At 65.2% G+C, this 49,670-nt stretch carries 48 protein-coding genes and 1 tRNA gene; 33 read left to right on the top strand and 16 right to left on the bottom strand.

Annotation, left to right across the window (positions count from 1 at the left end; all coding sequences use genetic code 11):
* The first annotated feature begins 235 nt into the window (after nt 1-235).
* Entirely contained in the window at nt 236-1,015 is a 780-nt protein-coding gene (locus tag FVQ98_RS17590) for a transporter (protein ID WP_147914754.1), read from the top strand.
* Between the two features lie 146 nt (nt 1,016-1,161).
* Here FVQ98_RS17590 and FVQ98_RS17585 read toward each other — a convergent pair whose 3' ends face one another.
* The 6 genes from FVQ98_RS17585 to FVQ98_RS17555 form a co-directional block, all read right to left on the bottom strand.
* Nucleotides 1,162-2,295: a sterol desaturase family protein gene (locus FVQ98_RS17585; RefSeq protein WP_147914753.1), complete on the bottom strand. Its 1,134-nt coding sequence runs from the start codon at nt 2,293-2,295 to the stop codon at nt 1,162-1,164.
* 58 nt (nt 2,296-2,353) lie between these two features.
* On the bottom strand, nt 2,354-3,646 hold the full coding sequence (locus FVQ98_RS17580) for a BaiN/RdsA family NAD(P)/FAD-dependent oxidoreductase (protein ID WP_147914752.1): 1,293 nt from the start codon (nt 3,644-3,646) through the stop codon (nt 2,354-2,356).
* A gap of 916 nt (nt 3,647-4,562) precedes the next feature.
* Nucleotides 4,563-5,345 carry a uroporphyrinogen-III C-methyltransferase gene (gene cobA / locus FVQ98_RS17570; protein WP_147914750.1) on the bottom strand — a complete coding sequence of 261 codons (783 nt, stop codon included), beginning with the start codon at nt 5,343-5,345 and terminating at the stop codon, nt 4,563-4,565.
* Nucleotides 5,342-6,289: a DNA-binding protein YbiB gene (gene ybiB / locus FVQ98_RS17565; protein ID WP_147914749.1), complete on the bottom strand. Its 948-nt coding sequence runs from the start codon at nt 6,287-6,289 to the stop codon at nt 5,342-5,344. The genes cobA and ybiB overlap by 4 nt, the downstream gene beginning before the upstream one ends.
* A 107-nt stretch (nt 6,290-6,396) precedes the next feature.
* Nucleotides 6,397-6,732 (bottom strand): thioredoxin family protein, encoded by a 336-nt coding sequence (locus FVQ98_RS17560; protein WP_147914748.1) that lies wholly within the window; start codon nt 6,730-6,732, stop codon nt 6,397-6,399.
* Between the two features lie 106 nt (nt 6,733-6,838).
* On the bottom strand, nt 6,839-8,446 hold the full coding sequence (locus FVQ98_RS17555) for a 4-hydroxyphenylacetate 3-hydroxylase family protein (protein ID WP_147914747.1): 1,608 nt from the start codon (nt 8,444-8,446) through the stop codon (nt 6,839-6,841).
* Nucleotides 8,447-8,527: 81 nt separating this feature from the next.
* Between FVQ98_RS17555 and FVQ98_RS17550 the strand changes: the two genes are divergently transcribed.
* Nucleotides 8,528-9,310, top strand: coding sequence for a TetR/AcrR family transcriptional regulator (locus FVQ98_RS17550; RefSeq protein ID WP_147914746.1), 783 nt, complete (start codon nt 8,528-8,530; stop codon nt 9,308-9,310).
* 99 nt (nt 9,311-9,409) lie between these two features.
* On the opposite strand, the gene FVQ98_RS17545 is transcribed toward FVQ98_RS17550, so the two are convergent.
* On the bottom strand, nt 9,410-10,105 hold the full coding sequence (locus tag FVQ98_RS17545; protein ID WP_255507840.1) for a substrate-binding domain-containing protein: 696 nt from the start codon (nt 10,103-10,105) through the stop codon (nt 9,410-9,412).
* A gap of 290 nt (nt 10,106-10,395) precedes the next feature.
* On the opposite strand from FVQ98_RS17545, the gene FVQ98_RS17540 reads away from it, so the two are divergent.
* Both FVQ98_RS17540 and tsaD read left to right on the top strand, forming a co-directional pair.
* Nucleotides 10,396-10,836: a CBS domain-containing protein gene (locus FVQ98_RS17540; RefSeq protein ID WP_147914745.1), complete on the top strand. Its 441-nt coding sequence runs from the start codon at nt 10,396-10,398 to the stop codon at nt 10,834-10,836.
* Between the two features lie 47 nt (nt 10,837-10,883).
* Nucleotides 10,884-11,936, top strand: a complete 1,053-nt coding sequence (gene tsaD, locus FVQ98_RS17535; RefSeq protein ID WP_147914744.1) for a tRNA (adenosine(37)-N6)-threonylcarbamoyltransferase complex transferase subunit TsaD — start codon at nt 10,884-10,886, stop codon at nt 11,934-11,936.
* A gap of 157 nt (nt 11,937-12,093) precedes the next feature.
* Here the strand turns inward: tsaD and FVQ98_RS17530 are convergent, their stop codons facing one another.
* Nucleotides 12,094-12,471 (bottom strand): Hsp20/alpha crystallin family protein, encoded by a 378-nt coding sequence (locus FVQ98_RS17530; protein WP_147914743.1) that lies wholly within the window; start codon nt 12,469-12,471, stop codon nt 12,094-12,096.
* Between the two features lie 235 nt (nt 12,472-12,706).
* Here FVQ98_RS17530 and FVQ98_RS17525 point away from each other — a divergent pair, with 235 nt between their 5' ends.
* Together FVQ98_RS17525 and FVQ98_RS17520 are read left to right on the top strand one after the other, a co-directional pair.
* Entirely contained in the window at nt 12,707-13,285 is a 579-nt protein-coding gene (locus FVQ98_RS17525) for a DUF2242 domain-containing protein (RefSeq protein WP_187265790.1), read from the top strand.
* A 103-nt stretch (nt 13,286-13,388) separates the two neighbouring features.
* The gene (locus tag FVQ98_RS17520; protein ID WP_147914741.1) at nt 13,389-14,672 is read left to right on the top strand and encodes a branched-chain amino acid ABC transporter substrate-binding protein; all 1,284 of its coding nucleotides are present in this window, start codon (nt 13,389-13,391) and stop codon (nt 14,670-14,672) included.
* Between the two features lie 102 nt (nt 14,673-14,774).
* Here FVQ98_RS17520 and FVQ98_RS17515 read toward each other — a convergent pair whose 3' ends face one another.
* From FVQ98_RS17515 to FVQ98_RS17490, 6 genes are read right to left on the bottom strand one after another with little or no spacing between them, the layout of a single operon-like run.
* A complete protein-coding gene (locus tag FVQ98_RS17515; RefSeq protein WP_147914740.1) occupies nt 14,775-15,167 on the bottom strand; it encodes a Na+/H+ antiporter subunit G in 393 nt (130 codons plus the stop codon).
* Nucleotides 15,164-15,442, bottom strand: a complete 279-nt coding sequence (locus FVQ98_RS17510) for a K+/H+ antiporter subunit F (RefSeq protein WP_147914739.1) — start codon at nt 15,440-15,442, stop codon at nt 15,164-15,166. The genes FVQ98_RS17515 and FVQ98_RS17510 overlap by 4 nt, the downstream gene beginning before the upstream one ends.
* On the bottom strand, nt 15,439-15,939 hold the full coding sequence (locus FVQ98_RS17505; RefSeq protein ID WP_370512982.1) for a Na+/H+ antiporter subunit E: 501 nt from the start codon (nt 15,937-15,939) through the stop codon (nt 15,439-15,441). The genes FVQ98_RS17510 and FVQ98_RS17505 overlap by 4 nt, the downstream gene beginning before the upstream one ends.
* A complete protein-coding gene (locus FVQ98_RS17500) occupies nt 15,936-17,645 on the bottom strand; it encodes a monovalent cation/H+ antiporter subunit D (RefSeq protein ID WP_255507839.1) in 1,710 nt (569 codons plus the stop codon). The genes FVQ98_RS17505 and FVQ98_RS17500 overlap by 4 nt, the downstream gene beginning before the upstream one ends.
* Nucleotides 17,642-18,034, bottom strand: coding sequence for a Na+/H+ antiporter subunit C (locus FVQ98_RS17495; protein ID WP_147914738.1), 393 nt, complete (start codon nt 18,032-18,034; stop codon nt 17,642-17,644). Before FVQ98_RS17495 ends, FVQ98_RS17500 begins: the two co-directional genes overlap by 4 nt.
* Entirely contained in the window at nt 18,034-20,952 is a 2,919-nt protein-coding gene (locus tag FVQ98_RS17490) for a monovalent cation/H+ antiporter subunit A (protein ID WP_147914737.1), read from the bottom strand. Before FVQ98_RS17490 ends, FVQ98_RS17495 begins: the two co-directional genes overlap by 1 nt.
* Before the next feature lie 252 nt (nt 20,953-21,204).
* Here FVQ98_RS17490 and FVQ98_RS17485 point away from each other — a divergent pair, with 252 nt between their 5' ends.
* From FVQ98_RS17485 to FVQ98_RS17475, 3 genes are all read left to right on the top strand, one after another.
* Nucleotides 21,205-21,900 carry a response regulator gene (locus tag FVQ98_RS17485; protein ID WP_147914736.1) on the top strand — a complete coding sequence of 232 codons (696 nt, stop codon included), beginning with the start codon at nt 21,205-21,207 and terminating at the stop codon, nt 21,898-21,900.
* Nucleotides 21,897-23,282: an ATP-binding protein gene (locus FVQ98_RS17480; protein ID WP_147914735.1), complete on the top strand. Its 1,386-nt coding sequence runs from the start codon at nt 21,897-21,899 to the stop codon at nt 23,280-23,282. The genes FVQ98_RS17485 and FVQ98_RS17480 overlap by 4 nt, the downstream gene beginning before the upstream one ends.
* Before the next feature lie 147 nt (nt 23,283-23,429).
* On the top strand, nt 23,430-24,983 hold the full coding sequence (locus tag FVQ98_RS17475; protein ID WP_147914734.1) for a DegQ family serine endoprotease: 1,554 nt from the start codon (nt 23,430-23,432) through the stop codon (nt 24,981-24,983).
* A gap of 193 nt (nt 24,984-25,176) precedes the next feature.
* Here the strand turns inward: FVQ98_RS17475 and FVQ98_RS17470 are convergent, their stop codons facing one another.
* On the bottom strand, nt 25,177-25,434 hold the full coding sequence (locus tag FVQ98_RS17470; RefSeq protein ID WP_147914733.1) for a hypothetical protein: 258 nt from the start codon (nt 25,432-25,434) through the stop codon (nt 25,177-25,179).
* A 93-nt stretch (nt 25,435-25,527) separates the two neighbouring features.
* Between FVQ98_RS17470 and FVQ98_RS17465 the strand changes: the two genes are divergently transcribed.
* Entirely contained in the window at nt 25,528-26,694 is a 1,167-nt protein-coding gene (locus FVQ98_RS17465) for a pyridoxal phosphate-dependent aminotransferase (protein WP_147914732.1), read from the top strand.
* Nucleotides 26,695-26,775: 81 nt separating this feature from the next.
* On the opposite strand, the gene FVQ98_RS17460 is transcribed toward FVQ98_RS17465, so the two are convergent.
* A complete protein-coding gene (locus FVQ98_RS17460) occupies nt 26,776-27,858 on the bottom strand; it encodes a YbhB/YbcL family Raf kinase inhibitor-like protein (protein WP_147914731.1) in 1,083 nt (360 codons plus the stop codon).
* A gap of 432 nt (nt 27,859-28,290) precedes the next feature.
* On the opposite strand from FVQ98_RS17460, the gene rpsO reads away from it, so the two are divergent.
* The 23 genes from rpsO (at nt 28,291) to FVQ98_RS17345 (ending at nt 49,501) form a co-directional block, all read left to right on the top strand.
* The gene (gene rpsO, locus FVQ98_RS17455) at nt 28,291-28,557 is read left to right on the top strand and encodes a 30S ribosomal protein S15 (protein ID WP_147914730.1); all 267 of its coding nucleotides are present in this window, start codon (nt 28,291-28,293) and stop codon (nt 28,555-28,557) included.
* Nucleotides 28,558-28,772: 215 nt separating this feature from the next.
* Nucleotides 28,773-31,109 (top strand): polyribonucleotide nucleotidyltransferase, encoded by a 2,337-nt coding sequence (gene pnp / locus FVQ98_RS17450; RefSeq protein WP_147914729.1) that lies wholly within the window; start codon nt 28,773-28,775, stop codon nt 31,107-31,109.
* Between the two features lie 61 nt (nt 31,110-31,170).
* Nucleotides 31,171-32,190 carry an NAD(P)H-quinone oxidoreductase gene (locus tag FVQ98_RS17445; protein WP_147914728.1) on the top strand — a complete coding sequence of 340 codons (1,020 nt, stop codon included), beginning with the start codon at nt 31,171-31,173 and terminating at the stop codon, nt 32,188-32,190.
* Nucleotides 32,187-32,936: a triose-phosphate isomerase gene (gene tpiA, locus FVQ98_RS17440; RefSeq protein ID WP_147914727.1), complete on the top strand. Its 750-nt coding sequence runs from the start codon at nt 32,187-32,189 to the stop codon at nt 32,934-32,936. Before FVQ98_RS17445 ends, tpiA begins: the two co-directional genes overlap by 4 nt.
* A gap of 39 nt (nt 32,937-32,975) precedes the next feature.
* Nucleotides 32,976-33,416, top strand: coding sequence for a preprotein translocase subunit SecG (secG, locus tag FVQ98_RS17435; protein ID WP_147914726.1), 441 nt, complete (start codon nt 32,976-32,978; stop codon nt 33,414-33,416).
* Nucleotides 33,417-33,549: 133 nt separating this feature from the next.
* Nucleotides 33,550-33,634 (top strand) — tRNA-Leu (locus tag FVQ98_RS17430).
* Nucleotides 33,635-33,693: 59 nt separating this feature from the next.
* Entirely contained in the window at nt 33,694-34,053 is a 360-nt protein-coding gene (locus FVQ98_RS17425) for an NADH-quinone oxidoreductase subunit A (protein ID WP_147914725.1), read from the top strand.
* Nucleotides 34,054-34,089: 36 nt separating this feature from the next.
* Nucleotides 34,090-34,569 (top strand): NuoB/complex I 20 kDa subunit family protein, encoded by a 480-nt coding sequence (locus tag FVQ98_RS17420; protein WP_147914724.1) that lies wholly within the window; start codon nt 34,090-34,092, stop codon nt 34,567-34,569.
* Between the two features lie 5 nt (nt 34,570-34,574).
* A complete protein-coding gene (locus tag FVQ98_RS17415) occupies nt 34,575-35,183 on the top strand; it encodes an NADH-quinone oxidoreductase subunit C (protein ID WP_147914723.1) in 609 nt (202 codons plus the stop codon).
* A gap of 24 nt (nt 35,184-35,207) precedes the next feature.
* The gene (locus FVQ98_RS17410; RefSeq protein ID WP_147914722.1) at nt 35,208-36,461 is read left to right on the top strand and encodes an NADH-quinone oxidoreductase subunit D; all 1,254 of its coding nucleotides are present in this window, start codon (nt 35,208-35,210) and stop codon (nt 36,459-36,461) included.
* Nucleotides 36,458-36,982, top strand: a complete 525-nt coding sequence (gene nuoE / locus FVQ98_RS17405) for an NADH-quinone oxidoreductase subunit NuoE (protein WP_147914721.1) — start codon at nt 36,458-36,460, stop codon at nt 36,980-36,982. The genes FVQ98_RS17410 and nuoE overlap by 4 nt, the downstream gene beginning before the upstream one ends.
* Nucleotides 36,979-38,331 (top strand): NADH-quinone oxidoreductase subunit NuoF, encoded by a 1,353-nt coding sequence (gene nuoF / locus FVQ98_RS17400; protein ID WP_147914720.1) that lies wholly within the window; start codon nt 36,979-36,981, stop codon nt 38,329-38,331. Before nuoE ends, nuoF begins: the two co-directional genes overlap by 4 nt.
* A 20-nt stretch (nt 38,332-38,351) precedes the next feature.
* Nucleotides 38,352-40,460, top strand: coding sequence for an NADH-quinone oxidoreductase subunit NuoG (nuoG, locus tag FVQ98_RS17395; protein ID WP_147914719.1), 2,109 nt, complete (start codon nt 38,352-38,354; stop codon nt 40,458-40,460).
* Complete coding sequence (gene nuoH / locus FVQ98_RS17390; protein ID WP_147914718.1) at nt 40,457-41,533, top strand: NADH-quinone oxidoreductase subunit NuoH; 1,077 nt, start codon at nt 40,457-40,459, stop codon at nt 41,531-41,533. Before nuoG ends, nuoH begins: the two co-directional genes overlap by 4 nt.
* Nucleotides 41,534-41,554: 21 nt before the next feature.
* Nucleotides 41,555-42,064, top strand: coding sequence for an NADH-quinone oxidoreductase subunit NuoI (nuoI, locus tag FVQ98_RS17385; protein ID WP_147914717.1), 510 nt, complete (start codon nt 41,555-41,557; stop codon nt 42,062-42,064).
* A 33-nt stretch (nt 42,065-42,097) separates the two neighbouring features.
* Nucleotides 42,098-42,766, top strand: a complete 669-nt coding sequence (locus tag FVQ98_RS17380) for an NADH-quinone oxidoreductase subunit J (protein WP_147914716.1) — start codon at nt 42,098-42,100, stop codon at nt 42,764-42,766.
* Nucleotides 42,763-43,071: an NADH-quinone oxidoreductase subunit NuoK gene (gene nuoK / locus FVQ98_RS17375; protein WP_147914715.1), complete on the top strand. Its 309-nt coding sequence runs from the start codon at nt 42,763-42,765 to the stop codon at nt 43,069-43,071. The genes FVQ98_RS17380 and nuoK overlap by 4 nt, the downstream gene beginning before the upstream one ends.
* Before the next feature lie 8 nt (nt 43,072-43,079).
* Complete coding sequence (nuoL, locus tag FVQ98_RS17370) at nt 43,080-45,092, top strand: NADH-quinone oxidoreductase subunit L (RefSeq protein ID WP_147914714.1); 2,013 nt, start codon at nt 43,080-43,082, stop codon at nt 45,090-45,092.
* 20 nt (nt 45,093-45,112) lie between these two features.
* Nucleotides 45,113-46,588 carry an NADH-quinone oxidoreductase subunit M gene (locus FVQ98_RS17365; RefSeq protein ID WP_147914713.1) on the top strand — a complete coding sequence of 492 codons (1,476 nt, stop codon included), beginning with the start codon at nt 45,113-45,115 and terminating at the stop codon, nt 46,586-46,588.
* A 10-nt stretch (nt 46,589-46,598) separates the two neighbouring features.
* On the top strand, nt 46,599-48,086 hold the full coding sequence (nuoN, locus tag FVQ98_RS17360) for an NADH-quinone oxidoreductase subunit NuoN (protein WP_147914755.1): 1,488 nt from the start codon (nt 46,599-46,601) through the stop codon (nt 48,084-48,086).
* 16 nt (nt 48,087-48,102) lie between these two features.
* Nucleotides 48,103-48,408 carry a DUF2818 family protein gene (locus tag FVQ98_RS17355; protein WP_147914712.1) on the top strand — a complete coding sequence of 102 codons (306 nt, stop codon included), beginning with the start codon at nt 48,103-48,105 and terminating at the stop codon, nt 48,406-48,408.
* A gap of 3 nt (nt 48,409-48,411) precedes the next feature.
* The gene (locus FVQ98_RS17350; RefSeq protein WP_147914711.1) at nt 48,412-49,008 is read left to right on the top strand and encodes an NUDIX domain-containing protein; all 597 of its coding nucleotides are present in this window, start codon (nt 48,412-48,414) and stop codon (nt 49,006-49,008) included.
* A gap of 7 nt (nt 49,009-49,015) precedes the next feature.
* On the top strand, nt 49,016-49,501 hold the full coding sequence (locus FVQ98_RS17345; protein WP_147914710.1) for a DUF1178 family protein: 486 nt from the start codon (nt 49,016-49,018) through the stop codon (nt 49,499-49,501).
* The last annotated feature ends 169 nt before the right edge of the window (nt 49,502-49,670 follow it).

The raw sequence follows: 49,670 nt of genomic DNA, 5'->3' as shown, positions 1-49,670 counted from the left end.
CAGCCACCGAACACCTGCCTCCCATCACGCGACTCGCATTCGACGGGAACAACGTGTTGAGAAACTACACCTAAACCTCAGGATTAGCGCGTTCAGCCGGGCCAAACTACGTCATTTGAGCGGCGCAACGTCATCAAAAAGGCGCAAACTCCGGGCGGCTGGCCGATCTGCGGCGTTTTTTTCAAAAGGCGCATCGGCGCCGGGCAGCAGACAGTGAGCTTGACCCCAATCCGCGATGCGCATTTTTCTGGCTTTCCCCGCGTGGGTTGGCCGCCCCTGGGCGGTGCTGGCTTCGCTCGCGCTGGCCCTGCCGGCGGCGCGTGCCGCCCACCCGCTGCTCACCGACGATCCGGGGCTGCAAGGGGCAGGGCATTGGCAGCTGGAGGTGAACACCGACCACACCCGCACGCGCGATGGCGGCGCCACTTTCTGGGCGCGGCAGGTCAACACGACGTTGACGCGTGGGCTGTCGGACCAGGTCGATGTCGCCTTCAACCTGCCGCTGCTGCGCCAGACCGCGCCGGGTGAGCCCACGCAGAGCGGCGTGGGTGACGTTGGCCTGCAGCTCAAGTGGCGCTTCTACGACAACGGCCGGGGCTGGGCGCTGGGCGTGCGGCCAACGCTCGCGCTGCCGACCGGCAGGTCCGCCAAAGGCCTGGGCAACGGCCGCGCCGCGGCGGAGATGCTGCTGCTGTCGCAGCTTGACGTAGGCGACTGGACCTGGCTGGTCAACGCGGGCTACGTTGACAACGGCAACCGGATCGGCGCGCGTCAGCATTTGTGGGCGGCGTCGACGGCGTTGCTGCTGCAAGTGAGCGCAGCCTGGTCGGTGGTCAGCGAAGTGGGGGCGATGCGCGCGGCGGATGCCACTGGCCCGGGCGCCGTGCGCTTCGGCCTGGTGGGTGCGGTCCTGCAACTGAACGACAAGACCGATCTGGACCTGGGCTGGCGCCGCAGCTGGGGCGGCGCACCCAGGGCCACCACTTGGGGCCTGGGGCTGACGCGGCGCTGGTAGCCCCAGCGGCGTCGCGCAGGTGAGGGGTTATAAGAGAAATCGGCTATCGTCCCTACAACCATCTGCGCAGCCAGCTATTGAATTGATAGTTTGGGCCGGCGTGCATCGGCTGGCGCCGCCCAGGCCATGCGCGCCTTGCGGCCGCCTCACCCCTTCCAGACGAACGGAAACTTCAGCTGCTTGAAAAAACCGTCCGGTACGTAGTCGCCCAGCACGCCGTAGTGGCTGGGCCACATGCGGTCGCTTTTGACCGCCGTACCGAAGGCGTAGTCCAGGAAGGCGAAGTGCGCGGCGTAGTTCTTGTCCAGCGCCTCCTGGTCCTGGCTGTGGTGCCAGTGGTGGAAGTTGGGCGTGACGATCACGTAGCGCAGCGGCCCCAGGCGCACGCTGACGTTGCAGTGGTTGAACACCGCCTGAAAGCCCACGATGATGATGTAGGCGTCGATCACTTCCTTGGAAAAGCCCAGCACGTAGATCGGCGCCAGCACCAGCGTGCGGGTGATCAGCAGTTCCAGGATGTGCTGGCGCGAGCCGGCCATCCAGTCCATGCTTTTGACACTGTGGTGCACCGCGTGCAGGCGCCAGCCCGGGGCTGTCTCGTGGTACGCGCGGTGTGTCCAGTACTGCACCAGGTCGGCCACCAGGATGATCAGGAACAGCGCCAGCCAGAAGTTGAGGTTGGCCACCCAGCCGCGGATGCCGTCGTGCGCGGCCCAGCCAAAGAACTTGTGCACCATCAAGTTGGTGGCCAGCAGGATGAAGCCGACCACCATGTGGTTGACGATGAAGTGGGTGAAGTCGGTCTGCCACTCGGGGCGGAACACCGGCTGGTTTTTTCGCAGCGGGAACAGCTTTTCAATGAAGATGAAGATCAGCGAACTGCCCAGCAGGTCCAGGATGAACCAGTCCATGCCGATGTAGGGCGTGTGGTCGGGGAAGTTCGGGTCCACGTTGACCTTGTGCCCGCCCAGCAGCACCGACGCCGCCACCAGCGCGAAGGCAAAGGCCGACAGCCAGCGCGCCCGCCCGAAGATGATGTTGACCAGCGACAGGCTGCCCGCGATCACCATCGACCAGAACAGCAGCGTGCGCATCAGGTCCACGTTGTAGCTGCGGCGCAGCTCGGGCGTGGTGAGGTACTGCGGAAAGTGAAAGGCCAGCACGCCCAGCAGGCACAGCATGGCCAGCGTCAGCGCGATGGTGCCGGTGACCAGGCCGCGCCCGCGCGTCAACGGGCCATGGCTTTCGGCGTAGCGGTTCAGTCGGTTCAGATCAAGCATGGTGCGGCAGGTTGCCCTGCGGGGTAAGGCCTGCGCCGGATTCTAGGGGCCGCCTGGGTCAGGCCGGCCGCTGCTGCACCGCCTGCGTCGCCAGCGCCTCGGCACAGGCGCGCGCGCTGGCCCAGGCCCACTGGAAGTTGTAACCGCCCAGCCAGCCGGTCACGTCCACCACCTCGCCAATGAAATACAGGCCCGGCTGCGTGCGCGAGGCCATCGTCTGCGACGACAGCCTGCGCGTGTCCACGCCGCCCACGGTGACCTCGGCCTTGGCATAGCCCTCGGTGCCGGTCGGCGTCAGCTCCCAGCGCGACAGGCGCTCGGCCAGCTGCGTCAGCGCCTTGTCGCTGGCCTCGTTCACCGGGCGCTGCCAGGCGGAGTCCAAGGCGGCCCAGGCTTCGGCCAGGCGGGTGGGCAGCCACTGCGTGAGTTCGTTGGCGATCAGCTTGCGCGAGCGCGCCTTGGCCGCCAGCAGCGCCGCTGCCACGTCGACGCCCGGCACCAGGTTGATGCGGATCGGCGTGCCCGGCCGCCAGTAGCTGGAAATCTGCAGCACCGCCGGCCCCGAGAGCCCGCGGTGGGTGAACAGCAGGTCTTCGGTGAAGGCCATGCGCGTTTTCTTGTCGCCCGTGCTGATCTCCACCGGCAGCGCCAGCCCGGCCAACTGCGCGTACGGCGCCCAGGCCGCGCCGTCAAACGTCAGCGGCACCAGGCCGGGGCGGGTGTCGACCAGCGTGTGGCCGAACTGTTTGGCCAGCCGCAAGCCCAGGTCGCTGGCGCCGATCTTGGGGATGGACAAACCGCCGGTGGCGATGACCAAGGCCGGTGCGGCGGCGGCACCTTGGTCGCTATCAACAAGGTAGCTGCCAGCGCAATCTCCCGTAGGGCTGGCGGTCTCTTTGGCTTGAAATTGCACGCCGCGGACACGGCACGGCTGCCAGCGCGTGACGGCACCGCCAGCAGCCGGCGCGGCCTCGCATTCGGCCAGCAGAACGTTGATCAAGTCGCCGGCCGAGCGGTCGCAAAACAGCTGGCCCTTGTGTTTCTCATGCCAGGCGACGCCGTGCCGGTCCAGCAGCGCGGTGATGTCGGCCGGCGTGAAGCGCGCCAGCGCCGACCGGCAGAACTGCGGGTTGTTGCCCAGAAAGTGTTTGTGCGGCGCCGCCGGGTCCAGGTCGCGGTTGGTGAAGTTGGCGCGCCCACCGCCGGAGATGCGCACTTTCTCCGCGACGCGCTCGTAATGGTCGATGACGAGCACACGCAAGCCGCGCTGGCCGGCCTGCGCCGCGCAGAACAGACCGGCGGCGCCGGCGCCGAGGATGATGGCGTCGAAGGGGGAGGGTGAAGTGCTCACCCGGGGATTGTGGGGGATGTGGGGTTGTATGAAGAAACGGGCGCTGGCCCTACAGCAGGTTGCGCGGGGAGCTATGGAATGTGTAGTTCTTGCGCCGCGTGCTTGTGGGGCGGTTGCTGCTGATCGACGCTGGGAGGCCGGGTTTCGGCCCGGCGGCCGACCCACTTTCTTTTGCTTCGCCAAAAGAAAGTAGGCAAAGAAAAGGCGACCCCACGTCTGCGACCCCGCTGCTGCGCAGCGGGGCAAACCTGCGTCGCGCTTCTGACGGGGTGGGCCGCAGAACTCACTGCGCGCTCTTCGAGCGCTCCGTTCAGACAGCCGCGGCCAGTCAGTTCACGAAGCGACTGCATCCTTCGGTGCAGCCGCCACCCCGCCAGAACCGCGCCGCAGGCGCAGCCTCAAGGGGAGTTGAACAGCCACACGGGCCATCGCTGCGCTCGGCCGCGAATCCAGGGCCGAGCGCAGCGATGGCCCGGATCGTCTTCATTCCCCTCTGGACGTGCCGAGAAGCGCAGAGCGGGCGGTGGGCGCGGGCACCGAAGGATGCCCGCGCTGCGTGCTCTGATTCGCTGCAGTTGTCTGAGCGAAGCGCCAATGGCGCGAAGCGAGTTCTGCAGCGCCACCGCTCGATCGAGCATCGCAGGTTGTCCCGCAGCGAAGCGCAGGGGACACGGCCAGTGGGGTCGCCTTCTTTTGCCTTCTTTTCTTGGCGAGTCAAGAAAAGAAGGTGCGCCGCCGGGCGCACTTCCCGGCCTCTCAAGGTCGTTCACACACTAGCGGCCAACGAGCACGCAGCGACAGAAAGCTACAAATTCAATAGCTGTCCGCGCTGATCACCTTGGGGCCAGCGCCTGATTTCTCGTTAAACCTGCTCGATCGCTCGATCGCTCGACGCCGACCGGGCGAGGCCTGCGCTTCAGGCCGCCGCGGCCAATTCCCGCAACGCCGCCTTCACCCCCAACACCACATTCCCCACCACCACAATCGCTGGGCTGCCCAGCCCGCTGTTGGCCAGGTCGTGCACCAGCTCGCCCAGCGTCGTCAGGCACTGGCGCTGCGCGGGCAGGGTGGCGCGTTCGATCACGGCCACGGGGGTGTCGGCGGGCAGGCCTTGCAGCAGGCCGGCCTGGATGCGCGGGGCGCTGCTGATTCCCATGTAGATCACCAGGGTCAGGCGCAAGTCGCTGGCCGACGCGGCCAAGCGCGCCCAGTCCACGCCGGGGCCGTTCTTCTGCGGATGGCCGGTGACGAAGACCACGCCTTGCGCGTGTTCGCGGTGTGTCAGCGGCGCGCCCAGGCTGGTCAGGGCGGCGAGGCCGGCCGTGATGCCGTTCACGACGATCGGTTCGATGCCGGCGGCGCGCAGGCTTTCAACCTCTTCCCCGCCCCGGCCGAAGATGAACGGGTCGCCGCCCTTGAGGCGCACCACGTCTTCGCCCGCGCGCACGGCTTCGAGCATGAGCTGCTCGATGGTCGCCTGGGGCGTGCTCTTGCAGCCGCCGCGTTTGCCCACATAGGTGATGCGTGCGTCGGGGTTGGCGTGGGCCAGGATGGCGTCGCTGACCAGGTCGTCGACCAGGATCACGCTGGCGCGCTGGATCGCCCGCACCGCCTTCAGCGTGAGCAACTCGGGATCACCCGGGCCAGCGCCCACCAGTGTGATGCGGCCAGGGGTGGGGGAAGAGGGCTTGTCGGTCATGCGGTGAGGGGTGCTAGCACCGAAGGATCGCCGGAAGCTTCGATCGCCTTGCAGGCACGCAGGATGTGATCGGCCTGGATGATGAGGGATTCGGGCAGTGGAATCAGCCCTTCTAGCGCGGCGCGCATGTAGGTGGCGGTGGAGATCGGGTCGATCCGGGTGGGCAGCGAGGGCAGGTGGTCGAGCGGGCCGCCGCGCGCCTCCTCGACCAGGTGCGCTTGCCCGCCAAGGAACACATCCATGCGTGGCGTGCGGCGCGGGTCGGCCACAGGCTCGCCTTCGGTGCCGCGCAGCAGCATGGCGTTACTGCCCATCAATTCGAACGTGGCGGCCATGGACTGGGCGTATTCTGGATGGGTGTAGCTGCCCACGATCAGGGCGGGGCCGGCCACCGGGTTCATCAGCTTGACCAGGCTGTGCGCGCTGTTGCGCAGGCCGATGCTGCGGCGCACGTCCAGCAGGCGCTTCAGACCGGGCAGCAGGCTTTCGGTGTTGACGAAATGGACACGGCCGGGGCAGATGGAGTGGTCGGTAGGTTGTGGCGCGAAGCCCACAACGGCCAGCGCATCCTGCGAGCTGACGCGCCCATCCTCGGTAGGCGTGCCGTGAATTAGCACTGGTAAGCCTTTTCGCGCGAGGAGCAGGCCCAACAACGGTGTCAGCAACGGCAGCTTACGTGCCCCGTTGTAGCTGGGCAGCACGACCACGGGACGTTCGCTGCCGGGCAGGTGGTCCATGCGCTCGCCCACGGCGTCGAGAAAGCCGGCCATCTCCTCGGGCGTTTCGCCCTTGATGCGCATGGCAACACAGAACGCGCCGATTTCCAGGTCGGTGCAATGACCGTCCAGGATTTGTCCCATCAGGTCGGTGGCGTGTTCGCGCGAGAGGGCCCGCGCGCCTTCGCTGCCGCGGCCAATAATCTTCAGGTAAGGGCTGATTCCCATGGTGGCATTGTGGTTCAGTGGCTTGATGGCGGCAATTGACCATTGTCAATTTTTGCCAAGTTAAGCTCTGACGTAAGTTTCGCGCCTACCGAGGCGCGACCCACCGTCTACAGACCCAGGCTTTGCAGCAACCGCCCGATCTGGCCGGCCTGTGGCAGCACCGGGCCGGCAAAGCGCACGCTGCCATCGCGCGCGCCGATCACCAGGGTGGGAAAGGTCTCGATGTCCAGATCGCCGATGGCGTGGGCCTCGTCCTCGATGTCGACCCAGCGGAAGGTCAGCTCAGGGTGGGCCTGCGCAGCCTGCGTAAAGCCGGGCGAGAACTCGCGGCAGGTGCCGCACCAGTCGGCGCACAGGCAGATCACCGCGCCCGGCGCGTCGCCACCGGCCAGCGTGTCGCGCAGCAGGGCAAGCAGGTCGGGGTCGGTCAGGGCGTGGCTCATGGGCAAGGGGCGTCGCAGGCGTACCGCCGCGCCATACAGGGGGCGGCGGCTTGGCGCGATTGTCCCATTGCCCGGCTTGTGCCGTTCGGGCCGTGGGCGCTGGCGCTCAGACCTGTGACGGGCGCTTGGGCAGGTCGACCATGATCGGCTGGCCGGGCGCGCTGCAGCCCTGGTCGCAGCACTTGCCGGGCTGGCGGTTGCGGGTGATGGCGCGGTCGTTCTGCGCCAGCACGCCGCGGTCGAGCAGGCGCTCGACCAGCTCGACCTTATTGCCCACCGGGTAGTTGCGCCAGATTTCCTGCTTCATCGCCGCGGGCGAGCCGCCGCCGTGCAGGCTGATCAGCGAATACCAGCCGCCCTGGTAGCTGGCGGTCAGGTCTTCGATGAAGCGGGCCACCTCGATGCGCTTGTCGTAGGGCACAGACGGGTTGGCGCGCAGCACTTCGGCCAGCGTGGCGGCGGTGGCGGGGTTATGGTCTTCATCGGGGCCGGGCAGGGCGACGATCAGGCCGCCCGACACTTCGTGCGCCAACCGGTGCATGTCGTAGATTTGCGTGGCCAGCAGCAGCTTGCCGATGTTGCTGAACACGGGCTCGGGCATGAAGCTGCCGCTGTGCGGGTCTTGCGTGGCGTAAACGCTGGCGGCCACACCGCAAGCGTAAAAGCCCTCGGTGATCTTGATCAACTCAACCATCGGCTCGCGCAGGTTGCTCTTCTCGTTGGGGTCGAGGCCGTTGGCCTCGCACATCAGCGCGCCGGCGCCGATCAGCAGGTCGCCAAAGCCGGCGCGCGCGGCGATGCAGCTGTGGCGGTGGTGCGTGGCGTAGCTGTAGGTCAACACGTGGCTGTGCTCCCACTCGCTTTCAAAGAACACGCGCTCCCATGGCACGAAGACCTTGTCGAAGATGACCACGGCCGTGCTTTGCCCGTATTGGCGCGAGAACAGCGCGTCGCCATGCTCCAGCTTTTCACCCGGACGGCCGGCCGGGCGCGACACCATGGTGATGCCCTTGGCGTCCACCGGCACGGCGCAGCACACGGCGAAGTCGGCATCGGCCTGGCCCATGTTCCGGCTGGGCATCACCAGCAGTTCGTGCATGTAGGGCGCGCCCGTCACGATGGCCTTGGTGCCGCTGATGACGATGCCCTTGGCGTTGCGCTCGACCACGTGCACGTAGGTGTCGGGGTTGGCCTGCTGGTGGGGTTTGCGGCTGCGGTCGCCCTTGGCGTCGGTCATGGCCACGCCCACGGCCAGGTCGCGCTCCTGCACGTCGGCCAGGTAGGCGTTGAAGCGCGCGCGGTGCTCCGTGCTGCCGTGCGCGTCGTCGATGGCGGCGGTGGCCTGGGCGATGCCGTTGAGCGCGTCGTGCGTCAGGTAGCGTTGGGCGCAGCCGGTTTCCTGGCACAGCACGCGCACGGCCTCCAGCTTGTTCAGCAAGTCGCCCGCCGATTCGTTGACGTGCAGCATGCGGTTGACGGTGCGGTTGCGGCTGGTCTGCGTGGCCAGTGCGATCGGCGCGTAGTCCGCGTTACGCGCGAAGTCGTAGGTGAAAGCCAGCGCATTGACGCCCGGCTGCAGCGCACGGTCGTCCGCCACCGAGTCGACCAGGCGGCCGTCGACATAGACCACGGGCTTCAGGCGCCGCAGCGATTCGCGGTAGTCGGCGCCGGTCATCAGCGGGGCGGCGGTGGCGGCAGAGCGGGCGGTGTCCATGAGCGGGCCTTTCATTGTGGGGGATGTGTTTGCGTGAATTTGAACACTGTTCAATTTATCGGTCAATGTATATTTCAGGATATGGCTTCACGCACCCCCACGCCGCGCCCGCGCGCAGCCCGCCCCAATGCCGACGCGGCGCCTGCCGCCAAGCGCCCGCGTGCCGGGCGGTCGGTGGCCACGTCGACGTCCGCCGGCGATCGCCCACGCGCCGCACCCCTGTCGCGCGCCGACCGGCAAAAGGTGCAGTCCGACCAGCGCCGCGCCCATGTGCTGGACGCGGCCCGCGCAGCGTTTTTCGAGCTGGGCCTGGAAGGCGCCAGCGTGCGCGAGATCGCCCAGCGCGCCGGCTACACGCCGGGCGCGATCTACAGCTACTTCCCGAGCAAGGAGGCGGTCTACGCCGCACTGCTGGGCGAGTCGTTGGAACGGCTGAATGCCTGCGTGGCGCAGGCGGCGGCCGATGCGCCTGCGGGCAACGCGCCCGCGGCGTTGACCGATCGCCTGCGCGCCACGGCCACGGCCTTCTACGACTTCTACGCCGACAACCCGCGCGATCTGGACCTGGGCTTCTACCTGTTCCAGGGCATGCAGCCGCGCGGGCTGACGCCGGAGCTGGACGAGCAGCTCAACACCCAATTGCGCGCAGCGCTGGCGCCGCAGCAGCTCAGCTTGCAAGCGCTGGGCCTCTCCGAAACGCAGGCCGTGGCCGAAGTCACCGCGCTGTTTGCCCATGTCGTTGGCCTGCTGGTGCTCAGCCACACCGGGCGCATCCGCATGTTCAAGCTGCAGTCGCGCACGCTGTTTGAGGCCTACCTGGCGCAGCTGGTGGCGCGGGTCGGCGCACGCGGCGTGGCTGTGTAGCGTTGCTTTCTGCTATGTTAAAAGTAGCTGCTTGCGCAAGTGGTTCTAGGGCAGAAGGCTGATTCGATTTGAGCAAAAATGGGCGCGTGACCCGCCAGATCAGGCCGTCTCCATCCCGTTCGCCTGCTTGATCCCCTGAGTCTGCGGCGACGCCAGAAAGGCCAGCAATTCGCGCACGGCATCCGGCTGTTGCGAGGTGGCGGCCACGCCGCCCGAGAAGACGGTGGTGATCTGGATCGCCGGTGGCAGCGGGCCCAGCACGTTGATGCCGGGCAGGTTCATCAATTCGCTGAGTTGCTGAAAGCCCAACTCCACGTCCCCGCTGGCCACCAGTTGGCCGACCGGCGTGCCAGGCGGCGGGGTGACCAGCTTGGCGTTCACCTCATCCGCGATGCCCCAGCGCTCGAACAGCTTGGCCAGCTGCACGCCGCTGGGTCCGGTGGAATAGCCCAGCGTGCGCGCGGCCTGAACGGCGCGCTTGACGGCGTCTTCGCTGCCGATATCCGGGCCGGGCGTGCCCGCGCGCACCGCCGCGGCGACGCCGGAGCGCACCAGATCCACGCGGCTGCCCGCCAGCACATGGCCGCTGGCGATCAGCGTGTCGATGGCGTCGCTGGCCAGCAGTACGCCGTCAAACGGCTCGCCCGCTTGCACCCGCTTGGCCGCGTCCACCCCACCGACCGATTCCAGCCCGGCGGTGACCTGGGGGTACATCTGGTGGTACTGCGCCAGCAATTCGGTCAACACCTTCTTGGTGGCCATGGAGGAAATCAGGCAGAGCGCGTTGGCAGACATGGGGTGAGGTCTTCCGGATATTTGAGTGAAATCTGATTCTGGCCCTACAGCCATCGGCGCGGGCAGCTACTTCAACTATAGCAAGCTGTGCGCGGCTGGGGCGCCGCGCAGTGATCTTTCGGGCGGTGCCGCCGGCCCCGCGGCCATGGCAGGGTCCGCGCTGGCACAGTGCCATCGCACGCGCTTTGGCGCTGCCGATGGTTGCGCTTTGTGACGCAACCGGTGGCGGGCCGCCGCGGCTTCTGGCACGATGTACCAACCATTTTCAGCCGCCTTTGAAGGAGCCGCCCATGCCCAGTGTGTCCGACATCCTTGCCACCCCCGACAAGCGGGCGCTGGCGGCGCTGCCGCCCGACGCCACCGTGCGCGACGCGCTGCAACTGATGGCCGAGCGCAACATCGGCTCGGTGCTGATCATGCAGGGGGACGCTTTGCTGGGCATCTTCACCGAGCGCGACTACGCGCGCAAACTGGCGCTCAAGGGGCTGGCGTCGGCCGATACGCTGCTGGCCGATGTGATGACCGCCAAGCTCTACGTCGTCGGCCCGCGCCAGACCGTGCAGGAATGCATGGGCATCATGACGCAGGCGCGGCTGCGCCACCTGCCGGTGGTCGACGGTGGCCAGGTGCTGGGGCTGGTGTCGATCGGCGACCTGGTCAATGCCCAGCTGGCCGAGCAGCGCTTTCTGATCGCACAGATGGAGAGCTACATCGCTGGCAACATGGCCTGAAAGCCAGGTGCCAGCGGCGTGGCGTGCCGCGGCAGATAATTCGTTCCATGTCGTCGCTTCTGGTCCTGGGCATCGAATCGTCGTGTGATGAAACCGGCGTCGCGCTGGTGCGCGCCGAAGGCGAGGGTGTGCCCACGTTGCTGGCGCACGCGCTGCACACCCAGGTGGCGATGCACGCCGACTACGGCGGCGTGGTGCCGGAGCTGGCCAGCCGCGACCACATCCGCCGCGTCATTCCTTTGGCCAATGAGGTTCTGGCGCAGTCTGGTACTGCACTGGAAGCTATCGATATGGTAGCGTTCACGCGCGGGCCCGGCCTGGCAGGCGCACTGCTGGTGGGCGCGGGTCTGGCGTGCGCCTTGGGCGCGGCGCTGGACAAGCCGGTGCTGGGCGTGCACCACCTGGAAGGGCATTTGCTGTCGCCTTTCCTGAGCGCCGATCCGCCCGAATTCCCCTTTATCGCCTTGCTGGTCAGCGGCGGCCATACCCAGCTGATGCGCGTGGACGGTGTCGGTCGCTACGAACTGCTGGGCGAAACCATTGACGACGCGGCCGGCGAAGCGTTCGACAAGTCTGCCAAGCTGCTGGGCCTGGGCTACCCCGGCGGCCCGGCGCTGGCGCGGTTGGCCGAGTTTGGCGACCCCGAGGGCTTCAAGCTGCCGCGCCCGCTGCTGCACAGCGGGAACCTGGACTTCTCCTTCGCGGGCCTGAAGACCGCCGTGCTGACCCACGCGAAGCGCATGGAAAGCGCGCCTTGCGACCAGCAACGCGCCGACCTGGCCGCCAGCACGCAGGCGGCCATCGTCGAGGTGCTGGTTAAAAAATCCCTAAATGCGTTGAAAAACAGTGGCCTGAAGCGCCTGGTCGTCGCCGGCGGCGTCGGCGCCAACGCGCGCCTGCGCGACGATCTAAACGCCGCTTGCGCTGCGCGGGGCGTGCGTGTGCACTACCCCGAGCTGCACCTGTGCACCGACAACGGCGCCATGATCGCGCTGGCCGGCGCCATGCGGATGCAGGCCGGCATCGAGGCGCCCAGCCGGCAGTACGCGTTCGACGTCAAGCCGCGCTGGCCGCTGGACCAACTGCCGCTGGCTGCCTGAGGCGGCGTTCCAGCGCTTCGGCCACTGGTCGATGAACAAAAAAAGGAAGCCACGGCTTCCTTTTTTTAGTGCAACTCCGCTTCGGACGATTTGCGTTGCCGCTAGGGCGCAACGCCGCAGTGGCAACCCACCGATCGCCGCGCTTGCAGCGGGTTGGTCAGTCGATCGACAGCGTGGTGGCCTTGCTTTCAGGCACCAGCTTGACGAGCTTCAGCGTGAGCACGCCGTTTTCCAGCTTGGCGCTGCTGGCGGCCGTGTCCACTTCCTGCGTGAACTCGTAAGCCTTCTTGTACTGGCGCGGCGCATCTTCCACCGTGGTGACGCGCACCGTGGCGCCTTCGATGGCGATGTTCAGTTGCTCGCGGCTCACGCCGGGAACGTCGATGCTCAGCTCCCAGTGCTTGTCTTCTTCCTTGAGCTGGGTGCCGGCGGTCTTGGCGACGGCGATGGCGTCGTCCAGGAAGCGGTCGAGCGAGCGCAGGGCAGGGGCGTAAACCGAGCGGCGCAGGTTGGGGTTGGCGGCGGTGAAAATCATGGTCGTGGTCCTAAAAAGCTTCGGGTTGGCCGGCCGACACAGCGTCGCCGACTGTCTTGCTGCCTCACTTGAGCGCGCCCTGCGCCTTTTCAAGCGCTCGATCACGTGAAAAAGTTCAGGCTACCGCGCAATGCGCTTGCGCCGTGCGGTTACAAAAGACCGTGCCGCATGTCGCGTCGCGCAAGCGACTCGCGTTACCATCAGCTGTTGTTTTGATAGCGAAACCCGTTCTCGCATGACCATTGCCACCCTTGGGCGCAGCGCCGCGCTGGCGCTCGTGCCACTGGCGTTGGCGGCCTGCACCAGCCTGCCCGGCGCCAAATCCACCGAACTGGTGGATATACAGCCCGAAACCTTCGACTCATCGGCCCACAGCCGACACTTCGCGGTCAGCCCCGCACTGGCGTGCGAGGCTGCGCGGCGTGCGCTGTTGAGCCAGGGCTACGTCGTCACTGCCACCAAGCCGGAACAGGTGTCCGGTCGCAAGTACTTTCAACCCGCACCCGAGCATCACGTGCAACTGGAATTTCGCGTCGTCTGCGCGCCCGAGCAGGGCGACAGCGAACGCACAGTGGCCTTTGTCAGCGGCTTGAAGGAGCAGTACGTGGTTCGCAAGGTCAAAGAGTCGGCCTCGCTGGGGGTGGGTGGCTTTGGCTCGCTATCGCTGCCGGTCGAAGGTGGGCTCGATTCGCTGGTCAAGGTGGCCAGCACCACGGTGACCGACGCCAAGCTGTACCAGCGCTTTTTTGACCGGCTGGATGGCTACCTCAGCAACGCAGTCCCGCCCGAGGAACCCGACCCCGGCGAGGACTGAGCACGTTTTTTTGCCCGAGCAGCGGCCACGCGCACACCCGCGTTCCACTGAGCGGTTCCCCCCAAGGCGCCATGCGCGCCACCAACCATTCCCGAGTTCTCCCATGATTCTCCTGCGTCGTCGCCAAGCCCTGGTTCAATCGCTGGCGCTGCTGGCCAGCACTTTGCCGTTGGCCGCCGCTGCGCAGCCCGGCGCCGGCGAGCCGGTCAAGCTGGCCCTGATCGAGTCCCTGAGCGGACCCTTCGCCAACACTGGCGAGGCGGTCTACCGCAATCTGGCCTGGGCCATCGAGCGCGTGAACACGCGCGGTGGCGTCACTACCGCGCAGGGCAAGCGGCCGCTGGCGCTGGAGCGCTTCGACAACAAGGGCCAGACCGAAGAGTCGCTGTCGATGCTGCGCGCAGCGATCGACAGCGGCGCACATTTCGTGCTACAGGGCAACTCGTCGGCGGTGGCGGCGGCGCTGATCGATGCCATCAACAAGCACAACGAGCGCGATCCGGCGCGCCGCGTGGTGTTCCTGAACTACTCGGCGGTTGACCCCATCCTGACCAACGAGCTGTGCAGCTTCTGGCACTTCCGCTTCGATGCGCACGCCGACATGCGTCTGACGGCGCTCATGCAACTGATCGCCGAGGACAAGCAGCTTCAGCGCATGTACCTCATCGGCCAGGACTACAGCTTCGGCCAGGCGGTGCTGCGCGAAGCCAAGCGCCAGCTGGCCGAGAAGCGCCCCGACGTGGCCGTCGTCGGTGACGAATTGCACCCCATCGGGCGCGTGAAGGACTTCCTGCCCTACGCCACCAAGATCAAGGCATCGGGCGCACAGGCGGTGCTGACGGGCAACTGGGGCAACGACTTGACGCTGCTGGTCAAGGCGGCGCGCGACGTGGATTTTGACGGGCGCTTCTACACCTTCTACGGCAACGCGCTGGGTGCGCCTGCAGCCATGGGCGAAGCGGGCATCGGCAAGGTGGTGGCCGTGGCCGACTGGCTGCCCAACGTACCGACGGCCGAGAGCAGCGAGTTCTACCGCAGCTTTCGCGCACGCTTTCCCAAGCCGCAGGACGACTACGTGCACATGCGCATGCAGCTGATGATCGAGGCGCTGGCGCAGGCGATCGACCGCGCGCGCAGCGCCGACCCGCTGCGCGTGGCGCGCGAGCTGGAGCGCGCCGACGTCACGCTGGCGGGTCAGCGCGGTCACATGCGTGCGGCCGATCACCAGTTCCTGCAGCCGTTGGCCGTGGGCGTGATGGAGCGTCATGGCGCGCCAGGTGTGCCGTTCGACGTGGAGGGGTCCGGCTACGGCTTTCGCGTGGTTCGACAGGTGAGCGCGGACAAGGCTGCCATGGGCCACAGTTGCCAGATGAAGCGTCCGGTCTGAGCCTGCGTGGTTGCTGGAATGCTATTCTTTTAATAGCTTGCCGCGCTGGCGGTTGTAGGGCTGAAGGCGGATTTGATCAGGAATTCGGCGATTGACGAGGCGTCAGTCGCCGTCATCGTGACTGCCCTTCGTCGGGCCGTTGGGTTGGGGTAAGAGCGTCGACGGCAAGGCCTTGTTGCCGGCCTGCCGGCCACGAAACAGCGCGGCGCGGCCGAGCAGGATGCTGGTGACCGGCACCGTGATCGACAGCAGGATGATGATCAGCCAGACGTGCAGTTCCAGCCGGTGCGACAGCGCCGAGAAGTACACGATCGACGCCAGGGTGACGCACCAGGCACCCCAGGTTGACACCAGTGCCGGCGGATGCATGCGCTGAAAGAAATCCTTCAGGCGCACCAGGCCCAGCGCCGCGACGACGGCGAACACGGCGCTGGCCAGCAGCAGCGCCGCCACCAGAATCTCCGCCCAGAGGGCGACGCTGTCCGGCGAGTTCATTCGATCACCTCGCCGCGCAGCAGGAACTTGGCCATGGCTGCCGAGCTAACAAAGCCGAACAGCGCGATCAGCAGTGCCGCCTCAAAGTACATGTTGCTGCCGTAGCGGATGCCGATCACCAGCACGATCAGCATGCCGATCAGGTAGATGAAGTCCAGCGCCAACACGCGGTCCTGCGCCGAAGGGCCGCGCAGCACGCGCCACAGTGCGAGCAGGATGGCCACGCCGTAGAGGATCAGCGTGGCGGTGATGGCGTAGGACAGCAGGGGGCTCATGGGGCAGACTCGAAGATCTGGATCAGCGGGCGTTCGTAGCGTTGCTTGTACATTGCGATGAAGGCGTCGGCGTCCGGCGCGTCCCAGGCGTGCAGCAGCACGGCGCTGCTGTCGCGCGCCAGTTCACACCACACCGTTCCGGGCACCACGGTGGTGATCATGGCCAGCGAGGCCAGGCCAGACGGGTCGCGCAGGTCCAGCGGGATCTCGACGAAACGGCTGTGCACGGGGCGCGAGCGCTGGCGCAGCAGCGTCCAGAACACTTCCAGGTTGGACTGGACCACATCGCGCCCCACCGCCAGGATCAGGCGCAGCAGCACCCAGGGATGGCGGATGCGCGGGCGCGCCGGCCGTAGCGGGCCGAGCAGCGCTGGCGCGGCCACACCGACCACCACGCCGAGGATGATCTGGCCCGGGCTGAACGACTCGTTCAGCACCAGCCACATCACGATCAGGGCCAGGCTGAGCAGCGGCGAGGGCAGCAGGCGGCGGATCATCGGCGCAGGCCTCCTTCGCCGGTCGCGGTAGGTGAGGGCACGGGCTTGGTGGACACCACAGTGCCGATGTAATCCTTGGGGTCGTGCAGGCCGCGCGCGGTGGCGTTGACGTAGCGCAGCACCGCATCGGCCTGCCAGACCAGCACGCCCAGCAGCAGGACCAGCGCACCGATGGGCAGCGTCTCGATCACACGCAGTCGGGGCACAGGGCGGCCGTCCGGCGCCCAGAAATAGCGCACGCCGGCCCGCGACATGGCGATGGTGGTCAGCAGGCCGCCGATCACCAGCAGCGCCAGCAGGATCCAGGCGCCAAGCGAGACCGGCGCGTCGCGCCCAAAGCCGTCGGGGTTGAGCAGCGCCGACAGCATGACCACCTTGCCGACGAAGCCCGGCAGCGGCGGCAGGCCGGCGATGGTCAGGCCACACACGATGAACGCCAGGCCCAGGAAGGCCATTGCCGCCGGAATGGCGCGGCCGAACAGGGCCTGCTCGTCATCGTCGAGGTTGACGTCGCGCACCGGCATCAGGTCGACCGGATACGCAAAGGCCTCGTCGTCGGGTTCGACTTCGCTGACGTAAAGCGGGTTTTCCTCGACCTCGCGCGTGCGGTCGATCAGCTCGCCCAGCAGAAAGAAGGCGCTGATCCCCAAGGTGGAGCCGAGCGTGTAATAGAGCGCGCCACCGGTGACGGCAGGCTGGCCAAAGCCCAGCGCTGCCAGCAGCGTGCCGGACGACAGGATCACGCAGAACGCCGCCATGCGGCCCAGATGCTGATTGGCGATGATGCCGATGGCACCGAAGGTCAGCGTGACCAGACCGAGGCCGATCAGCACCGGGCTGCCAAACAGGGACGACACGCCCGCGTCCTGCGGGAAAAGCAAGGTCCAGACGCGCAGGATGGCGTACAGGCCGAGTTTGGTCATGATGGCAAACAGCGCGGCGACCGGTGTGCTGGCGCTGGAATAGGTGGACGGCAGCCAGAAATTCAGCGGCCAGGCCGCGGCCTTGATCAGGAAGGCGATCACCAGGATGGCCGCGCCCGCGTGCAGCAGGCCGCGGTCGTCCTCGGGGATGGCGGGCACCATGATCGCCATGTCGGCCATGTTCAGCGTGCCCGTTACGCCGTAGAGGATGGCCACGCCGATCAGGAACAACGAAGACGCCATCAGGTTCATGGCGATGTAGTGCAGCCCCGCGCGCACGCGTGCCCAGCCCGAGCCGTGCAGCAACAGCCCGTACGAGGCCGTCAGCATGATCTCGAAGAAGACGAACAGATTGAACAGATCGGCGGTGAGGAACGCCCCGTACAGGCCCATCAGCTGCAACTGGAACAGCGGGTGGAAGTGCACGCCCGCCTTGTGCCAGCGCGCGCTGGCGTACAGCACTGCGGCCATGCCCAGCACGCTGGTCAGCAGGATCATCATGGCCGAGAGCCGGTCGACCACGAGCACGATGCCGTAGGGCACCGGCCAGTTGGACGGCAAGTACACCCCCACGGCCTGCGGCGTGCCGATGTGCTGCACCCAGTACACCAGCGCGATGGCGATGAACACGCCCAGCGCGCACGAGGCCACGTTGACCACCGCCTTGAGCGGGCGCCGCTTGTCGCCCAGCAGCAGCATGACGGCTGCCGTTGCCATGGGCAGCAGGATCGGCGCGATGATCAGGTGCGGCATCAGCCGCTCGACCAACTCGGTGAAGGTCATGGCTGTGGCTCCTGGGCGCCCTCGGTGGGCAGGATCGCCTCGGTACCGTCGTCGGGCTCTTCGCCGTCGACGTGGTCGGTACCCGACAGGCCGCGCGAGGCCAGCAGCATCACCAGGAACAGCGCCGAGGTGGCGAAGCCAATCACGATGGCGGTCAGCACGAGCGCCTGGGGCAGCGGATCGGTGTAGTTCACGAGGTCGGGCGTCAGGCTTGCCTGAACGATGGGTTCGCGGTCGATCGACAGGCTGCCCATCGCGAAGATGAACAGATTGACAGCGTAGGACAGCAGAGTCAGCCCCATCAGTACCTGGAAGGTGCGCGGGCGCAGCACCAGCCAGACTCCCGAGCCGCCCAGCACGCCGATGGCGACGGCCAAGATGACTTCCATCAGGCGGCCTCCTCAGGTTGTTCGCCGGCTGCGGCCTTCTCGGGCGCCTTGCGGTGGCTACGCACCGATTGGTGGGCCAGCGCGGTCAGGATCAGTAAGGTCGAGCCCACGACCACCGCGAACACGGCCGTATCGAACAGCAGTGCGCTGGCGATATGGATCTCGCCCAGAACGGGCAGCGTCATGTGGGCCGTGTGGGTGGTCATGAACGGGAAACCCCACCAAAACGAACCCACGCCGGTCGCCAGTGCCAGCAGCAGGCCGACGCCGATCCAGCGCACCACGCGCAGCTGCAGGTGCGCTTCGACCCAGTGCGTGCCCGCCACGATGTACTGCGTGATGAAGGCGACCGACAGCACCAGCCCAGCCACGAAACCGCCACCCGGCTCGTTGTGGCCGCGCATGAAGACATAAGCCGAAATGACCGCAGCGATCGGCATCAGCAGGCGCACCAGCGTGGCCGGCACCATCATGTAACCCAGGGCCGTGTCCTGTGCGGTGCGCGGGTTGATCAGATCGGTGACCAGATCGGCAGGGATGGCGCGCTGCTGGGGTGGCGACTGGATCACCTCGCGCGGCGGGCGGAAGCGGCGCAACAGCGCATACACCGTCAGGGCCACGATGCTGAGCACGGTGATCTCGCCAAACGTGTCGAACGCGCGGAAATCCACCAGCATCACGTTCACGACGTTGGAGCCCCCGCCCTCGGGCAGGGCGCGGTCGATGAAGAAGGGCGAAATGCTTTGCGGGGCCGGCCGCGTCATCATGGCGTAGGCGAGGGCGGCCATGCCGGCACCTGCCACCACCGAGACGATCAAATCGCGCAGGCGGCGAGCCTTTACGCGCAACGCCAGGCTGGGCGATTCGTAGGGCAGGCGCTTGGGCAGCCAGCGCAGGCCCAGCAGGAACAGCACCGTCATCACGACTTCCACCGCCAACTGTGTCAGCGCCAGGTCGGGCGCCGAGAACCAGACAAAGGTCAGCGTGGTGACCAGGCCGACGCCGCCCACCATGATCAAGGCCGCCAACCGGTGGAACTTGGCCTGGTTGGCAGCGGCCAGCGCGCAGACGCAGCCCATCACCCAAAGCAACGCGAACTCGGGCGAGGCTGGAACGCGTTCACGGTCGCCCCAGGTCACGCCACCGCGCCACAGCGAGGCAGTGGCCGCGGCAATGGCGGCCAGCACCAGCATCAGCAACTGCGGCTGAAGCCGGTTGGTGGACAGCTTGGTCAGCGCCCAGCGCGCGCTGCGGTCCAGTGCGTAGAGCGAGCTCTGGAACATGCGCTGCCCGTCCAGCCGCGCCAGCAACGGCACGCGCTGGATCTGCCCGCCAGCCAGCCGGTGGCGCAGCAGCGCGTACAGCGCCAGCCCACCGGCCAGCGCGATCAGGCTCATGACCAGCGGCCGGTTGAAGCCGTGCCAGATCGCCAGGCTGAACCGCGGGAGTTCGCCGCCCACCACGGGCCGTGCAGCCAGATCCAGCGCGGGGCCAACCGACCACTGCGGAACGATGCCCACCACCAGACACAGCAGCACGAGCACCTCGATAGGCACGCGCATCCAGCGCACCGGTTCATGCGGCTCGAGCGGGAGTTCGGACCGGCGCGGACCCAGGAACACGCTGACCGAAAATCGCAGCGAATACACCACGGCGAAGATGCCCGCCACGGTGGCGGCGATCGGCAAGCCGTAGTCCAGCCAGGGGTAGGAACTGAGATCGATCGTCTCGGCGAAGAACATTTCCTTGGACAGGAAACCGTTCATCAGAGGGACGCCCGCCATCGCCGCGCTGGCGACGAAGGCCAGCGTCCCGGTGATCGGCATGGCCTTCCACAGCCCGCCCAGGCGCCGGATGTCGCGCGTGCCGGTTTCGTGGTCGATGATGCCGGCCGCCATGAACAGCGAGGCCTTGAAGGTCGCGTGGTTCATGATGTGGAACACCGCCGCCACCGCCGCCAGGTCGCGGTTCAGGCCCAGCAGCAGGGTGATCAGGCCCAGGTGGCTGATGGTCGAATAGGCCAGCAGGCCCTTCAGGTCGTGCTGGAACATCGCCACGTAGGCGCCCAGCACCAGGGTGATCAGGCCCGCGCCGCCGACGAGCCAGAACCATTGTTCGGTGCCCGACAGGGCCGGCCACAGGCGCGCCAGCAGAAATACGCCCGCCTTCACCATGGTGGCCGAATGCAGGTAGGCCGACACCGGCGTGGGCGCCGCCATCGCGCGCGGCAGCCAGAAATGGAAGGGGAACTGCGCGCTTTTGGTCAACGCGCCCAGCAGCACCAGCACGAGCATCGGCGTGTACAGGTGGTGCGCGCGGATCTCGTCGCCGCTGGCCAGCACCACGTCCAGGTCGTAGCTACCAACAATGTGGCCCAGCATCAGCATGCCGGCCAGCATGGCCAGGCCGCCCGCGCCGGTCACCGTGAGCGCCATGCGCGCGCCGCGCCGGGCGTCTTTGCGGTGGTACCAGTAGCCGATCAGGAGGAAGCTGAACAGGCTGGTCAGCTCCCAGAAGAACACCATCTGCACCAGGTTGCCCGACAGCACCACGCCCAGCATGGCGCCCATGAAGGCCAGGAAGAACGAGAAGAAGCGCGGCACCGGGTCGTTCTTCGACATGTAGTAGCGCGCGTACACCGCCACCAGCGTGCCGATGCCCGTCACCAGCAGCGCGAACATCCAGGCAAAGCCGTCCATGCGGACGACGAAGTTGATGCCCGCCGACGGGATCCAGCGGTATTCCTCGCGCAGCACCGCGCCGCCTTGCAACGCCGGGTACTGCCACGCCACCCAGACCAGGGCCGCCAACCCCACCAGGGCGGCCCAGACCGCCGCTGCCGTGCGCGCGTGCGTCGGCATCAGCGCTGCAACCAGGCTGCCGGCGAACGGTAGCAATAGCAGGTAAACCAGGTCCATCCAGAAAAGCTTGCGGGGCCGCGCCAGCCCGGCACGGCGCGGGGGGCGCGGTTCCGGTCAGGCTGCAGCGGTCAGGGGAGATGGGGCGATACGCCCCGGAGGAATGCCAGCCCAAATGATAATTCACAAAGAAAAGCGCCCTTGTCGGCGCGGGCCTTGCGCAGGCAGCTAGCAAATCGGGAGTGGCCTATCGCCACGCGACCTGAGCCCTGTGCCGGTGACCCCAGACGCCGTCGGCCGTACCATTGCCGCATGCGCATCCTGCTGGCCGAAGACGACACGATGATTGGCGAGGTGGTGCTGGACGCCCTGCGCGCCGAGCACTACGCCGTGGACTGGGTCAAGGACGGCCAGATGGCCGATACCGCCCTCACCACCGCCGACTACGACCTGCTGCTGCTCGACCTGGGCCTGCCGCGCAAGGACGGCCTGGAGGTGCTGCGCAGCCTGCGCGCACGCCGCCAGCGCCTGCCGGTGCTGATCGCCACCGCGCGCGACGCCGTGGGCCAGCGCGTGGCCGGGCTGGACGCGGGTGCCGACGACTACATCGTCAAACCCTACGACCTGGACGAGTTGCTGGCGCGCATCCGCGCGCTGCTGCGCCGCGCCGACGGCCGGGCCGAGCCGGCGTACGAGTGGGGCGACGTTTGCATCGTGCCGGCCACGCGCGAGGTGACCAAGGGCGGCGCCCCGGTGCAGCTGTCGGCGCGCGAATGGGCCGTGCTGGAACCCCTGCTGGCGCGCCCGGGCCGCGTGCTGTCGCGCCAGCAACTGGAAGAAAAGCTGTATTCCTGGCGCGACGACGTCAGCAGCAACGCGGTGGAGGTCTACATCCACGGCGTGCGCAAGAAGTTGGGCACGGACCTGATCCAGAACGTGCGCGGCCTGGGCTACCTGGTGCCGGCACAGGGGCCGGACGGTGCGGGTGCGATGGGGATGGCGCCATGAAGACTCCTGATTCGATAGCTGGTCGCGCTGATGGTTCTAGGGCGGAAGGCCAGTTTTACCCTGATAAACCGGCGCCATCGCTGCGTGGTCGGCTGATCGGCCTGCTGCTGGCCGCCGTCGCCGTGATTGCTGGCCTGCAGGCGCTGGTGACCTGGCGCACGGCGCTCAGTGAGACCGAAGCCGTGTTCGACGGCCAGATGGAGCGCATCGCCCTCTCGCTGACCGGCGGCTTGGCCGCCAGCTTGCTGGGCGATGACGCGCTGGCCAGCGGGCGCGTCGCGCGCGACCTGATCGTGCAGGTCTGGCGCGCCGATGGCGTCATGCTGTACCGCTCGCCCAGCGACCAGTTGCTGCCACCGCAGGCGGTGATCGGCTTCACCAACATCAGGGTGGGTCACGCCGACTTTCGCGTTTACGCGCTGCGCACGCCCACCCAGGTGATTCAGATCGCACAGGACACGGCCACCCGGCGCCAGGCCGCCGGGCAGCTGGCGCTGCGCGCGGTGCTGCCGATCGCGCTGCTGGCGCCGCTGCTGATGCTGATCGTCTGGGGCGTCGTCACCCGCGCGCTGGCCCCGCTCGACCGGGTGCGCCGCCAACTGGCCGAACGCCGCGCCAGCGACCTGGCGCCCATCGGCACCGCCGGCGTGCCGCTGGAGGTGCGTCCGCTGATCGACGAGTTGAACGCGCTGCTGGCGCGCCTGGCCAAGGCGTGGGACACGCTGACCCACTTCACCGCCGACGCTGCGCACGAGCTGCGCACGCCCCTGGCCGCGCTGCGCCTGCAGGTGCAAGGTCTGCAGCGCGCGCCCGACGCCGCCAGCCGCGATGTCGCTGCCGACCGCCTGCTGTCCGGCATCGACCGCGCCACGCGCCTGGTCGAGCAACTGCTGGCGCTGGCGCGGCAGGAGGGCGCAACGCCGGACGACGCGGTGGAACTCGATCTGACCGAACTGGCCCGCGCCGCGGTTCAGGACGTAGCCAGTGCCGCGGCTGCGCGCGATGTACGCATGCACCTGGTCGCGCCCACGCCGGTGCGGCTGCAAGGCCAGCCTGCGGCGCTGGCCGTGCTGCTGCGCAACCTGCTGGACAACGCCATCCGCCACACCCCGGAAGGCGGCATCGTGCAGGTGCAGACCTTGACTGGCGCCGACGCCGCGCCCGACCGCGTCGTGCTCACCGTGGAAGACGCCGGTGCCGGCGTGCCGCCGGCCGAGCGCGAACGTGTGCAGGACCGCTTCTACCGCGCTCCCGGTACACCGGGCCATGGCAGCGGCCTGGGCCTGGCCATCGTCAAATCGGTGGCGGACCAGCATGGCGCACGTCTGCGGCTGGACGATTCACCCACACTCGGCGGCCTGCGCGTGACCCTGGCCTGGTGAGGCTCTGGTTGGCTCTGGTCCTGCGCGGGTTGCTATCACTTTCGATGAGACGGGCGGCTGGTCGCGCGCCCTAAGTTTCACCTAACTGTCCTGCCCCACATTTGCACCATCCCGCCAGAACGGCGGCTTGGACACAAGGACTGGGACATGAACACGATGGAACTGAAATCGAAGAAACTGGTGGCGGCCCTGTTGGCCGCGGGCGTGCTCGGCGGCATTGGCGCGACCGCTGTGGATCGCCTGCAAACCCCGGCGCACGCGCAAGCCGCGCCCACCGTCACCGCGCCGGCGCCTGCCGTTCTGACGGCGGCCCCGGCGGCGGCATTGCCCAACTTCAGCGCCATCGCTGCGCAGTACGGCCCGGCGGTGGTGAACATCAGCGTCAGCGGCACGCGCAAGGTGTCGATGAACGGCGACGATGGTGATGATGACGACGACGCCGAAGCCGGCCCGGCCGCCCAGCGCGGCGCCGGCCCGGACGCACAGATGCAGGAATTCCTGCGCCAATTCGGCCTGCCGCCCGGCATGTTCGGGCAGATGCCTGGCCAGGGTCGCGGCGGTCCGATGCCCGAGCGGCCGATGCAGGGCCAGGGCTCGGGCTTCATCGTCAGCCCGGATGGCCTGATCCTGACCAACGCCCACGTGGTGCGTGGCGCGCAGGAGGTCAACGTCAAGCTGACCGATCGGCGCGAATTTCGCGCCAAGGTGCTGGGCCGCGACGACAAGACCGACGTGGCGGTGATCAAGATCGACGCCAAGGGCTTGCCGACGCTGCCGCTGGGCAGCAGCAAGGCGCTGATGCCCGGCGAATGGGTGATGGCGATCGGCTCGCCCTTCGGCTTCGAGAACAGCGTGACCGCTGGTGTGGTCAGCGCCAAGGGCCGCTCGCTGCCCGACGACAGCGCCGTGCCTTTCATTCAAACCGACGTGGCTGTGAACCCCGGCAACTCGGGCGGTCCGCTGCTGAACGCGCGCGGCGAGGTGGTGGGCATCAACTCGCAGATTTACAGCCGCTCGGGCGGTTACCAGGGTCTGTCCTTCGCCATCCCGATCGAGCTGGCCAAGCACGTCGAACAGCAGCTGGTCGCAACCGGCAAGGTGGATCACGCGCGGCTGGGCGTGACCGTGCAGGAAGTGAACCAGGCATTCGCCGATTCCTTCAAGCTGCCCAAGCCCGAAGGCGCGCTGGTGGCCAACGTCGAGCCGAATGGCCCGGCAGCCGCGGCGGGCCTGAAGTCGGGCGACGTGATCACCAAGGTCGACGGCCAGCCGGTGGTGGCCTCAGGCGATCTGCCAGCACACATCAGCCTGGCCAAGCCGGGTGACCGGGTGACGCTGGAGGTGTGGCGCCAAGGCAAGCCGGAGCAGCTGAGTGCGCAACTGGGCGGCGCCAAAGACAAGCCCGCTGCTGTGGCGCAGAACGACAAGGCGTCGCAAGGCAAGCTGGGCCTGGCTTTGCGTCCCCTGCAGCCGCAGGAAAAACAGCAGGCCAAGGTCGACGGCGGTTTGCTGGTTGAGCAGGCCAGCGGCGCCGCGGCCCGTGCCGGAGTGCAACCGGGTGACGTGCTGGTGTCGGTGAACGGCCAGCCGGTGAAAGACATCGACCAGGTGCGCGGCATCGTGGCCAAGTCCGACAAGTCGGTGGCGCTGCTGGTGCAGCGGGGCGGCCAGCAGCTGTTCGTGCCGGTGCGCGTGGGCTAAACCCGCCAGCGTCTACTGAAATCCTCCAAGGCCTCGCTTCATCTCTTGGCCTTCCTCAGAAAGCCGATGGCCCGTGTGGCTGTCGGCTTCTTTTTTGAGATTTCGAATCAAATCGGGTGCTGGCCATACAGCAGTCTGCGCGGGCAGCTATGAATTAAATAGTGGCGGGTGGCTCAGCACGCCACCCTGGGCGTCAGCGTGTGTAGCCCAGGCAGGCACCGGCGTTGGGCCGACCCTTGCATTCGCGGCGCAGGCGGGCTTCTTCGGACCGCTGGCGCTGAGTCGCGTCCAGGCCGTTGGCGTAGGTCGTGACAGGCGCACGCTTGAGTTGGACGCCGTGGGCCTTGCCCTTGCCCTTGGCCTGCGCAGGCGCGGCCATCGCCAGGCTGAGGCCGAGAACGGCCACGGAGCAGCTCAGGGCGCGAAGTAAGGTGGTCTTGGCGGTGGTCATGGCAGTGTCCTCAGGATGTTGGTCGGGCAGTACGGCGTTTGTGCGATGCTTGCAGATTCGCCTCATTGCCCCATTAGAAAAGTCCGTCGAGCCATGCGTCAAGCCGTTCTGAACCTCGAAGAATCCAAGATTCGTGAAGTAGCCAACGCTGGCATGGGGCGCGACGATGTCTTGCCCTTCTGGTTTGGCGAAAGCGACGAAGTCACGCCCGACGCCATTCGCCAGGCCGCCATCGCCGCGCTGCAGGCGGGGGAAACCTTTTATTCCCACAACCTGGGCCTGCCGGCCCTGCGCGAGGCGGTGGCCGCCTACACCAGCGCGCTGCACGGCCCCGTGGGCGCGGAGCGCATTGGCATCACCTCGGGCGGGGTGAACGCGCTGATCGTGGCCATGCAGACGCTGATCGACGCGGGCGATGACGTCGTCGCCGTCACGCCCGTCTGGCCCAACCTGACGGCGCAGCCGCGCATCCTGGGCGCGCACCTGCGCTGCGTGCCACTGCGGCCCGACGCGCAAGGCGCGTGGCAGCTGGACCTGCCCGCACTGCTGGCCGCCATCACGCCGCAAACCAAGCTGCTCATCGTCAATTCGCCCAGCAACCCGACGGGCTGGACGCTGACGCGCGCCGAGCAGACCGCCATCCTGGCGCACTGCCGCCAGACCGGCACCTGGATCCTGGCCGACGAGGTGTACGAGCGCCTGTACTACAAGGACGACACCGCCAACGGCGCGGCGCCGAGCTTTCTAGACGTGGCGGAGCTCGACGACCGCCTGGTGGTGGTTCAAAGCTTTTCCAAAGCCTTTTTGATGACCGGCTGGCGCCTGGGCTACCTGATCATGCCGCCCACCATGACGCAGGAAGTGGGCAAGCTGATCGAATTCAACACCTCGTGCGCCCCCGTCTTCGCCCAGCGCGGCGCCCTGGCCGCTCTGGCGCAGACCGCTGACATTACCCCGCCCATCGTCGCCCACCTGCGCCAATGCCGAGACACGCTGGTGCCGCTGTTGCAGACCGTGCCTGGCGTGGAAACCAGCGCCGCCCCCGGCGGCATGTACGCCTTCTTGCGCGTGGCGGGCTTTGGTGATTCGCTTGAGTTGGCCAAGCGGCTGGTCACCGAAGCCGGCCTGGGCCTGGCGCCGGGCGTGGCGTTTGCGCCCGAAGCGGAGGGTTGGCTGCGCTGGTGTTTTGCGTCGAAGGACGTGGGGCGGTTGGGGGTGGGGGTGGAGCGGTTGTGGGGGTGGTTGGCTGCGCGCGCGTAAGGCACGCGTCCAAGCGCTTCGCCTGCGCAAACCCAAAAAAAGCCGGCGCGAGCCGGCTTTTTCGCGAACCCGGTCTTTCGATCAGGGGAAAGTCGCGACGATGTTGGGTATCGACTGCCCGAGGATGAAGTCCTTGTATTTGGCTTCAAAGCCCGCGCGCGTGTACGTGGCCGTGGCGGCCGTCCCGGCGGTCATGGCAGTCGCGCCTTGACCCATCGCGTACACGGTGATCGTGTAGGTGTGGGTTTCACCTGCCGGCGGGTTAGGCCCTTGGTAGCCAGTTTGGCCGTTGTAGGCATAGCCTTGTACAACGCCAGTGAGAGGCGTCTTGCTCGCACCTTCTGGCAAGACCGTTGTCGCCGGGAGCAGGTTGAACAGCGACCAGTGTGCGCATGCTGCGACGCCCGGGCCGCAGGTGCCAAGAGGGGAAACCGTTTCGTCGTCCATGACGATCGCAAAGAATTTGGTCCCCGACGGTGCGTTGGCGATGCTGATGGCAGGCGAAACATCGCTACCGCCTGCACCTGCGCCTGCCGAGCCAATCGGTACCTTGCCCCCGGCGAAAGTGGAACTGCTGGCCGTCATCTGGGTTCCGCCCACCGTGATCGTCACGTCGTTGGTGCCGTTCAGGCCTCTGCCGTCGCGTGCTTCCAGGCGAATGGTGTAGTCGCCCATCACGTCCGGCTTGAAGGTCGGCTTGGCCGTGCCTTGGCCGGTCAGTGTAGCCGTGCTGGCGTTCGGCTTGCTGACGATCGTCCATACGTAGGTGATCGGATCGTTGTCCGGATCGGTGGTGCCAGAGCCATCCAACATGATCGTCCCACCGTCCCTGAGGCCTTGGTACGGACCACCCGCATTCGCCACCGGCGCCTTGTTGTTATCCGGCGTCGGTGAAGGTGAGGGCGTCGGCGAAGGGGAGGGCGTCGGTCCCGGAGCAGGGGGCGTCGGCGCGGGCGGCGTCGGCGCGGGCGGCTGGGGCGCCGGCTCGTCGGTGCCACCACCTGGCACGGGGTAGGGCGGCGGGGTGGTGCCGGGCGATGGGCTGGTGGCCGGGGCCGACGGATCGGTGGGTGGGTCGAGCGGGTAAGGGCCCTCGTCACTGCCGCCGCAGGCCACCAGGGCCATCAGGGAGCCAATCAAAGCCAGTTTGGTGCGACCGCGCATACGCCTCCTTGTTGATCGTTTGTGTTGAAACCAATGAAAACCATTGTTACGGACGAAGTCTAGCGCGCCAAGTCGGCGTGAATGTGCAAAGCGCCCGAGTCCGGGCGCGGCGATGTGGCAGAAGGCCAACGTTACTTGGTTGGGCGCGGGGAAGGTCAGTCAGGGCTATCGGGGACCAGGGTTAGGCACGATCTGCACGGAGCGGTGATCGACAGGCGTTTAATGTGGACTCAACGTTAGTGCTCGCCCCCCTCTCGCTCGTAACGCTGGCCCTCGCTGCTCGAAAGAATCAAATGGGCCTGATGATGGCAGGCGGAGGCGGCCCACCAACCTCGCTATAATCCCGAGGTTTTGCATTTCGCAAAGCGCACGTGGCGTGCAGTTCCGGCGCACCACGCAAGTCAAATCATTTGGAACGAGGATGTTTTTTCCATGATCTCTCAAGAGAAAAAAGCCGCTGTCGTCAAAGACAACGCCCGCGCCGCCAACGACACGGGCAGCCCTGAAGTGCAAGTGGCCATTCTGACGGCCCGCATCAACGAGCTGACTCCCCACTTCAAAGAGCACGCCAAGGACCACCACGGTCGCCGCGGCCTGCTGCGCATGGTCAGCCGTCGTCGCAAGCTGCTGGACTACCTCAAGGGCAAGGACGCTGATCGCTACCTGGCCCTGATCGCCAAGCTGGGTCTGCGCAAATAAGCGCCATGACACGTCAAAACGCCTGATCCCTGTCTGGGTTCAGGCGTTTTTGTCTTTTTTCCGCCGGAGTTGCCTGATTTCAGAGCGAAGCTGTGTCATTCCACCAAGGCCTTGCGCGTCGGCAAGGGGTTGCTGGAATGGCATCGTGTTCTGAATCAAATCGGCCTCCAGACGGCACCCAATCAGCGGTGCCAGCTACTTAAACAGGAGCAAACATGAGCATGTTCAATAAATTCACGAAGTCGTTCCAGTGGGGCGACAAGACCGTGGTTATGGAAACGGGCGAGATCGCCCGCCAGGCCTCGGGCGCCGTGCTGGTCGACATCGACGGCACCGTGGTGCTGGCCACCGTGGCCGCCAGCAAGTCGGCCAAGCCGGGGCAGGACTTCTTCCCGCTGACCGTCGACTACATCGAGAAAACGTACGCCGCCGGCAAGATCCCGGGCAGCTTCTTCAAGCGTGAAGCCAAGCCCAGCGAACTCGAAACCCTGACCAGCCGCCTGATCGACCGCCCGATCCGCCCGCTGTTCCCCGAAGGCTTCTTCAACGAAGTGCACGTGGTCATCCACACACTGTCGCTGAACCCCGAAGTCGACGCCGACATCGCCGCCATGATTGGCGTGAGCGCCGCGCTGTGCATCAGCGGCATCCCGTTCAACGGCCCCATCGGCGCGGCGCGCGTGGGCTACATCAACGGCGAATACGTGCTGAACCCGGGCCCCAGTGCCCGCAAGAACAGCCAACTGGATCTGGTCGTCGCTGGCACCGAATCGGCCGTGCTGATGGTCGAGTCCGAAGCCGATCAGCTGTCCGAAGACATCATGCTGGGCGGCGTGGTGTTCGGTCACGAACAAGGCAACATCGCCATCAACGCCATCCATGAGCTGGTGCGCGAAGCGGGCAAGCCGCTGTGGGCCGACACCGGCGCCTGGGCGCCGGAAGTCAAAGACGAAGCCTTTATCGCCAAAGTGGGCGGCGTGGCCGAAGACAAACTGCGCGCGGCCTACCAGATTCGCAGCAAGCAGGCCCGCACCCAAGCCGTGCGCGAAGCCTACGCCGGCGTGAAAGACGCGCTGAAGGCCGAAGGCGCCGAATTCGACGCCGTCAAGCTGGACAACCTGCTGTTTGAACTGGAAGCCGGCATCGTGCGCAGCCAGATTCTGGCGGGCGAGCCGCGCATCGACGGCCGCGACACGCGCACCGTGCGCCCCATCGAAATCCGCAACGGCGTGCTGCCGCGCACCCACGGCTCGGCGCTGTTCACGCGCGGCGAGACGCAGGCGCTGGTCGTCACCACCCTGGGCACCGAGCGCGACGCGCAGCGCATCGACGCGCTGGCTGGTGAGTTCGAAGACCACTTCCTGTTCCACTACAACATGCCTCCCTTCGCCACGGGCGAGGCCGGTCGCATGGGCTCGACCAAGCGCCGCGAAGTCGGCCACGGCCGCCTGGCCAAGCGCGCGCTGATCCCGCTGCTGCCGGACCGTGCCGAGTTCCCCTACACGATCCGTGTGGTGTCGGAAATCACCGAATCCAACGGCTCCTCGTCGATGGCTTCGGTCTGCGGCGGCTGCCTGTCGCTGATGGACGCCGGCGTGCCCATGAAGGCGCACGTGGCCGGTATCGCCATGGGCCTGATCAAGGAAGGCAACCGCTTTGCCGTGCTGACCGACATCCTGGGTGACGAGGATCACCTGGGCGACATGGACTTCAAGGTGGCCGGCACGACCAACGGCATCACCGCCCTGCAGATGGACATCAAGATCCAGGGCATCACCAAGGAAATCATGCAGGTTGCCCTGGCGCAGGCCAAGGAAGCGCGCATGCACATCCTGGGCAAGATGCAGGAAGCCATGGGCGAAGCCAAGGCCGAGATCAGCAGCTACGCGCCCAAGCTCTACACGATGAAGATCAACCCCGAGAAGATCCGCGACGTGATCGGCAAGGGCGGCGCCACCATCCGCATGCTGACGGAAGAGACCGGCACCACGATCGACATCGGCGAAGACGGCACCATCACCATCGCCAGCAACGACGCCGCCAAGGCCGACGACGCCAAGCGCCGCATCGAACAGATCACCGCCGAAGCCGAAGTGGGCAAGGTGTACGAAGGCCCGATCACCAAGATTCTGGAATTCGGTGCGCTGGTCAACATCCTGCCGGGCAAGGACGGTCTGCTGCACATCAGCCAGATCTCGCATGAGCGCGTGGAACAGGTCAGCGACGTGCTGTCCGAAGGCCAGGTGGTGCGCGTGAAAGTGCTGGAGACGGACGACAAGGGCCGCATCAAGCTGTCGATGAAAGCGCTGCAAGAGCGCCCGCCGCGCCCTGAAGGCGAAGAGCGTGCGCCGCGCGAATACCGCGAGCCGCGCGGTGACCGTGGCGACCGCGGTGATCGTCCTCCCCGTGGTGATCGTGGCGACCGTGGCCCGCGTGAAGACCGTGGTGACCGTCCGCCACGCGCCGAGCGCGAGCCACGTCCGGAGTCGGCCGACGCCCATGCACCGGCCGCTCCCGTGGCCGAAGAGCAGCAGCAGCAACAACAGCAGTAAGCAACTTCACTTTTGATAGCTGCCCGCGCAAGTCCCTCTAGCGCGGGCGGCCCATTTGACTATGAAGTGCATTGAGATTCGCGAATACGGCGCACCCGAGGTGCTGGTGCCGGCCGAGCGCGCCCAGCCAGCGCCGGGTGCGGGCGAGTTGCTCATCCGCGTCGCCGCGTCGGGGGTGAACCGTCCTGACGTGCTGCAGCGCACGGGCAACTACCCGGTGCCGCCGGGTGCGTCGGATCTGCCAGGGCTTGAAGTGGCCGGCACCATCGTGTCGGGCGACGTGCAAGCCATGGCCGGAGCAGGCTTGGCCGTGGGCGACCGCGTGTGCGCATTGGTGGCCGGTGGCGGTTATGCCGAGTACTGTGTGGCCCCGGTGGCGCAATGCCTGCCGGTGCCAGCCGGTTGGAGCGACGTGGAAGCCGCTTCGCTGCCCGAGACCTTCTTCACCGTCTGGAGCAACGTGTTCGACCGCGGTCGCCTGCAAAAGGGCGAGACGCTGCTGATCCACGGCGGCACCAGCGGCATCGGCGTTACCGCCATCCAGCTCGCCAAGGCGGCTGGGGCCACTGTGATCGTCACCGCCGGCAGCGACGAGAAATGCGCCGCCTGTCTGAAGCTGGGCGCCGACCACGCCATCAACTACCGCACCACGGACTTCGCCGAGCAGGCGAAGCAGCTGACCGGCGGCAAGGGCGTGGACGTGATCCTCGACATGGTGGCGGGCGATTACGTCAAGCGCGACGTCGAATGCCTGGCTGAGGACGGCCGCCTGGTCATCATTGCGGTGCAGGGCGGTACCAAGGCCGAGTTCAACGCCGGGCTGGTGCTGCGCCGGCGCCTGACCCTCACTGGGTCGACCCTGCGTCCGCGCCCGGTGGCGTTCAAGGGCGCGATCGCGCAGGCGCTGAAAAGCAATGTGTGGCCGTGGCTGGAAAGCCGTCGCGTGCAGCCGGTGATCCACAGCGTGTTCCCGGCCGCCGAGGCGGACGATGGTCTGCCCAGCGGCGCCGCGCGCGCCCATGCGCTGATGGAAAGCGGTGACCACATCGGCAAGATCGTTCTGACCTGGGGTGAGGCATGAGTGCCAAAAAACTGATCGCCGGCAACTGGAAGATGAATGGCAGCCTGGCTGCCAACCAGACGCTGGTGCAGGCGCTGCTGGCCGGCATCGGCCAGCCGACCTGCGACGTGGCGCTGTGTGCGCCTTTCGTCTACCTGCCGCAACTGCAGGCGCTGCTGGCCGACACCAGCACCGTCGAGCTGGGCGCGCAGGACCTGTCGCAGCACGACAGCGGGGCCTACACGGGCGATGTGTCCGGCGCGATGCTGCGCGATTTCGGCGTGCGCTACGCCATCGTCGGCCACAGCGAACGCCGCCAGTACCAGGGCGAGACCGATGTGCAGGTGGCCATCAAGGCCAAGCGCGCGCTGGCGGCCGGCTTGACCCCGATCGTCTGCGTGGGCGAAACCCTGCGCGAGCGGGAAGAGGGCATGACCGAGTTCATCGTCAAGCGCCAGCTGTCCGCGGTGATTCACCTCAATGGCCACTGCATCAGCGAGATCGTTGTTGCCTATGAGCCCGTCTGGGCGATTGGCACCGGCAAAACCGCCACCCCCGACGAAGCGCAGGCCGTGCACGCCGTGCTGCGCGCGCAGCTGAAGGCGGCCACCGAACACGCCGACCGTGTGCGCATCCTCTACGGCGGGAGCATGAACGCGGCCAACGCGGCCGAGCTGCTGGCCCAGCCGGACATCGACGGCGGCCTGATCGGCGGCGCGTCGCTGAAGGCGCCCGATTTTCTGAAGATTATTGCCGCTGCACGTTGATGGACGAGCGCGGGCAGCTATCAAATTTGGAGTAATGGAATGAACTTTGCACTCAATCTGGTGCTGGTGCTGCAGATCCTGTCGGCGCTGGCCATGGTCGGCCTGATCCTCATGCAGCACGGCAAGGGTGCCGACATGGGCGCGGCCTTCGGCAGCGGCGCGTCGGGCAGCCTGTTCGGTGCTTCCGGCAGCGCGAACTTTCTGTCGCGCGCCACGGCGGTGCTGGCCACCGTGTTTCTGGCGTCCACGCTGGCGCTGGCTTACTTCGGCTTCAGCATCCGCACGCCCTCGTCGTCGGGTGGCAGTGTGCTGGACCGCGCTGCCGTGACGGCGCCGGCTTCGGCTGCCTCAGGCGCCGCTTCGGCGGCATCCGCTGCGGGTGCTGGGAGCATTCCGACCGACTCCGCCGAACCCGCCGCGGCAGGTTCTGCTGCTGCCCCGGCGTCGGCCACGGGCGCCGCCCAAATCCCGACCAACTGAGTTGGCTCAAAGGACTCTGAAAATCCTCTCGCCAAGCCTGTAACCGAGGGTTTTCAGGGTAAACTCCTAGTTGCTGCCGACACCTGTCACTGGCGTTTCAGACAGGGTGACCGGATTGGTGGCTGACACGATTGCCGTCGTGGTGAAATTGGTAGACACGCTATCTTGAGGGGGTAGTGGCGAAAGCTGTGCGAGTTCGAGTCTCGCCGACGGCACCAAGTACAAGATGCGGGTGACATCCCACGGATGACCGCCCGCACCCGACACAGAGCCTACGATGAATCTCTCCGAGTACCTTCCCGTCCTGCTGTTTATCCTGGTGGGTCTGGCGGTCGGGGCGCTCTGTCTGGGGATGGGGGCTTTTCTCAAGCCGCACAAGCCCGATGCGGCCAAGAACTCGCCCTACGAATGCGGCTTTGAGGCATTTGAAGACGCGCGCATGAAGTTCGACGTGCGCTACTACCTCGTCGCCATCCTGTTCATCCTTTTCGATTTGGAAATCGCCTTCCTTTTCCCTTGGGCGGTCTCGCTGCGTGAAGTCGGTTTGCCGGGCTTTGTCGCGGTGCTGATCTTCCTGAGCATCCTCGTCGTGGGTTTCATCTACGAGTGGAAAAAAGGCGCGCTGGATTGGGAATGAAGCGGATCGCGCAGAGCGTCGATCAAGGACTCGCACATGAATGAACAGCTTCAACAAAAAGGCTTTCTGCTCACCGGCGTCGATGCGGCGGTGAACTGGGCCAAGACCGGCTCGTTATGGCCGGTGACCTTCGGGCTCGCTTGCTGCGCGGTCGAGATGATGCACGCCGCTGCGGCGCGCTACGACATCGGCCGTTTTGGCGCCGAAGTGTTTCGCGCCAGCCCGCGTCAGTCCGACCTGATGATCGTGGCGGGCACGCTGTGCAACAAGATGGCGCCGGCGCTGCGCAAGGTCTACGACCAGATGGCCGAGCCGCGCTGGGTAATCTCCATGGGCTCCTGCGCCAACGGCGGCGGCTACTACCACTACAGCTATTCCGTGGTGCGCGGCTGCGACCGCATCGTGCCCGTCGACGTGTACGTGCCCGGCTGCCCGCCCACAGCCGAGGCGCTGCTGTACGGCATCATCCAGTTGCAGCAGAAGGTGCGCCGCACCAACACGATCGCACGGGTGTGACCAGCATGGCCGACATTGCAATTGCTCCCGAGACCCTTCGTGACACCATCGCTGCCGCGCTGGGTGACAAGGCGCTGAATCTGGAAGTCGCGCTGAATGAGGTCGTGCTGACCGTCTCGCCTGCTGACTATCACGGCGTGATGCAGACGCTGCGTGACGCGCCCGGCTGCCAGTTCGAGCAGATGATCGACCTGTGCGGTCTGGACTATTCCGCCTATGGCGATGGCCGTTGGGAAGGCCCGCGCTACGCGGTGGTGCTGCAATTGCTGTCGGTCAGCCTGAACCAGCGCGTGCGCGTGCGCGTTTTCTGTGCAGACGACGAGCTGCCGGTGCTGCCCACGATCACCGATCTGTGGAGCGGCGCCAACTGGTACGAGCGCGAGGCGTTCGACCTGTACGGCATCGTGTTCGACGGCCACGACGACCTGCGGCGCATCCTGACCGATTACGGCTTCATCGGCCACCCGTTCCGCAAGGATTTCCCGCTGTCTGGTCACGTTGAAATGCGCTACGACGCCGAGCGTCAGCGCGTGATCTACGAGCCTGTGTCGATCGAGCCGCGTGAAGTCACGCCGCGGGTGATCCGTGAGGACAACTACGGGGGCCTGCACTGACGCGCCGCGTCGGCATAGACAGACATGGCTGAGATCAAGAACTACACCCTGAACTTCGGGCCGCAGCACCCGGCCGCGCACGGCGTGCTGCGCCTTGTGCTCGAAATGGACGGCGAAGTGCTGCAACGCGCCGACCCGCACATCGGCCTGCTGCACCGCGCCACCGAAAAGCTGGCCGAGCACAAGACCTACATCCAGTCGCTCCCGTACATGGACCGTCTGGACTACGTGTCCATGATGTGCAACGAGCACGCCTACTGCCTGGCGGTCGAACGCCTGCTGGGCATCGAGGTGCCGATCCGCGCCCAGTACATCCGCGTGATGTTCTCCGAAATCACGCGCATCCTGAACCACCTGATGTGGCTGGGTTCGCACGGCAACGACTGCGGGTCTTCGACCATGCTCGTCTACACCTTCCGCGAACGCGAAGACCTGTTTGACGTGTACGAGGCCGTGTCGGGCGCGCGCATGCACGCGGCGTACTTCCGTCCCGGCGGTGTGTACCGCGACCTGCCGGACGCCATGCCGCAGTACCGCTACAGCAAGATCCGCAGTGCCAAGGCGCTGGATGAGCTCAACAGCAACCGCAAGGGCTCGCTGCTGGACTTCATCGAGGACTTCACGAAGCGCTTTCCCAAGCACATCGACGAGTACGAAACGCTGCTGACCGACAACCGTATCTGGAAGCAAAGAACGGTTGGTATCGGTGTGGTGACGGCGGAGCGTGCTCTCAATTTGGGACTCACCGGGCCGATGCTGCGTGGCTCCGGCATCGCCTGGGATCTGCGCAAGAAGCAGCCCTACGAGGTCTACGACCAGATGGATTTCGACATCCCGGTCGGCAAGACCGGTGACACCTACGACCGTTATCTGGTGCGGGTGCAGGAGATGCGCGAATCCAACCGCATCATCCAGCAGTGCGTGAACTGGCTGCGCGCCAACCCCGGTCCGGTGATCGTGGACAACCACAAGGTGGCACCGCCTTCTCGCGAGGCGATGAAAACCAACATGGAAGAGCTGATCCACCACTTCAAGCTTTTTACCGAAGGCATGCACGTGCCAGAAGGCGAGGCCTATGCCGCTGTGGAACACCCGAAGGGCGAGTTCGGCATCTACATGGTGAGCGACGGCGCCAACAAGCCCTACCGCATGCGCATTCGCGCGCCGGGCTTTGCGCACCTGGCCGCGTTGGACGAAATTGGCAGAGGGCACATGCTGGCCGACATCGTGGCCATCATCGGTACCCTGGACATTGTGTTTGGAGAGATTGATCGATGAGCGCCAACGCCTCTCCCGCGGCCATCGCGCCGCTGTCGGAAGCGACGCGCGAACGTTTCGCGCGTGAAGTCGCCAAGTACCCGCAAGGGCAACAGCAGTCGGCCGTGATGGCCTGCCTGTCGATCGTGCAGCAGGAGCAGGGCTGGGTCAGTCCCGAGAGCGAAGTGGCAATCGCTGCTTACCTCGACATGCCGCCGATCGCGGTGCACGAGGTGACTTCGTTCTACAACATGTACAACCAGCGTCCTGTTGGCCAATACAAGCTGGCGGTGTGCACCAACCTGCCGTGCCAGTTGCGCGGTGGCCAGGCGGCACTGGAATACCTCGAGCAAAAGTTGTCTTTGAAGGCTGGTGAAACCTCGGCCGACGGCCGCTTCACGCTGCAGCAGTGCGAGTGCCTGGGCGCCTGTGCCGACGCGCCGGTCATGCTGGTCAACGACCGCACCATGTGCAGCTTCATGAGCGATGACAAGCTGCGTCAGTTGGTCGACGGCCTGAACCAGACGGAGGGCGCGCAATGAACGCCTCCCAGGTACTGTCGCAGTTTGCCGCCACGGGCGTGCAGACCTGCTTTCACGGTCGCCACATCAACCCGCAGATCTACGCTGATCTAGATGGCACCAACTGGCACCTGAAGGATTACGAAGCGCGCGGTGGCTACCAGGCGCTGCGCAAGATCCTGGGCAAGGATGGCGGTGCTGGCCTGACGCAGGACCAGGTGATTGCCACGGTGAAGGAATCGGCATTGCGCGGTCGCGGTGGGGCGGGCTTCCCCACGGGCCTGAAGTGGAGCTTCATGCCGCGCCAGTTCCCGGGTCAGAAGTACCTGGTCTGCAACTCGGACGAAGGCGAGCCGGGCACCTGCAAGGACCGCGACATCCTGATGTTCAACCCGCACATCGTGATCGAAGGCATGGCCATTGCGGCCTACGCCATGGGCACGAGCGTGGGCTACAACTACATCCACGGTGAGATCTTTCAGGTCTATGAGCGCTTTGAAGCCGCGCTCGAAGAGGCGCGTGCCGCCGGCTACCTGGGTGACCAGATCATGGGCAGCGACTTCAACTTCCAGTTGCACGCGCACCATGGTTTTGGCGCTTACATCTGCGGTGAAGAAACCGGCCTGCTGGAGTCGCTGGAAGGCAAAAAGGGCCAACCGCGCTTCAAGCCGCCGTTCCCGGCCAGCTTTGGCATGTACGGCAAGCCGACGACGATCAACAACACCGAAACCTTCGCGGCCGTGCCGTGGATCATCCGCAACGGTGGCCAGGCGTACCTGGAATGCGGCAAGCCCAACAACGGCGGCACCAAGATCTATTCGGTCAGCGGTGACGTCGAGCGGCCCGGTAACTACGAAATCCCGATGGGGACGCCGTTCTCCACGCTGCTGGAGTTGGCCGGTGGCGTGCGCAACGGCCGCCAGCTGAAGGCGGTGATTCCCGGTGGCTCTTCGTCCCCGGTTCTGCCCGCGTCCGTCATGATGGACTGCACCATGGACTACGACAGCATCGCCAAGGCGGGCTCCATGCTCGGCTCGGGTGCTGTCATCGTCATGGACGACACGCGCTGCATGGTCAAGTCGCTGCTGCGCCTGTCGTACTTCTATATGCACGAATCGTGCGGCCAATGCACGCCCTGCCGCGAAGGCACAGGCTGGCTGTGGCGCATGGTCGAGCGCATTGAAAAGGGCGAGGGACGCCCCAGTGACATGGAGCTTTTGGATTCCGTGGCCGGCAACATCATGGGGCGCACCATCTGTGCCCTGGGCGATGCCGCTGCCATGCCGGTGCGCGGCATGCTGAAGCATTTCCGTCACGAGTTTGAACACCACATCGAGCACAAGCGCTGTGTGGTGCCGGCCTACGTCTGAGGCTGCCCGAAAGAGTCGACATGGTTGAAATCGAGATCGATGGCAAGAAGGTAGAGGTGCCCGAGGGCAGCATGGTGATGCATGCGGCCGACAAGGCGGGCACTTATATCCCCCATTTCTGCTACCACAAGAAACTGTCCATCGCGGCCAACTGCCGCATGTGTCTGGTGGAAGTGGAAAAGGCGCCGAAGGCGATGCCAGCCTGCGCCACGCCGGTGACGCAGGGCATGATCGTGCGCACCCAGAGCGAGAAGGCGATCACCGCACAGAAATCCGTCATGGAGTTTCTGCTGATCAATCACCCGCTGGACTGCCCTATCTGCGACCAGGGTGGTGAATGCCAATTGCAGGATCTGGCGGTCGGCTACGGTGCTTCTGCCTCGCGCTACGAGGAAGAAAAGCGCGTGGTGTTCCACAAGGACGTGGGTCCGCTCATCTCCATGGAAGAGATGGCGCGCTGCATCCATTGCACGCGTTGCGTGCGCTTCGGCCAGGAGATCGCCGGGGTGATGGAACTCGGCATGGCCAACCGTGGCGAGCATTCCGAGATCGAGACCTTCGTCGGTCACAGCGTCGATTCCGAGCTGTCGGGCAACATGATCGACATCTGCCCAGTGGGCGCTTTGACGAGCAAGCCGTTCCGTTACAGCGCCCGCACCTGGGAACTGTCGCGCCGCAAGAGCGTGGCCCCGCACGATTCGACCGGCGCCAACCTGATCGTGCAGGTCAAGAACAACAAGGTGATGCGCGTCGTTCCGCTCGAAAACGAAGCGGTCAACGAATGCTGGATCGCCGACCGCGACCGCTTCTCCTACGAAGCGCTGAATTCCGATGAGCGCCTGACCCAGCCCATGCTCAAGCAGGGTGGTGAATGGAAAGCCGTGGATTGGGCGACGGCGCTGGAATACGTGGCGAATGGCCTGAGCCAGATCAAGGCCCAGCACGGCGCTGGGGCCATCGGCGCGCTGGTCAGCCCACACAGCACCGTTGAAGAGCTGTATCTGGCCGGTCAGTTGGTGCGCGGCTTGGGCAGTGACAACATCGATCACCGGCTGCGCCACACCGAATTTGCACAGACCGAAGGTGCCCACTGGCTGGGCATGCCGATTGCGGCGTTGTCGGAACTGCAATCCGTTCTGGTCGTGGGCAGCAACCTGCGCAAGGATCATCCGCTGTTTGCGCAGCGAATTCGGCAGGCAGCCCGCCGTGGTGCAGCGGTGGCAGCTATCACTTCCGGAGCAATGTGGAGCGGCGAGCATGCCTGGGCGATGCCCGTATCGGTGGCGTCCATAGGCGAAGCTGGCGATTGGCTGGGCTTGTTGGCGAATGTCGCCGCGGCGGTCGGTAAAGCCCAAGGCGTGGCAGCGCCAACCGAAGGCGTGACCACGCCGGATTCGGAAGCAATTGCGAAGGCGCTGCTCAACGGTGAACGCAAGGCGATTCTGCTCGGCAATGCCGCGGCGCACCATCCGAACGCCTCTTCGTTGCTTGCATTGGCGCAATGGATTGGCCGTCAGACCGGTGCCAGCGTCGGCTACCTGACCGAGGCCGGCAATACCGTGGGCGCACAACTCGTCGGGGCCGTGCCACTGCGTGGTGGCCTGAACGCCGCACAAATGCTGGGCGGTGGCCTCAAGGCCGCGCTGTTGCTGAACTGTGAGCCAGGGCCCGACACGTCGGCCCCGCTGCAAGGCTGCGACATGGTCGTCACGCTGAGCCCGTTTAAGGCCAATATGGACATCAGCGACGTGCTGCTGCCCATCGCGCCGTTCACCGAAACCTCAGGCACTTTCGTCAATGCCGAAGGGCGGGTGCAGAGCTTCCATGCCGTCGTGCGCCCACTGGGTGAGGCGCGCCCCGCGTGGAAAGTGCTGCGCGTGCTGGGCGACATGCTGGGCGTCGTCCAGCCGCCTTACGAATCCTCGCAGGAAGTGCTGGGTCAGGCGCTGGGCGGTGCTGGTGCGCAGGTTGAACGCTCGCGCCTGAGCAACCAAACGGGTGCGGCCATTCGCGTGGTGTCGGGTCCGGTGGACCTCAAGCCCGTGGGCATCTACCAGCTGGACGGCATCGTGCGCCGTGCGCCTTCGTTGCAGATGACGGCCGACGCACGCGAGGGGGTCGCGACATGATCGATGCGATCTACAACTTCGGCCTTGGCTTATTCGCCGGCAACTGGTGGACAGCGATCACCTGGCCGGTGCTCTGGATCTTGATCAAGATCGTGGTCGTGGTGCTCCCGCTGATGGGCGCCGTCGCCTACCTGACCTTGTGGGAGCGCAAGCTGCTGGGCTGGATGCAGGTCCGTCACGGCCCGAACCGTGTCGGCCCCATGGGCTTGCTGCAGCCGATCGCCGACGCGGTCAAGCTGCTGACCAAGGAAATCATCCGCCCCACCGCGGCGTCGAAGGGCCTGTTCTTCCTGGGCCCGCTGCTGGCCATCATGCCGGCGCTGGCCGCCTGGGTGGTGATTCCTTTTGGCCCTGAAGTCGCGCTGTCCAACGTCAACGCGGGCCTGCTGCTGGTGATGGCCATTACCTCGATCGAGGTGTATGGCGTGATCATCGCGGGCTGGGCTTCCAACTCGAAGTACGCCTTCCTCGGCGCGCTGCGTGCCTCGGCCCAGATGGTCAGCTACGAGATCGCCATGGGCTTCTGCTTCCTGGTGGTGCTGATGGTCGCGGGCAGCATGAACCTGACCGAGATCGTGATGTCGCAGGGTAGGGGTCAGTTTGCCGACATGGGCCTGGGCGTGCTGTCCTGGAACTGGCTGCCGCTGCTGCCGATCTTCATCGTCTACCTGATTTCCGGCGTGGCCGAAACCAACCGTCACCCGTTCGACGTGGTGGAAGGTGAGGCCGAGATCGTCGCTGGCCACATGGTCGAGTACTCGGGCATGGGCTTTGCCACCTTCTTCCTGGCGGAATACGCCAGCATGTGGCTGGTCTCGATTCTGGCGGTGACCATGTTCCTGGGAGGCTGGCTGTCGCCGTTCGCTGCGCTGGACTTCATCCCCGGCTGGATCTGGCTGGGTTTGAAGACTTTCCTTGTGGTGTCGATGTTCATCTGGATTCGTGCCACTTTCCCGCGTTTCCGGTACGACCAGATCATGCGTCTGGGGTGGAAGATCTTCATCCCGGTGACGCTGGTGTGGCTGGTGCTGGTGGGCTTCTGGCTCTTCAGCCCCTGGAACATCTGGCATTGATTGAACGGCACAGGACTCAAAATGGCATCCCTAGCTGCTTCACCCTTTTCCATCAAGGACTTCTTCAAGAGCTTCATGCTCGTGGAGTTGTTCAAAGGCATGGCGCTGACCGGCCGCTACGCGTTCGCTCGCAAGGTCACGGTTCAGTACCCCGAAGAAAAGACTCCGTTGTCGCCGCGTTTCCGTGGCCTGCATGCCCTGCGCCGCTATGAGAACGGCGAAGAGCGTTGCATCGCCTGCAAGCTGTGCGAAGCCGTCTGCCCCGCTGTCGCGATCACGATCGAGGCGGGCGAACGCACAGACGGTTCACGCCGCACCACGCGCTACGACATCGACCTGACCAAGTGCATCTTCTGTGGCTTCTGTGAAGAGAGTTGCCCGGTCGATTCGATCGTGGAAACGCCGATTTTCGAATACCACGGCGAAAAGCGCGGCGATCTGTACTTCACCAAGGACATGCTGCTGGCGGTCGGTGACCGCTACGAGCCGGAGATCGCGGCGACCAAGGCGGCCGACGCCAAGTACCGCTGAGTCGGTGCGCAGCAACGAAGAATCGACCGACCCATGGACGTCAAGACTGGTTTCTTTTATGTGTTCTCCCTGATCATGCTGTTCGCAGCGTTCAGGGTGATCACGGCGCGCAACCCCGTGCACGCGGTGTTGTTTTTGATGCTGACCTTCTCGCAAGCTGCGGGTATCTGGCTGCTGCTGAAGGCGGAATTCCTGGCCATCACGCTGGTGTTGGTGTACCTGGGCGCCGTGATGGTGCTGTTCCTGTTCGTGGTGATGATGCTGGACATCCACATCGATACGCTGCGACAAGGCTTCTGGCGCCACTTCCCGTTGGCACTGGCAATTGGCGCGCTGATCTCGCTGGAGATGGCGGTGGTGTTGTTCGGCGGCTTCCGTGCCGGCGACGCGCCCGTGGTGCCGGAAACGGTGACCAATGCAGCGGGCCAGGTGGTTCAGTATTCCAACACCCAGGCGCTGGGAACGGTGCTGTACACCGAATACCTGTACCCGCTGGAAATCGCTGCGGTGATTCTGCTGGTGGCCATGATCACCGCCATCGGCCTCACCCTGCGTGAGCGCAAGGACACCAAGAAGGTGGATCCGTCGCGCCAGGTGCGGGTGCGCGCCCGTGACCGCATGGAGGTGGTGAAGCTCGCGCCGACCCAGGCGCCCGCACCTGTGGTGGAAGCGCCCGCCGCCGCCGAGGAGAACCCGAAATGACGTTGACACTGGCGCATTACCTGACGCTCGGGGCGATCCTGTTCGCCCTGTCAGTGGTTGGCATCTTTCTCAACCGCAAGAACCTGATCGTGTTGCTGATGGCGATCGAGTTGATGTTGCTCTCCATCAACCTGAACTTCGTGGCCTTCTCCCACTACCTGGGCGACATCCGTGGCCAGGTGTTCGTGTTCTTCATCCTGACGGTCGCGGCTGCCGAATCGGCGATTGGCCTGGCGATCCTGATGCTCTTGTTCCGCAACAAGTCCAGCATCAACGTCGATGAACTCAATTCGCTGAAGGGTTAACGAGAACAATGAGTCAGACCCTTTCCGCTGCCAGTTTGATCGCGGTGCCTCTGGCGCCGCTGGCTGGTTCGCTGCTCGCCGGTATCCTGGGCACCGCCTTTGGCGGTAACCGCATCGGTCGTGTTGCGTCGCATACCGCGACGATTCTTGGCGTTTTCGTCGCCTTCGTGATCTCGGCCATGACGCTTTACAGCGTCGTGGTGGACGGCGCGCACTTCAATCAGACGCTCTACGAGTGGATGACCGTGGGCAGTCTGAAGATGGAAGTCGGCTTCCTCGTTGACAGCCTCACGGCCATGATGATGTGCGTGGTGACCTTTGTGTCGCTGATGGTGCACATCTACACCATCGGCTACATGGCCGACGACGACGGCTACGATCGCTTCTTCTCGTACATCTCGCTGTTCACCTTCTCGATGCTCATGCTGGTGATGAGCAACAACTTCCTCCAGCTGTTCTTCGGCTGGGAAGCGGTGGGCTTGGTGTCCTATCTGTTGATCGGCTTCTGGTACGACCGGCCGACCGCGATCTTCGCGAACATGAAGGCCTTCCTGGTCAATCGGGTAGGCGACTTTGGCTTTATCCTGGGCATTGGCCTGATCGCCGCCTATGCGGGCACGCTCAACTACGACCAGACCTTCGCGAAGGCGGGCGAACTTGCGGGCATGGGCTTCCCGGGCACCGACTGGATGCTGATCACCGTGATCTGCATCTGCCTGTTCATCGGCGCGATGGGCAAATCGGCCCAGTTCCCTCTGCACGTCTGGCTGCCCGATTCCATGGAAGGCCCCACCCCGATCTCCGCGCTCATTCACGCGGCGACGATGGTGACGGCCGGTATCTTCATGGTCGCCCGCATGTCGCCGCTGTTCGAGTTGTCCGACACGGCACTGAACTTCATCCTGGTCATCGGCGCCATCACGGCCTTGTTCATGGGCTTTCTGGGCATCATCCAGAACGACATCAAGCGCGTAATCGCCTATTCGACACTGTCGCAGTTGGGCTACATGACGGTGGCACTCGGCGCGTCCGCCTACTCGGCCGCGGTGTTCCACCTGATGACGCACGCGTTCTTCAAGGCACTGTTGTTCCTGGCGGCTGGTTCGGTCATCATGGGCATGCACCACAACCAGGACATCCGTTGGATGGGCAACGTGCGCAAGTACATGCCCGTCACGTGGTTGACCTTCTTGCTGGGTTCGCTCGCGTTGATCGGCACACCGTTCTTCTCGGGCTTCTATTCGAAAGACGCGATCATCGAAGCGGTGCACGCCAGCAACCTGCCGGCGTCGGGCTTTGCTTACTTTGCGGTGATCGCGGGCGTCTTCGTCACGGCTTTTTATTCATTCCGGCTGTACTTCCTCGTCTTTCATGGCAAGGAACGCTACGACCAGAATCCTGATGCGCACCACGACGATCATGGTCACCACGGGCACGACGAGAAGCCACACGAGTCGCCCTGGGTGGTCTGGGTGCCGCTGGTGCTGTTGGCCGTGCCTTCGGTGGTGATCGGCGCGATGACGCTGATGCCGATGCTGTTCGGTGACTTCTTCAAGAACGTCATCTTTATTGACACTACGCGCCATCCCGCCATGGCCAAGCTGGCCGAGGAAATCCACGGCTGGGTCCCCATGGCGCTGCACGGCTTCATGACCGCACCGTTCTGGCTGGCGCTGGCCGGTGTGCTGCTGTCCTGGTACATGTACCTGGTCAACCCGGCATTGCCGGCGGCCATCCAGCGCGCGTCGGGTCCGGTCTACCGCTTGCTTGAGAACAAGTACTACATGGACTGGATCAACGAGAACATCATCGCGCGCGGTGCACGCATGTTGGGCACCGGCCTGTGGCAAGTGGGTGATCGCGCGCTGATCGACGGTGCTGTGGTGAACGGTTCCTGGAAGTTGGTGGGCTGGGTCGCTGGCGTGGTCCGCTGGGTCCAGTCAGGCTACCTCTACCACTATGCCCTGGTCATGATTCTGGGCATCTTCATGCTGATGACGTACTTCGTCTGGCTCAACTAAGTAGAATTGCGAGAAAAACAATGGGTTGGTTGAGCCTTGCCATCTGGACGCCGATCGCGATCGGCGCGGTCCTGCTGTTGCTGGGGCGGGACAGTCAGGCGCCTTTGGTGCGCTGGATCGCGCTGATCGGTTCCGTGGTCAGCTTGCTGGTCACGCTGCCGCTGTACAGCGGCTTCCGACTGGGCACCGCAGAGATGCAGTTCGTCGAAAAGACGTCCTGGATCGAACGCTTCAATGTCAATTACCACCTGGGCGTGGATGGCATTTCGGTCTGGTTCGTGATGCTGACCGCTTTCATGACCGTGATCGTGGTGATCGCCGGCTGGCAGGTGGTGCAGCGCCGCGTCAACCAGTACATGGCGGCCTTCCTGATCCTGTCGGGCCTGATGATTGGTGTGTTCAGCGCACTCGACGGTGTCCTGTTCTACGTATTCTTTGAAGCCACGCTGATCCCGATGTACCTGATCATCGGTATCTGGGGTGGTCCCAACAAGATCTACGCGGCGTTCAAGTTCTTCCTGTATACGCTGCTGGGATCGCTGCTGACACTGGTGGCCTTCATTTATCTGTACACCCGATCTGGTGGCAGCTTCGACATCCTGACCTGGCACGCGCTGCCGCTCTCGGGTACGGCCCAGACACTGTTGTTCTTTGCCTTGTTCGCTGCTTTTGCAGTGAAGGTGCCGATGTGGCCTGTCCACACGTGGTTGCCGGATGTGCACGTTGAAGCGCCGACAGGCGGCTCAGCCGTGCTGGCGGCCATCATGCTGAAGTTGGGCGCCTACGGCTTCCTGCGATTTTCTTTGCCGATCCTGCCAGATGCTTCCCGCGAATGGGCGTGGCTGATGATCGGACTGTCCTTGATCGCCGTGATCTATGTGGGTCTGGTTGCTCTGGTCCAGCAGGACATGAAAAAGCTGGTGGCCTATTCGTCGGTCGCGCACATGGGTTTCGTCACCCTGGGCTTTTTCATCTTCAACGACATGGGCATCAGCGGTGGCTTGGTGCAGATGATCGCCCACGGCTTTGTGTCGGGCGCCATGTTCCTGTGCATCGGTGTACTGTACGACCGCGTCCATTCACGTGAGATTTCGGCCTACGGTGGCGTGGTCAGCAAGATGCCGCGCTTCACGACCTTTGCCCTTTTGTTCGCGATGGCCAATTGCGGTTTGCCGGGCACCGCTGGCTTTGTCGGTGAGTGGATGGTGATCCTGGGTGCCGTCAAGGCCAACTTCTGGATTGGTCTGCTGGCCGCCACGGCGCTGATCCTGGGCGCCTCGTACACGCTGTGGATGTTCAAGCGCGTCTACTTCGGACCCGTGACCAACGACAACGTGCGCCAACTGACCGACATCAACGCGCGCGAGTTCCTCATGCTGAGCCTGCTCGCGATTGCTGTGTTGTGGATGGGCCTGTACCCCAAGCCGTTTACCGATGTGATGGATGCGTCTGTCGAGAACCTGATCAAGCAGGTCGCGGTTTCCAAGCTGAATTGAGGACGTGGAGATGATTGACAGATTCAGTTGGGTGGCGATCTATCCGGAGATTGTTCTGCTGGTGATGGCGTGCGCCATTGCCTTGCTGGACTTGTTTGACCGCAGCCGCGGGCGCAAGGTAGCTTACGTGCTGTCCTTGCTGACACTGCTGGTGCTGGCGGTGTTGACCGGCATGAATGCCAGCGCAGGGCAGACGGTCTATGGTTTCGGTGGCATCGTCGTCAGCGACCAGATGGCCAACTGGCTCAAGTGCTTCGCGGCACTGTCTGTGGCCGTGACCTTCGTTTACAGCCGCACCTACATCGGCGATCGCGGCATGGTGCGCGGCGGCGAGTGGTATGTACTCAGCTTGCTGTCGCTGCTGGGCATCTACGTGATGATCTCGGCCAACAACTTCCTGCTGATCTACCTCGGCCTGGAATGCCTGACGCTGGCAGGTTACGCGCTCGTAGCGCTGCGCCGCGACCACGTCAGCTCGGTTGAAGCGGCGATGAAGTACTTCGTGCTGGGCGCGATGGCCTCGGGTTTCTTGCTGTACGGCTTGTCGATGATGTATGGCGCCACCGGCACACTGGATATTCCGGGCGTCTTCCGCGCCGTGGCCACCGGGCAGATCAAGCATCAGGTGCTGGTGTTCGGTCTGGTGTTTATCGTGGCCGGCCTGGCGTTCAAGTTTGGTGCGGTGCCGTTCCACATGTGGATCCCCGATGTGTACCAGGGTGCACCTACCTCGGTCACCTTGATAATCGGTTCTGCGCCCAAGCTGGCGGCATTCGCGATGGCCATCCGCCTGTTAGTGGAAGGCTTGCTGCCGCTAGCGATCGACTGGCAGCAGATGCTGGGCGTGCTGGCAATTGCCTCGTTGCTGCTTGGCAACCTTGCCTCGGTTGTTCAGACCAATCTGAAGCGGATGCTGGCGTATTCGACCATCGCGCAGATCGGCTTCGTGTTCCTCGGATTGATGGCGGGCGTGGCCGGTGGTACGGCACTCGGCGCGGCGAATGCCTACAGTTCGGCCATGTTCTACGTGGTGACTTACGTGATGACCACGCTGGTCAGCTTCGGCATTATCCTGCTGCTCTCGCGAGAGGGCTTCGAAAGCGAAGAGATCGCCGACCTCGCCGGCCTCAACCAACGCAGCCCGCTGTATGCCGGCATCATGGCAGTGTGCCTGTTCTCGCTGGCGGGCATTCCGCCGCTGGTGGGTTTTCAGGCCAAGCTGTCGGTATTGCAGGCGCTCATCAGTGCGGGCTCCGGCTTGCACATCGCTATCGCGGTGTTCGCCGTCCTCATGTCGTTGATTGGTGCTTTCGCCTACCTGCGCGTGGTCAAGGTGATGTACTTTGACGATGCCGCGAGCGACGCTCCGATCCGCGCCCCCTGGGATATGCGTGCGGTCCTGTCGGTCAACGGTGCACTGCTGCTCGTTCTGGGCGTGTTGCCCGGCACGTTGATGACCCTGTGCGCGCGCGCCGTGGTGCAGATGCTCAGTAGCTGAGGCGCTCAAGGCCCCGATGTCGCAAAGCCTGTCGATCACCCTGTTGCTGCTGCTGGCACTGGTCACGGCCAACCTGCCGTTCCTGAACCAGCGCCTGATGAGCGTGGTGCGCCTGCCCGGAGGTCACAAAAACCTGGCCTGGCGTTTGCTGGAGCTGGTGCTCTGGTATTTCATCGTGGGTGGCATCGGTATGGCCTTCGAGAAAAGTGCTGGGCAAAATCAGGCGCAGGGCTGGGAGTTCTACGCCATTACTGCTGCGCTCTTTCTGACACTGGCGTTTCCCGGCTTCGTGTACCGCTACCTCCTTCGTCGCGGCCGTTGAGCGATGGCCCAACTGCCAAAACTGGGCGAGCAGCAGCTGCGCAGTGAGCAGCTCTTCGATGGCGCGTTCCTCAAGGCGTTTCGCGACCGCGTCCGCTTGCCCGATGGCAGTGAAGCCGATCGCGAGTACGTGGTTCACCCAGGCGCGGTGATGATCGTGCCACTGCTGGACGTGGGCGCCGGTGGGTTGAAAGTGGTGTTGGAACGCCAATATCGCTATCCGGTTGGCCGCACGATCACCGAATTCCCCGCGGGTAAGCTTGACCCGGGCGAATCCACCCTGGCCTGTGCTCAGCGCGAGTTGCGTGAGGAAACGGGTTACACGGCGCGTGAATGGGCGCGTGCGGGCGTGTTGCACCCGGTGGTGGCGTACTCCACGGAATTCATCGAGGTGTGGTTCGCGCGCGGGCTCAAGGCTGGCGAGCGCGCGTTGGATGTTGGCGAGTTTCTCGACGTGTTCATGGCGACGCCGCAAGAGCTCTTGGCCTGGTGCCGCGATGGCACGATCACAGACGCGAAGACGCTGATCGGCGCGCTGTGGTTGCAGAATGTGCAGAATGGGTCATGGACGCTAGACTGGCAGCAAGCGCCAGCGCCGTGACATCCGCATGAAAGTTCTTGATCTTCAGTGCCTGCAGGGGCACTCTTTTGAAGGCTGGTTTTCGTCCGAAGACGATTTCCAGGCACAGATGGGTGGCGGCCTGCTCACCTGTCCCCTGTGCGGTGAAGCCGAGGTGGCGAAGTTGCCAAGTGCGCCGCGTCTGAATCTGAGCGGCGCGACTGAAACTTCTGTTCCAGCCAAGGCCGAAGCGTCAGGCCAAGCCCAGACCAACACCACTGGCGACCCCGTCGCCGCGCTGCCCCCACAGATGCTGCAAGCCGCCTGGCTGCACATGGTGCGTCGTGTGATGGCCAATACCGAAGACGTCGGCCAGCGCTTTGCCGAAGAGGCGCGTCGCATGCACTACGGTGAATCCGAATCGCGCGGCATCCGTGGTCAAGCCTCCGTGGAACAGACCGAAGAACTTTTGGACGAGGGCATTGCCGTTATGCCGCTGCCGGTGCCCGACGGTTTCAAAGATAACCTGCAATGATTTTGATAGCTGTCAGCGCAAGTGGCAGTAGGTCAAAAGGCCAAAATCACTTGAAGCCATCGCGTAGCAGCATCTGCCCTGGCACGGCCAGATGGGGCCTAGGTGTCGTTTCCCAAGAGGTTGTTCACCCGAGGTGAAGCAAGATGGAGGTTCTCAAGCCAAACCAGCT

The organism is Ottowia flava (genome assembly GCF_008017535.1).
GTDB lineage: Bacteria > Pseudomonadota > Gammaproteobacteria > Burkholderiales > Burkholderiaceae_C > Ottowia > Ottowia flava.
The sequence above is the reverse complement of the archived record's forward strand: the minus strand, read 5'-3'. Positions and strand labels throughout refer to the sequence as shown.

Bases quoted from the DNA above. Each gene is read 5' to 3' on its own strand.
- rpsO (WP_147914730.1), top strand. From the start codon at position 28,291: ATGATCTCTCAAGAGAAAAAAGCCGCTGTCGTCAAAGACAACGCCCGC.
- FVQ98_RS17585 (WP_147914753.1), bottom strand. From the start codon at position 2,295: ATGCTTGATCTGAACCGACTGAACCGCTACGCCGAAAGCCATGGCCCG.
- FVQ98_RS17415 (WP_147914723.1), top strand. From the start codon at position 34,575: ATGGCCGACATTGCAATTGCTCCCGAGACCCTTCGTGACACCATCGCT.
- FVQ98_RS17540 (WP_147914745.1), top strand. From the start codon at position 10,396: ATGCCCAGTGTGTCCGACATCCTTGCCACCCCCGACAAGCGGGCGCTG.
- FVQ98_RS17500 (WP_255507839.1), bottom strand. From the start codon at position 17,645: ATGACCTTCACCGAGTTGGTCGAGCGGCTGATGCCGCACCTGATCATC.
- FVQ98_RS17530 (WP_147914743.1), bottom strand. From the start codon at position 12,471: ATGATTTTCACCGCCGCCAACCCCAACCTGCGCCGCTCGGTTTACGCC.
- FVQ98_RS17445 (WP_147914728.1), top strand. From the start codon at position 31,171: ATGAAGTGCATTGAGATTCGCGAATACGGCGCACCCGAGGTGCTGGTG.
- FVQ98_RS17475 (WP_147914734.1), top strand. From the start codon at position 23,430: ATGAACACGATGGAACTGAAATCGAAGAAACTGGTGGCGGCCCTGTTG.
- FVQ98_RS17510 (WP_147914739.1), bottom strand. From the start codon at position 15,442: ATGAGCCCCCTGCTGTCCTACGCCATCACCGCCACGCTGATCCTCTAC.
- ybiB (WP_147914749.1), bottom strand. From the start codon at position 6,289: ATGGGAATCAGCCCTTACCTGAAGATTATTGGCCGCGGCAGCGAAGGC.
- FVQ98_RS17545 (WP_255507840.1), bottom strand. From the start codon at position 10,105: ATGTCTGCCAACGCGCTCTGCCTGATTTCCTCCATGGCCACCAAGAAG.
- FVQ98_RS17485 (WP_147914736.1), top strand. From the start codon at position 21,205: ATGCGCATCCTGCTGGCCGAAGACGACACGATGATTGGCGAGGTGGTG.
- FVQ98_RS17345 (WP_147914710.1), top strand. From the start codon at position 49,016: ATGAAAGTTCTTGATCTTCAGTGCCTGCAGGGGCACTCTTTTGAAGGC.
- nuoL (WP_147914714.1), top strand. From the start codon at position 43,080: ATGAGTCAGACCCTTTCCGCTGCCAGTTTGATCGCGGTGCCTCTGGCG.
- FVQ98_RS17465 (WP_147914732.1), top strand. From the start codon at position 25,528: ATGCGTCAAGCCGTTCTGAACCTCGAAGAATCCAAGATTCGTGAAGTA.
- nuoH (WP_147914718.1), top strand. From the start codon at position 40,457: ATGATCGATGCGATCTACAACTTCGGCCTTGGCTTATTCGCCGGCAAC.
- nuoE (WP_147914721.1), top strand. From the start codon at position 36,458: ATGAGCGCCAACGCCTCTCCCGCGGCCATCGCGCCGCTGTCGGAAGCG.
- FVQ98_RS17505 (WP_370512982.1), bottom strand. From the start codon at position 15,939: ATGATCCGCCGCCTGCTGCCCTCGCCGCTGCTCAGCCTGGCCCTGATC.
- pnp (WP_147914729.1), top strand. From the start codon at position 28,773: ATGAGCATGTTCAATAAATTCACGAAGTCGTTCCAGTGGGGCGACAAG.
- FVQ98_RS17380 (WP_147914716.1), top strand. From the start codon at position 42,098: ATGGACGTCAAGACTGGTTTCTTTTATGTGTTCTCCCTGATCATGCTG.
- FVQ98_RS17495 (WP_147914738.1), bottom strand. From the start codon at position 18,034: ATGGAAGTCATCTTGGCCGTCGCCATCGGCGTGCTGGGCGGCTCGGGA.
- FVQ98_RS17460 (WP_147914731.1), bottom strand. From the start codon at position 27,858: ATGCGCGGTCGCACCAAACTGGCTTTGATTGGCTCCCTGATGGCCCTG.
- tpiA (WP_147914727.1), top strand. From the start codon at position 32,187: ATGAGTGCCAAAAAACTGATCGCCGGCAACTGGAAGATGAATGGCAGC.
- FVQ98_RS17490 (WP_147914737.1), bottom strand. From the start codon at position 20,952: ATGGACCTGGTTTACCTGCTATTGCTACCGTTCGCCGGCAGCCTGGTT.
- FVQ98_RS17410 (WP_147914722.1), top strand. From the start codon at position 35,208: ATGGCTGAGATCAAGAACTACACCCTGAACTTCGGGCCGCAGCACCCG.
- FVQ98_RS17515 (WP_147914740.1), bottom strand. From the start codon at position 15,167: ATGAACTCGCCGGACAGCGTCGCCCTCTGGGCGGAGATTCTGGTGGCG.
- nuoN (WP_147914755.1), top strand. From the start codon at position 46,599: ATGATTGACAGATTCAGTTGGGTGGCGATCTATCCGGAGATTGTTCTG.
- FVQ98_RS17425 (WP_147914725.1), top strand. From the start codon at position 33,694: ATGAATCTCTCCGAGTACCTTCCCGTCCTGCTGTTTATCCTGGTGGGT.
- nuoF (WP_147914720.1), top strand. From the start codon at position 36,979: ATGAACGCCTCCCAGGTACTGTCGCAGTTTGCCGCCACGGGCGTGCAG.
- FVQ98_RS17365 (WP_147914713.1), top strand. From the start codon at position 45,113: ATGGGTTGGTTGAGCCTTGCCATCTGGACGCCGATCGCGATCGGCGCG.
- FVQ98_RS17480 (WP_147914735.1), top strand. From the start codon at position 21,897: ATGAAGACTCCTGATTCGATAGCTGGTCGCGCTGATGGTTCTAGGGCG.
- secG (WP_147914726.1), top strand. From the start codon at position 32,976: ATGAACTTTGCACTCAATCTGGTGCTGGTGCTGCAGATCCTGTCGGCG.
- FVQ98_RS17555 (WP_147914747.1), bottom strand. From the start codon at position 8,446: ATGGACACCGCCCGCTCTGCCGCCACCGCCGCCCCGCTGATGACCGGC.
- FVQ98_RS17560 (WP_147914748.1), bottom strand. From the start codon at position 6,732: ATGAGCCACGCCCTGACCGACCCCGACCTGCTTGCCCTGCTGCGCGAC.
- FVQ98_RS17550 (WP_147914746.1), top strand. From the start codon at position 8,528: ATGGCTTCACGCACCCCCACGCCGCGCCCGCGCGCAGCCCGCCCCAAT.
- FVQ98_RS17520 (WP_147914741.1), top strand. From the start codon at position 13,389: ATGATTCTCCTGCGTCGTCGCCAAGCCCTGGTTCAATCGCTGGCGCTG.
- FVQ98_RS17350 (WP_147914711.1), top strand. From the start codon at position 48,412: ATGGCCCAACTGCCAAAACTGGGCGAGCAGCAGCTGCGCAGTGAGCAG.
- nuoG (WP_147914719.1), top strand. From the start codon at position 38,352: ATGGTTGAAATCGAGATCGATGGCAAGAAGGTAGAGGTGCCCGAGGGC.
- FVQ98_RS17355 (WP_147914712.1), top strand. From the start codon at position 48,103: ATGTCGCAAAGCCTGTCGATCACCCTGTTGCTGCTGCTGGCACTGGTC.
- cobA (WP_147914750.1), bottom strand. From the start codon at position 5,345: ATGACCGACAAGCCCTCTTCCCCCACCCCTGGCCGCATCACACTGGTG.
- nuoI (WP_147914717.1), top strand. From the start codon at position 41,555: ATGGCATCCCTAGCTGCTTCACCCTTTTCCATCAAGGACTTCTTCAAG.
- nuoK (WP_147914715.1), top strand. From the start codon at position 42,763: ATGACGTTGACACTGGCGCATTACCTGACGCTCGGGGCGATCCTGTTC.
- FVQ98_RS17470 (WP_147914733.1), bottom strand. From the start codon at position 25,434: ATGACCACCGCCAAGACCACCTTACTTCGCGCCCTGAGCTGCTCCGTG.
- FVQ98_RS17590 (WP_147914754.1), top strand. From the start codon at position 236: ATGCGCATTTTTCTGGCTTTCCCCGCGTGGGTTGGCCGCCCCTGGGCG.
- FVQ98_RS17525 (WP_187265790.1), top strand. From the start codon at position 12,707: ATGACCATTGCCACCCTTGGGCGCAGCGCCGCGCTGGCGCTCGTGCCA.
- FVQ98_RS17420 (WP_147914724.1), top strand. From the start codon at position 34,090: ATGAATGAACAGCTTCAACAAAAAGGCTTTCTGCTCACCGGCGTCGAT.
- tsaD (WP_147914744.1), top strand. From the start codon at position 10,884: ATGTCGTCGCTTCTGGTCCTGGGCATCGAATCGTCGTGTGATGAAACC.